The organism is Blastococcus sp. SYSU DS0753 (assembly GCF_054051175.1).
Map to the genome: position 1 here is coordinate 1 of NZ_JBJHAT010000019.1, position 56,383 is coordinate 56,383.

The window sequence follows — 56,383 nt, forward strand, 5'->3', positions numbered from 1 at the left end:
GCACCTCGATGTCGGCTCGTCGCATCCTGGGGCTGGAGTAGGTCCCAAGGGTTGGGCTGTTCGCCCATTAAAGCGGTACGCGAGCTGGGTTTAGAACGTCGTGAGACAGTTCGGTCCCTATCCGCCGTGCGCGTAAGAGACTTGAGAAGAGCTGTCCCTAGTACGAGAGGACCGGGACGGACGAACCTCTGGTGTGCCAGTTGTACCGCCAGGTGCACTGCTGGTTGGCTACGTTCGGCAGGGATAACCGCTGAAAGCATCTAAGCGGGAAGCTCGCTTCAAGATGAGGTCTCTCACCGGGTCAACCGGGTAAGGCCCCCGCCCAGACCAGCGGGTTGATAGGCCGGAAGTGGAAGCACCGCAAGGTGTGGAGCTGACCGGTACTAACAGGCCGAGGGCTTGACCACACACACCTCCACCACGAGGGGTCTGTGCCAGGGTCAACCAACGAAGACTTGTCTCGCGTCCACTGTGCGGTTCTGAACGCACGAACCAGCTTGGTTCGAAGTTCACAGAGTTACGGCGGCCATGGCGAGAGGGAAACGCCCGGCAACATTCCGAACCCGGAAGCTAAGCCTCTCAGCGCCGATGGTACTGCCCTGGAGACGGGGTGGGAGAGTAGGACGCCGCCGGACATACTTCACCGAACGGGGGTCAGAGCGAGCGCTCTGGCCCCCGTTCGCTTTTCCATGTCCGCCGCCGGCCGTGCTGGTCGTGTGCGGCGTCTAGCAAAGAGGTACTGAAAAGGCATGACTGCTCCGCGACGTGGTTCCGGCGGGTCCGGCGACGGGCGACAGGGTGGCCGCGGCCCCCGGTCACAGAACGATCGTCGGCCGGAGGGCGGTGCTGGCGCGCGCGGTGGTGCCCGAGGCGATCGACCGGCTCGGCCGCAGGGCGACAGGCCGGCTCGCTCTCAGGGGGATCGTCCCCGTGGTGATTGGCAGGACCGTCGTCCCCAGGGTGACCGCCCGGGTCGACCGCAGGGCGACCGCCCGCGTGGTGACTGGCAGGACCGCCGTTCCCAGGGCGACCGCTCGGGGCGACCGCAGGGTGACCGGCCCGGGCGGCCGCAGGGCGAGCGTCCCCGTGGTGACTGGCAGGACCGTCGTCCCCAGGGTGACCGCCCGGCTCGACCGCAGGGCGACCGCCCGCGTGGTGACTGGCAGGACCGTCGTCCCCAGGGCGACCGCCCGGCTCGACCGCAGGGCGACCGTCCCCGTGGTGACTGGCAGGACCGTCGTCCCCAGGGCGACCGCCCGGCTCGACCGCAGGGCGACCGCCCGCGTGGTGACTGGCAGGACCGTCGTCCCCAGGGCGATCGACCGGCTCGACCGCAGGGCGACCGCCCGCGTGGTGACTGGCAGGACCGTCGTCCCCAGGGCGATCGACCGGCTCGGCCGCAGGGGGACAGGCCCGGGCGGCCGCAGGGCAAGCGTCCCCGTGGTGATTGGCAGGACCGTCGTCCCCAGGGCGATCGACCGGCTCGGCCGCAGGGGGACAGGCCGGCTCGACCGCAGGGCGACCGTCCCCGTGGTGACTGGCAGGACCGCCGTCCCCAGGGCGATCGACCGGCTCGGCCGCAGGGGGACAGGCCGGCTCGACCGCAGGGCGACCGTCCCCGTGGTGACTGGCAGGACCGCCGTCCCCAGGGCGACCGCCCGGCTCGACCGCAGGGTGACCGGCCGCGTGGTGATTGGCAGGACCGCCGACCGTCGGGGGAAACGCCGCAGGGCAACTGGCGCGACCGACGCCCGGAGGGTGGTCCCTCCGGCGGCCGTCCGTCCCGGGACGCGCAGGACCGGCGCCCCCCGGTGCCGGTCGGTCCGGAGATCCCCGAATGGGCAGATGCCCGGGAGCTGGATCCTGCGATCCGCGCTGCCCTGAAGGGGCTCGACCCGCGCAACTCCGCCAAGGTCGGGGGGCACCTGGTCGCGGCCGGGTCCCTGGTCGACGAGGACCCGGAGACCGCGCTCGCCCATGCACGCGCTGCTCGTGATCGGGCTTCCCGGCTGGCCGTCGTCCGCGAGGCCGTGGGGGTTGCGGCCTACCACGCCGGCGACTACGCCGAGGCGGCTCGGGAGATCCGTGCCTACCGCCGCATGAGCGGGGATCAGGGCTACCGCGCAGTGCTGGCCGATTGTGAGCGTGCGCTCGGCCGTCCCGAGGTGGCCATCCGCCTGGTGAACGAGGCGCTCGCCGAAGGCGTCGACGCCGAGGAGACCGTGGAGCTGCGACTGGTCGAAGCAGGCGCACGACAGGATCTCGGCGAGGAGGCTGCGGCCCGCCTGGTCCTCGAGGCGGCTCTCGGTGGTCGCCCCGAGCCGTCGGCTGTGTTCGCCGGCGATCCGGGCCGGCTGCGGCTGGCCGCTGCCTACGCCGAGCTCCTGCGAGCCCAGGGCGAGGACGAGCGTGCCGATCAGTGGCTCGAGGCCGTCGCGGCGATCGATCCCGAGCTGGCGGGTGAGGATCTCGGCGTCGAGTTCAGCGAGGTCGACGAGGCAGACATGTCCGGAGAGGACGTCGTTCGGGCGGACGTGGTTCCGGGGGAGATCGCTCCGGAGGAGGTGGTTCCGGGAACAGAGGCTGCGGAGGACGTCGCTGCGGAGGACGTCGCTGCGGAGGACGTAGTCCCGGGAGCAGTGGCCCCGAAGGACATCGCGTTGCAGTTCATCGCTCCGGAGGACGCGAGCCCGACCGCCGGTACCCCGGACGACGGTGACCGCCCGCAGGCGATGAGCTTCGCCGAGGAGGTCGAGGCGGAGGTCGCCGAGCTGCTGGGTGAGACCGACGGCGACGCCCCCTCCGCTGACGAGCGAGCGGGATCCGGGAGCGACGACCAGGAGTCCTGACCCCGAGTCGGGGACGAACCGCCGTCCACACCCGCGCGTGACTCCACAGATCGGGTCGTACGGCGGACGAGGGCGGCACGACCGACCAGGCTGCGGGCATGAGCGTGGCTTTGATCGATCGCAACGACGTGGTCCTGCGGGGGCGGTTGTCCGCCCCCGCAGAACTGCGCACCCTGCCGAGCGGCGACGCGCTGCTCAGCTTCCGTCTGGTGGTGCGCAGACCGGTGCCCACGGTGCGAGGTCGGTCGGTGGACGTCCTCACCTGCATCACGTACGACCGGGCGCTGCAGCGGCGCATCGCCGCCTGGCAGCCCGGTGACGTCGTGGAGGTCGAGGGAGCGCTCCAGCGGCGCTTCTGGCGCACCGGGTCAGGTACCGCGTCGGTCTGCGAGGTCAACTGCCGGCGCGGACGGAAGGTCCCGCGGTCGGCCGGGCGAGCGGCGGGGGAGACCGCCTGACCAGCGTGGCCCGCCGGTCAGTCCGTGAGGGGCCGCAGCACCAGGCCCGTGCGCGGCTTCGGCACGAAGAGGGTGGACTTCCGCGGCATGCGGGCGCCCGCGCGCGCGACCGCGGCGACGTCGGTGGGAGACGGGGCGCGCAGCAGCACGGCGACCCCGTCCTGTTCGAGCGCGGCCGCGACCGCCTCCTCGAGGGTGTGGGCGATGACGACGGCGTCCACCGTGTCCGGCCGGGCCCACAGCAGCTGGACGAGCCCGTGGTGTGCCAGCACCACGTCGAGGTCGCGCCAGGCCGGTGGGGCCTCCGGCGGAACGGCGGCCCGGACCACCGGGTCGGCGCCGGTCAGCCGCACCAGCCGGGCGCCGTCGGTCAGCAGCAGCCCCCGCTCGGCGGGATCCCCCAGCCAGGTGCGCGCCGCCGCGACGACCGCGCCGGCGCCCGCCCCGATGACCGGCAGCTCCGCCGTGACGAACCCGCGAGCCGCCGCGTCCACAGCCGCATCGAACGGCAGGCCGGGCACCACGCGGTGGATCGGGTCGACCCGGAGACCGCCCGGTCCCATGGGCGTGACGAGGGCGAGAACCGCGCCCGACCCCGGTCCACCGCCCTGGGTGCGGGCGTGGGCGCGGGCCGCCGCGAACCGGTGGTGCCCGTCCGCGATCACCGCCCGGGTACGGGCCAGGGCACTCGTGGCAGCCTCCAGCGTCGCCGCGTCGGTCACGCGCCACAGCCGGTGCAGCACGCCGTCGCCGTCACGCAGCTCCAGGGTCGGCGGCGTCCGCCGCACCGTGTCGCTCACGCCGGACACCGCCGGATCGGGATCGTGCGCCAGCACGATCGGTTCGAGGTCCGTGCGGGTCGCGGCGAGCAGGGCGCGCCGTCCCTCCACCGCCGCGGGGTAGGTGTCCTCGTGGGGGAGCACCGCTGTCGACCCCTCCGGCGGCAGGACCACTGCGCCCAGCCACCCGACGGTGGCCGGGGCGCCGTCGGACGGTCGCAGCTCGTACAGCCACAGAGCGGCAGCCTGGTCGCGCACGAGCACGCCCTCGTCCAGCCACGCCTGCAGCGTGGCGGCGGCGAGACCGGCGCAGCTGTCCGGGACGCCCGGCCCACCGTCGAGCCCCGGCAGGATCAGCCGCACGATGTTGTGCGGGTCGGCGTGGACCAGCCGATCCCGGCCGGCCGGGGTCACCAGGTCGTAGGCTGGCGAGCTGACACGGGCGAGGTGCCCGGGATCGCGGTCCCGGTAGGTCAGCGCCCGGAACGGCCGGACCTCCAGGCCCGGGACCGACCCGGGTGTTCGGGGTCCCACCGACGACGAGAGCACGACACAGATCGTAGGAGCGGCAGCGACGGCCGCCGTCGGTCGCTCCCGACCGGCCGGGGAGAGCAGCGAGGACCGGGCAGCGGTCCAGGAAGGAGGCAGCGGTGGCGGAGCCCGGTGCACCGGAGGACCGGGGCGGGGCGCGCCAGGCACCCGCCGGCGGTGTCTACGACTGGTACCACCGCGGGCTGGAGCTGCTCGCCGACCGGCATCCCGACGCCGCCGCCACCCTCCTGGCCCGCGCGGCCGAGGCAGAGCCGGGCTCGCGCAGCGTGCGCGAGGCCCTGGCGCGGGCCCAGTACGACGCCCACCGGTACCCCGAGGCGATCGACACCTTCACCAGCCTCATCGCCTCCGACCCCGCCGACGACTACGCACGGTTCGGCCTCGGGCTGGCCGCCAGCCGCGCCGGCGACCTCGCCCTCGCCGCGGAGCAGCTCGCACTCGCCGTGGCCATGCGCCCCGACCTCGCCCACTACGCCCGGGCCCTGCGCGAGGTGCGGGCGCGCCGGATGAGGGGGACCGCATGAGCGACCAGGCCACCGGGTCGCCGATCCCGGCGCTCGCCGCGGGCTGCGCCGAGCCCCCGGCCCGGCTGTACGACGTGGCCCTGCTCGACCTGGACGGGGTGGTCTACGTCGGCCCCGACGCCGTGCCTGGCGTGCCCGCCGCCCTGGCCGGTGCCCGCGCCGCCGGCATGCGGCTGGGCTTCGTCACGAACAACGCAGCCCGCACGCCGGAGCAGGTGGCCGCCCACCTGACCGAGCTGGGGGTGCCGGCCGGCGCGTCCGACGTCATCACCAGTTCCCAGGCGGCGGCCACCGTCGTCGCCGGTCTCCTCGACCCCGCGGCGCGGGTCCTGCCGGTCGGCGGCCCCGGCGTCGCGGCTGCCCTGGAGGCCGCCGGGCTCACGGTGGTCGCCGGCGCGGACGACCATCCGGAGGCCGTCGTCCAGGGGTACGGGCGCGAGGTGGGCTGGGCGCAGCTGGCCGAGGCCGTGGTCGCCGTCCGCAACGGCGCCCGGCACATCGCGACCAATGCCGACGCGTCCATCCCCTCGCCGCGCGGCCCGTTACCGGGCAACGGGGCGATGGTGGCGGTCGTCCGGCAGGTGACCGGATGCGAGCCCCTGGTCACCGGGAAGCCCGACCCTGCCATGCACGCCGAGTGCGTCCGCCGCACCGCCGCCGAGCGCCCGCTGGTGGTGGGCGATCGGCTGGACACCGACATCGAGGGCGCCCGCCGCGCCGGCGCGGCCAGCCTGCTGGTCTTCTCGGGGGTCACCGATCCGGCCACGCTGCTCGCCGCCGGCCCGGACCACCGGCCCGATCTGCTCGCTGCCGACGCCGCCGGGATGCTGCACGCCCACCCCGCGGTGACGGTCGAGGGCCGTACGTGGCGGTGCGGCGGCTGGACGGTCCAGCGGGCCGAGGGCGGCGACGCGCTGGAGCTCCGCGGACCGGACGCCGGACCCCCGCAGCGGGGTGCGGCGGCCTCCGACGACCTCGACGGGTTGCGCGCGCTCTGCGTCGCGCACTGGGCCGCCCACCCCACCGCGGCCGCGCCGGTGCGCGTCCTGGCGCACGGCCCGGCAGCGACCGAGGTCGCGCGGACCTGGCACCTGCCGTCGGCCGGCTCCCGCTGAGCCGCCCGCTCTCAGACCAGCTTGCGCAACCGCAGGAGGTCGCGCAGGCCCGCCTCCAGCTTGACCCGGCCGCTGGCCCACGCCGGCCCGAACGACAGCCGTCCGTCGGTGAGGGCCACCAGGTCGTCGCTGGTCATGGTCAGCCGGATGTCGGCCTTCGGGACGCCGGGACCGTCGGGCACCGCGTGCAGGTCCCGCACCGAACCGGAGCTCAGCCGACCGAGGACCACCTGCTCGAGGTCGGGGAGCCGGCAGGACAGGCTCCGGTCGAGCCCGGCCGCCGCGGGGTTCGCGGCCAGGTCGCCGAGGATGCCCGTGAGGGCGGTCATGCACTGGTCCATCGTGGCCACGCGGCGGGATCTCCCCTGGGATCGGTGGTGGGTGCGGTCGCCCGACGCTATCGCGCTGCTCCGTCGGGCCGGTCCGCGTCGTTGCCGGCCGGTAACCTCCGCAGCAGGACGCCGGCTCGTGCGCGAGCGCGCGCCCTTCCCTCCTCGACCCGATTCCCCGAGAGGTGCTCCGTGACCGAGCCGACCGCACCGCGTCCGGTGCCCGGGCCCCCCCGCCCGGGGGCTGCGCCGGTCGCCGCTCCCGGTGGGCCCACGACCGGGCCGCGGCCGACGCCGGCGACCGAGTCCGTGGTCTCCCAGTCCCCGGCCACCGAGGTCCCGGCGACGGGCGGGGGAACGCCCCCGGCCGGGGCGAGCGCGGGCCACCGGCTGGGCGGTCTGGAGGAGCTGCCCGTGTCCGAGCACGTGGCCGTCTTCGAGGCCGAGCACGCGCGCCTGCAGCGCGAACTCGGCACGATCGATCCGCGCTGATGGCCCGTCGCGCCCGGCTGGACGCCGAGCTCGTGCGCCGCGGCCTCGCCCGGTCGCGCGAGCACGCCGTGAGCCTCATCGCCGAGGGGCGGGTCGCCGTCGCCGGCCAGGCGGCCACCAAGCCGGCGACCGGCGTCGAGGCGGGCACCCCCGTCGTCGTGCGGACCGACCCCGACGAGCCCACCTGGGTGTCCCGCGGCGCGCACAAGCTGCTCGGGGCGCTGGAGGCGTTCCCCGTTCCGGTCGAGGGGCGGCGCGCCCTGGACGCCGGCGCGTCCACCGGCGGCTTCACCGAGGTGCTCCTGGACCGGGGCGCGTCGGAGGTCGTCGCCGTCGACGTCGGGTACGGGGAGCTGGCCTGGTCGCTGCGCACGGACGACCGGGTGCGGGTGCACGAGCGCACCAACGTGCGCACGCTCACCCCCGAGGCGATCGGCGGACCGGTCGACCTCGTGGTCGCCGACCTGTCCTTCATCTCGCTGCGCCTGGTGCTGCCCGCGCTCACCGCGTGCACCCGGCCGGGCGCCGACCTCCTGCCCATGGTGAAGCCGCAGTTCGAGGTGGGCAGGGAGCGGCTCGGTGCCGGCGGGGTCGTGCGCGATCCCGAGCACCGGGTGCAGGCCGTCCTGGAGGTCGGCCGAGCGGCGCACGCACTGGGCTGGGGAACAGCCGGTGTGGTGGCCAGCCCCCTGCCGGGGCCCGCTGGGAACGTGGAGTTCTTCCTCTGGCTGCGGTCCGACGCCGGGCCGACCGAGGAGGACACCGTCCGTCGAGCAGTCCAGGAGGGACCGCAGTGAGCAAGCCGAGCACGGCACCGCGCGACGGGCAGGAGGCCCGGTGGGTCCTGCTCACCGTGCACACCGGGCGGCAGGACATCGTCGAGCTGGCCCGCACGTCCGCGGCGCGGCTGCTCCGCGGCGGCATCGGCGTCAAGGTGCTCGAGGAGGAGGCGCCCGACCTGGAGATCCCCGGCGCCGAGGTGGTTCCCTGCGACGAGGCCGCCGCGAAGGACGCCGAGATCGTCATGGTGTTCGGTGGCGACGGCACCTTTCTGCGCGCCGCCGAGCTGGCCCGGTACACCGACGCCGCGCTGATGGGGGTCAACCTCGGCCGGGTGGGCTTCCTCGCCGAGACCGAGCCCGAGGCGGTCGAGGAGACCCTGACCGCCATCGAGGACTGCGAGTACTCGGTCGAGGAGCGGCTCGCGATCCAGGTCGACGTCCGCGACCGCGACGGCATGGTCGTCGGCGGCACGTGGGCGCTGAACGAGATCTCCGTGGAGAAGGCTGAGCGCTCGCGGGTGCTCGACGTCGTCCTCGCCATCGACGGGCGGCCGCTGACCAGTTTCGGGTGCGACGGCGTCCTGTGCGCCACCCCGACCGGGTCCACCGCCTACGCATTCTCCGCCGGGGGGCCGGTGGTCTGGCCCGACGTCGAGGCGCTGCTGCTGGTGCCCTCCAACGCCCACGCGCTGTTCGCGCGGCCACTGGTCACCTCGCCGAACTCGGTGGTGACCGTCGCCGTCCCCGCAGACGGCAACCGCGCGCGCGTCTCGGCCGACGGGCGGCGCACCGTCGAGGTCCCCGACGGTGGCCACGTCGACGTCCGCCGGGCGAGCCGGCCGGTGCGTATCGCCCGCGTGCACGCCGCGACGTTCGGCGACCGGCTGGTGGCGAAGTTCGGACTGCCGGTCCGCGGCTTCCGTGACGCCCGGCACCCCGGTCCGGGTCACGAGCTGTTCACCAGCCGCAACGTCCTCGCCCGTGATGTCGTCGACGGCTCCGACCTCCCGGCGCGGGAGGTGAGCGGTGGCGGCACGCACGACGGCGTCTGAACGACCGGCCCCGGCGGGCACCGCGACCGGGCGGCTCTCGGAGCTGCGCATCCGGGGGCTCGGCGCGATCGACGACGTCACCCTGGAGCTGGGCCGTGGTCTCACCGTCGTGACGGGGGAGACCGGCGCCGGCAAGACCATGGTGGTGACCGGCCTGACCCTGCTGTTCGGCGGGCGGGCCGACCCCGGCCGGGTCCGGGCGAACGGTCGCGCCGGCGTGGAGGGCCGCCTGGAGCTGCCGCCGGAGTCACCCGCGTGGGCGCGGGCGGCCGACGCCGGTGCCGACCCCGACGACGACGGCAGCCTCATCCTCGCCCGCACCGTCAGCGCCGAGGGCCGGTCCCGCGCGTACCTGGGCGGCCGGAGCGTTCCGGTCGGGGTCGTGGCGGAGCTCGCCGAGAGCCTGCTCGCGGTGCACGGCCAGACCGACCAGCTGCGGCTGTCCCGCCCGGCCGAGCAGCGCCGCGCGCTCGACCGCTACGCCGGCGCCGACCACCTGGCGCTGCTGGAGCGCTACCGCGAGGCCTACCAGCGCTGGCGGGACCTGGCCGCGGACCTCGACCGCCGGCGGGGGCAGGCCCGTGAGCTGGCGCAGGCCGCCGACGTCCTCCGTCACGGCCTGGAGGAGATCGCCGCGGTCGCCCCCGAACCCGGCGAGGACGAGGCGCTCGACACCCAGGCCAAGCGGCTCAGCGACGCCGATGCGCTGCGAGCCGCCGCCGACGAGGCGCGCATGGCGCTCATCGGCGACGTCACCGGCGACCTCGTCGGCGGCGAGCTGCCGCAGGACGCCACCGCGTCGCTGGCCATCGCCGAGCGCGCGCTGGCCGGCTCCGACGACCCGACGCTGGTCATGCTCGCCCAGGACCTCGCCGACGCCGTGGCCGTCGTCTCCGACGTCGCCGGCCAGCTCGCCGGCTACGTGGCCGACCTGGACGCCGATCCCGCCCGGCTGGCCGAGGTGCTCGACCGCCGAGCCGCCCTGACGGCGCTGGTCCGCAAGTACGCCGAACCCGGGGCGGGCGTCTCCGGGGTGCTCACCTGGGCCGAGGACGCGCAGCACCGCCTGGCCGAGCTGGACGTCTCCGACGAGGCGCTCGAGGCGCTCGAGGCCGAACGGGACGCCGCCCGCGCGGAGGTCGACCGCCTGGGCGCCGCGATCTCCGCGGGGCGGCGGGCCGCCGCGGAGGGGTTCGCCGCCGAGGTCGGCCGCGAGCTGGCCGGGCTGGCGATGAAGAGCGCCCAGGTCTCCTTCAGCATCGACAGCCACCCCGACGACCCCGGGCCCGAGGGCGTCGACGAGGTGGCGCTGCTGCTGGCCGCGCACCCCGGCGCGCCGCCCCGGCCCGTGCACAAGGGCGCCTCCGGCGGGGAGCTCTCCCGCGTGATGCTGGCCATCGAGGTCGTCTTCGCCGGCGCCGACCCGGTGCCGGTCATGGTCTTCGACGAGGTCGACGCCGGGGTGGGCGGCCAGGCCGCCGGGGAGATCGGCCGGCGGCTTGCCCGCCTGGCCCGGGACCACCAGGTCGTGGTCGTCACGCACCTGGCACAGGTCGCTGCCTTCGCCGACACCCACCTGGTCGTCGACAAGGCACCCGACACCGGTGCCGGGGTCACCGCCACCGACATCCGCTCGGTCGACGGCGAGGACCGCGTGCGCGAGCTGGCTCGCATGCTCTCCGGCCTCGCCGACAGCGACACCGGCCAGGCGCACGCGCGGGAACTGCTCGCCGTGGCGGCGGCTGCCCGCTGACCGGCATTCCCCGGAGCGGGTGAGTGGCCCGCAATGCACCGGGGTAGGGGGCGTCGGTGACCTGCTTCTCCTCCACCGACGAGTCCGCGCACTACGGCTTCTCGGTGTGCATGCTGCTCGACCAGTACCGGGACCAGCTGGGCTGGGTCGAGGAGGGGGTCGACGAACTGGGCACCGGCGACGCCACCGCCATCTCCGACGTGGTGCGCTCCCTGCCCGAGCTGCGCGTGCGCAGCTACGACATCAGCGCCCCGTCGGTGGAGCAGGCCCGCGCCAACATCGCCGAGCGCGGCGTCGCCGACCGCTACACCGTCGAGCTCGGCGACTTCTTCGACCAGGCCGACTCCGCGGGCGGCCACCAGGCCCGGACGGTGATCTCCAACCCGCCCTACATCCCCGCGCCGGACCGGGACATCGTCATGCCCGAGCTCTGGGGCGGTGTCCGCGGGAACGACCTGGTGCTGCAGCTGCTCAAGGCCGGCTACACGAACGTGATCTCCGCGGTCGCCAGCTACTCGGATCCGGAGACGACCGTGCGCACCGCGGAGGAGCTCGGGTACCGGGTCGTCAACTTCCTGGCCACGGGCCTGGACTTCGGCCCGTACAGCAGCGAGCCCAAGGTGCGCGAGCACATCCGCCGGCTGTGCGACGCGGGCCACGCCTGGGCCGGCGAGGACGGCTACATGGTGGCGGTCGCGCTGTTCACCCGCGATCCGGGTCTCCCCGGCAACCGCGGCGACCAGCTGCTCCGTTCTCTGCAGATCAGTCTGTGATCCTCCGGATCACACCGCGGCCAGGAGCCGTTCCCCGCCTGCGCTGAGCCGTTGCCGGCCCTTCTCGGGGACCCTCCGGGCCCGCCTCGGCGGGCCGCCTCGCACGGGCGGCTCCGCGATCTCCTCGGGGACCCTCCGGGCCCCCTCGTCGGTCACCTGCGCTTGGCGTACCCGGCGAGCCCGAACTGCAGCAGGGCCAGGCCCCGGCGTCCCTGGCGGCGCAGCTCCGCGGCGAGCTCCGGCCCGCTCACCCCGGCCAGGACGCGGTCGCGGGCGAGCTCCAGCAGGGAGGCGTACAGCCCGAGGACGGCGTGCGCGGCGAGCCACGGTTCGAGCTGGCCCGGCCGGGCCGCCGTCTCCTCGGCGATCAGGTCGGCCAGCGAGGTGGTGAGCTCGCCGAGGATCTCCCGTTCCCGCACCTGGAGCGTCCGGCTGCCCCGGATGACCCGCGCCATCCGGGCCACGCCCTCGGCGGCCTCGGGCGTGCCGAGCAGGCTCACCGCGGCGACCACGAAGCTCCCCGCCGCCGCGGCCACCGACTCACCCGCCGGCCGCCGGCGCACCGCGGCGAGCAGCGCGGCGCGCATCGGCGGATCGGCGTCGAAGACCAGCCCCTCCTTGACGGGGAAGTGGTTGAAGACGGTCTTCTCCACCACGCCGGCGCGCTGGGCGATCTCCACGACGCTCACCGCGTCGAAGCCCCGCGCCTCGAACAGCTCCGTGGCGGCGTCGACGATCCGTTCGCGGGTCTGCTGCCGGCGGTGCTCCCGGATGCCCTGGCCCCGCAGCTTCCGGCGGCCGCGCGGCCGGTCCGCGCCGTCCTGGCCCGCGACGGCCTGGTCCACGCCGTCCTGGTCCGCGACGTCCTCGTCCACCACCGGCGCGGCCGGCGGCACGGGGGGCGCAGCCGGGGCCGCGACCGGCTCCGGAGCCGGAACGGCCCTGATCACCGCGGTGCCGGCAGGGGCCGGGGCGGCCTCCTCGACCTGCGGGAGGGACGCGTCGGTCGTCAGGGCTGCGGCAACACCAGTCACACGGGCAACGCTAGTCACGACTCGGTAACGGTTCCGCGGAAGTAGCCCGCGGGACGAACCCGGCGTGTCGGCCGAAGGTGGTGTCGGACACGCTGAGTGACCAGGGCGTTGCCGAGGCGCGTCGGTGGATCGGCCGGCGTGCCGGGCGTGGCAGCATGCGATGTCATGCGCATCGGCACCGTTCGCCGCGGCCGGGCACAGGAAACCGGGTCCGGCGTCGCCGGCACCGTCCGCCTGGACCGCCGCACGAAGAACCTGACGAAGCGGTTGCGCCCCGGCGACATCGCGGTCATCGACCACGTCGACATCGACCGGGTCAGCGCCGACGCGCTGGTGGGCTGCAAGGTCGCCGCGGTGGTCAACGCCGCGCCCAGCATCTCCGGTCGCTATCCGAACCTGGGGCCGGAGATCCTCATCAACGCCGGGATCCCGCTGCTCGACGACGTCGGCAAGGACGTCTTCGCGAAGGTCAAGGAGGGCACCGAGGTCCGCCTCGACGGCGGCCGGCTGCTCGACGCCGAGGGCACGGTGCTCGCCGAGGGGACCGAGCACGACGCCGAGTCGGTCGCCGCCGCGATGGCCGATGCGAAGGCCGGGCTGTCGGTGCAGCTCGAGGCGTTCGCCGCCAACACGATGGAGTACATGAAGCGGGAGCGCGCGCTCCTGCTCGACGGGGTCGGCGTCCCCGACGTCACCACCTCCATCGAGGGCCGGCACGTGCTCGTGGTCGTCCGCGGCTACGACTACAAGGAGGACCTGCACGCGCTCCGCGCCTACATCCGCGACTACCGCCCGGTCCTCATCGGGGTGGACGGCGGCGCGGACGCCCTCGTCGACGCCGGCTACTCGCCCGACATGATCATCGGTGACATGGACTCGGTCAGCGACGACGTCCTGCGCTCCGGTGCCGAGGTCGTCGTGCACGCCTACGCCGACGGGCGGGCTCCCGGCCTCGCCCGCGTCCAGGACCTCGGCGTGGAGGCGATCACCTTCCCGGCCGCCGCCACGAGCGAGGACATCGCGATGCTGCTGGCCGACGAGAAGGGCGCCACGCTGATCGTCGCGGTCGGCACCCACGCCACCCTCGTCGAGTTCCTCGACAAGGGCCGCGGGGGCATGGCGTCGACGTTCCTCACCCGCCTGCGGCTGGGCGGCAAGCTGGTCGACGCCAAGGGCGTCAGCCGGCTCTACCGCAGCCGCATCTCGACCACCGCGCTCGTCGTCCTGGTGCTCGCCGCCTTCATCGCCATCGGGTCGGCCCTCGCCGTCTCCGCCGCGGGGCGGCTGTACCTCGACCTGCTGCTCGACCAATGGAACAGCTTCATGTTCTGGCTGGAGAACCTCTTCTCGTGATCGACTTCCGCTACCACCTGGTGTCGCTGATCGCCGTGTTCCTCGCGGTCGCGCTCGGGATCGTCATCGGCACCACGGCGCTCAACGAGCCGATCCTGGCCGACATCGAGAACCAGGTCTCCCAGCTCGAGCAGGACAAGCGGGCGCTCGAGGACCAGACCCGCGACCTCCAGGCGCAGCTGAGCACCAGCCAGGAGTTCGAGGAGGCGGTGGGCCCGGTCCTGGTCGACGGCACGCTCACCGAGCGCAGCGTGCTGCTGGTGCTCACCGACGAGGACGTCGCCCCGGAGACGGTCGAGGAGGTCACCGCGCTGATCGGCGACGCCGGGGGCTCGGTCAGCGGCGTCGTGCGCCTGCAGCCGCAGTACAGCGACCCGGCCACCGCGACCGCGCTGCAGAGCTACGTGACCGGCGCGGGGCTCCCCGCCGGCCTCCAGCTGCCCGAGAGCGGCGATGCCGGGGTCCTGGTGGCCTCCCTGCTGTCCCAGGTGCTCATGATCCCCGAGGGCGGTCCGGTGCCGGACACCGCGGCGGTGTCCTCGGTGCTGGCCGGGCTCAGCTCGCTGGAGGTGCTCACCGCCGAGTCGGCCTCCGTCTCGCCGGCCGACCACGCCGTCGTCCTCACCGGTGGCCTGTTCGAGGGTGCGGACGCCGATCAGCGCACCACCATGCTCGTCGAGCTGGTCACCGCGCTCGACGAGCAGGGCCGTGGCGCAGTCGTCGCCGGCACGGCGGCGACGGCGCGCCCCGAGGGGCTCGTCGGCGTGCTGCGCGCGGACCCCGCGCTCGCCGCGGCCGTCTCCACGGTGGACAACGTGGGCACGGAGGTGGGCAGGATCAGCACCGTCCTCGCCCTCGGTCAGGAGTCGCAGGGCACGTCGGGTAAGTACGGGACGGCGGACGACGCCCAGCCGGTGCCGCCGGTGCCCGCGGCCGCGCAGTGAGCGGACGGCGAGCCGCGGCCCTCGCGCTCGCCGGTGCGGGAGCGGCGCGCGTCGCCCTGGCCGCATCGACGGCGCTGACGGCGTCGCCGGCCGGTGCGGCCTGGCGGCGGACGAACTACGCCGGCCGGCCGGTGTCCCTGCTCGGCGGGCCGGCGCTCGCCGTCTCGGCGACGGCGTCGGCGGCGCTCGGCGCCCCGCCCGGGACCCGGGCCGCAGCGGTGGTGGTCGGCGCCGTCTCCGGCCTCGTCGGCGGGTACGACGACCTCGCCGGCGCCCGGCCCGAGCAGGCCCGTGACAAGGGGCTGGCCGGGCACCTGCGGGCGCTCCGGGAGGGCCGCGTCTCGGCCGGGGCGGTCAAGGTGGCCGGTATCGGCGCCGCGGCCGCCGTGGCCGCGATCCTGACCCGCGGGCCCGGCCGGGGCGCCGGTGCCGTGGTCGACGGCGTGCTCACCACCGGCCTGGTCGCCGGCACCGCGAACCTGCTCAACCTGCTGGACCTGCGACCCGGGCGCGCGGCGAAGGTGGCGGCGATCGCCGCGGCCGCCGGTCTGGGTGGCCCGGCGGGGAACCTGGTGGCCGGTCCCTTCGGGGCGAGCCTCGCCGTGCTGCCGGACGACCTCGGCGAGCGGATCATGCTCGGCGACTGCGGCGCGAACTCCGTGGGCGCCCTCCTCGGCCTGCGGCTGGCCCGGATGCCCTCCCGCGGCGCCCGGACGGGCGCGCTGGCGGCCATCACCGCGCTCACCCTGGCCAGCGAGCGGATCAGTTTCACCCGCGTCATCGAGGCCACCCCCGGGCTCCGCGATCTGGACCGCCTCGGTCGCCGATCCTCGTGAGCACCCGGCAGGTGGCGCGCGGGGTGGCCGGCGCCGCCGCGCTGATCGCGGCGCTGACGCTCCTGGCCCGGCTGGCCGGGTTCGGCCGCACGCTCGTCTTCACCAACACGGTGGGGGCCGGCACCACCGGTGACGCCTACCTGGCGGCCAACAACGTCCCGAACATCGTGTTCGAGGTCGTCGCCGGCGGCGCGCTGGCCAGCCTCGTCGTGCCGATGCTCGCCGGTGGCATCGCCGCCGGCGACCGGGAGCAGGTGCGCCGCACCGCCTCGGCGCTGCTGGGCTGGACGCTGCTGCTGCTGGTCCCGCTGTCGCTCCTGGTCGCCGTGTTCGCCGAGCCGATCGCCGAGCTGCTGCTCGGCGGCGGCGACGCGGCGGAGGTACAGCTGGCCAGCCGGTTCCTGCTCGTCTTCGCGCCGCAGGTCGTCCTCTACGGGATCGGCATCGTCCTGACGGGCGTGCTCCAGGCACACCGGCGCTTCGCCTGGCCGGCGCTCGCCCCGCTGCTGTCCAGCGTGGTGGTGGCCACGACCTACCTGGTCTTCGCCGCGATCGGGGGCGGCCGGGACGTCTCCGGGCTCTCCACGCCGGCCGAGCTGGTGCTCGGCGTCGGCACGACGCTCGGCGTGGTCGCCCTCAGCCTCAGCCTCCTGGCGCCGGTGCGCGGACTGCGCCTGGGGCTGCGGCCGGCGTTGCGCTTCCCGGTCGGCGCCGCCCCGCGGGTCCGCCGGCTGGCCGCCGCCGGCGTGCTGACCCTCGCCGGGCAGCAGCTGCTGGCCGCCGTCGCGATCCGGCTGGCCAACGACGGCGCCCCCGCAGGCACGCTCGTCGTGTACGCCGCCGGCCTCACGGTCTTCCTGCTGCCCTGGGCGGCCCTCGCCGTCCCGCTGGCGACGTCGGCCTACCCCGGGCTGGCCGAGAGCGCCGAGAGCGGCGACGAGGCCGCGTACCGCCGTGCGCTGGCGCCGGTCACCGTGCTCGCGGTCGCCGCCTCCGCCGTCGCCGCCGCGGTGCTGGTCGCGACCGCCGGCCCCGTGGCGCGGGTCTTCCTCGCTGCCCAGGGCGACCGCGACGTCGCGGCGCTGCGCGACACCGTCATGGCCTTCGCCCCGGGGTTGCTCGGCTACGGCCTCGTGGCGGTGCTCACCCGGGCGCTGTACGCCCGCGGCCTGTGGAAGGCGCCGACGGCCTGCGTCCTGGGCGGGTGGCTGCTCGCCGTCGTCGCCGACGTCGTCCTGGCCCGGGTCCTGCCCGCCGGCGACCGGGCGCTGGCCCTCGGGCTCGGCCACACCGCGGGGGTCACCGTCGCCGGGGCCGGGCTGCTGCTCGTGGTCGCCCGGGTGGCGGGCCGGCCCGCGCTGGGAGGGTTGGGCCGCACCGGCCCCGTGGCCGTCCTGGCGGCCGTCGTGGGCGGCGCCGCGGGGCTGTGGGTCACCCGGGCGCTGGGCGCGGACCCGGTGCCGGGGGGCGGCCTGCTCGTGACGCTCGGGGTCGGCGTCCTCGCCGGGTGCGTGGTGCTCGCCGTCGCGCTGGCGGTCATGATGGGCACGGCCCGCGCGCAGCTGGTGGGGGCGTTCCGGGAGTTGCGGTCGACGGGCGGGCAGGAGGTGCGCGGTGCCTGAGGCGCCCCTGCGCGGCCGCCGCGTCACCGAGGTGCTCGCCACCAGCACCGGCGGGGTGGGCACCCACGTGCGCTCGCTGCTGCACCCGCTGCTCGCCGCGGGTGCAGACGTGGGTGTGTGCGGCCCGGCAGCCACCGACGCGCTGTTCGACTTCTCCGGCCGCGGCGCGGACTTCACGCCCGTCGAGATCTCCGCCGGGCTGGCCCCCGCCGCCGACGCCCGGGCGGTGCGGGCGCTCCGCACGGCGCTGACCGGCACCGATCTCGTGCACGCGCACGGGTTGCGCGCCGGCCTGGTCGCCGCGGCCGCGCGCCGGCTGGCCGACGGCTCGCCCCCGCTGGTCCTCACCCTGCACAACGCCCTCCCCGAGGGCGGTGGCCTGCGGCGCCGGGTGCTGGCACGCGCGGAGCGGGCCACCGTCCGGGCCGCCGACGTCGTCCTCGCCGCCTCGGCCGACCTGGCGGAGAACGCCCGTCGGCGGGGGGCGCGCGACGTGCGGCTGGCGCCGGTCTCCGCGCCACCGCTGCCCGCGGCCACGCGCACCCCGGCGGAGGTGCGGCAGGAGCTGGGGCTGGACGACGACCGCGCGCTCGTGGTCGCCGTGGGCCGGCTGCACCCGCAGAAGGGCTACGACGTCCTGCTCGACGCCGTGGCCCGCTGGTCGGCCGACCAGCGCGTGCGACCCGCGCCGTCGGTCGTCGTCGCCGGCGACGGGCCGCTGCACGACGAGCTCGCCGGTCGCATCCGGGCCGAGAGGTTGCCGGTCACGCTGCTGGGTCGCCGGGACGACGTCGCGGACCTGCTCGGTGCCGCCGACCTCTGCGTCCTGCCCTCGCGCTGGGAGGCGCGTTCGCTCACCGCCCAGGAGGCGCTGCGGGCGGGGGTGCCCCTGGTGGCCAGTCGCACCGGCGGGCTGCCGGAGCTGCTCGGGGACGCCGCCGAGCTCGTCCCGCCAGGAGACGCCGAGGCCCTGGCCGAGGCCGTGGTGCGGGTGCTCTGCGACAGCGCGCACGCCGCCGACCTCGCCGAGGCGGGGCTGCGGCAGGCGGCCACCTGGCCCGACGAGGAGGGGACGGCCGCGCAGCTGGTCGGCATCTACCGGGACCTGCTCGGGACGTCCCCGGCCCGGCCGGGCACATGACCGGGCCGGCTACGCGGGTGGCACGCAGGACGGCGGCGCTCGTGGCGCTGGTCCTGCTGCTGCTGGTCGGGCTGCCGACCGGGGCGGGTGCGGTGGCCGACCAGCAGGACTACGCCGCCGACCGCGTCGTGGTGGTGGGGGTGCCCGGGCTCACGTGGGCCGATGTCGACGCCACGGCGACGCCGCAGCTGTGGGCGCTGGCGGAGGGGTCGGCGATCGGAGCGACGTCGGTGCGGGCCGCCCGCTCCACCACCTGCCTGCTCGACGGCTGGGCCACGCTCGGCGCGGGGAACCGGGCGCGCTTCCCCGGCACCGACGAGGGGCTGCCACCGGTGCCGCTGCCCACGCTGCCCGATCCGGAGGCGCCCGACGGGGACCGGGAGGAAGCCGGCCCCGAGGAGGCGGCCCCCGAGGAGCCCCGGCTGGACACCTCGCTCACGCGGTGCGGCCTCCAGGAGCGGGTGGCCGCGGTGGCGCTGGGCGATCCGCAGGCCACCGTCGCCCGGATCGCCGAGGACGAGGGCACCGTCCGGTTCGGCGCGCAGCCCGGCGCGCTGGGGGAGGTCGTCGGGTGCGCCGCGGTGTCGGGCCGGGCCGCCGCGCTGGCCGTCGCCGCGGACGGGGTGCCCCTCACCACGGTGCCCACCCTGGTGGCGAACCCCGCCGAGCTGGCCGAGGTGCTGGACTCCTGCCCGCTGACCCTGGTCTCCCTGGACCAGCTCACCGACGCCGGCGCCCCCGGTGCCGAGCCCACCGACGACGGCACCCGGCCCGAGCCGCGGGCGGCCGCCCTGGGCCGGATCGACGACGCGCTGGGGCGGCTGCGCGGCGCGGTCGACGCGCTCCCGGGCGACACCCTGCTGCTGCTCGCCGGCATCTCCGAGGTCAACGACGGCCGGCCCCAGCTGCACGTCGGCATGGCCTCGGGACCCGGCTTCGACGCGGGCTGGCTGACCTCGGCGAGCACCGGCCGGACGCCGTTCGTCCAGCTGATCGACGTGGCACCCACCGCCCTCCGAGCGCTCGGGCTGGACCCGCCGTCGTCGATGAACGGGCAGCCGTGGCGGAGCACCGGGCAGCGACCGCCGCTGCCCGAGGCCGTGGCCGAGCTCGAGCGGGTCAACACCGCCGCGCTCACCCACCACCGCAACACCGGTGTCTTCTTCTGGACCTTCGTGCTCCTCGGCGCTGTCGTCGTCGGGCTGGGCGTGCTGGTCGTCGGCACCGGGCGGCGGGGTGCCCGCCCCGGGGCCTGGCCGCCGGTCCGCCGGGCGCTGCGCCTGCTCTGCCTGGCCGCCGCCGGGCTGCCGGTGGCCACCTACCTCGCGGGTCTGGTGCCGTGGGAACGGGCCGGGGAGCCGTTGCCGGCGCTGGTGACCGCGGTGGTCGTCGCCGACCTGGCAGTGCTGGCGCTCGCCGTCCTGGGCCCGTGGCGCCGCCGCCGGCTGGGGCCGGCGCTGGCGGTCCTCGCGCTGACCCTGGTCACCCTCGTCGGCGACGTGCTCACCGGCTCGACGATGGAGCTCAACGGCCCGCTGGGCTACGACGCGATCGTGGCCGGGCGGTTCACCGGCTACGGCAACCTCAGCTTCGGGCTGCTGTCGGTGAGCGCGCTGACGGTCACCGCGGCGCTGGCCGCGGCGGTCGCACGCCGGTCGAGCCCCCGGCGGCGGCGCAGACGCACGGCCGCCGTGGTGGTGGGGGCCGGGCTGCTCGTCGTCGCCGTGATCGGGGCACCCGGCCTCGGGCGGGACTTCGGAGGCGTCCTGGCGGCCCTGCCCGGCTTCCTGCTCCTGGCCATGCTGCTGACCGGCGTGCGGGTCACGATCGTCCGGCTGGGCGTGATCCTCGCCGCCGCCGTGGTGGCGGTGAGCACGGTGGCGGTGCTCGACTGGACGGGGCCGCCGACGGAGCGCAGCCACCTGGGCCGCTTCGTCGAGCAGGTGCTCAACGGTGAGGCGTGGACGGTGGTGAGCCGCAAGGCCCAGGCCAACATCGGCATCCTGCTGGGCAGCCCGCTGGCGTGGATGCTGCCGGTCGCGCTTGTCGCCGCCGTCTGGCTGCTCCGGCCCGGTGGCCCGCTGCGCAGCGCGCCGACCGTGCCCGGCCGCCCGCCGCGGGGCCCGGCCGGCCTGCCACCCGGGGACGCCGCCGTGCTGCGCGCCGCGCTCCTGTCCGTGGCGCTGAGCCTCACCATCGGAGCGGCGGTCAACGACTCCGGCGTCGCGCTGCCCGCCACCGCCGCGGCCCTGCTGGTACCGCTGCTGGTGTGGCTGGTCGCGGGCCCGCAGGACGGCCGGCGCGAGACGGGTGGGTCCGCGGGTGGCGCTGCGCACTCCGGCCCGGCCGAGGGCTCCGACCGTGTTACGGTCGTCTCCCGTGGATCGACCGTCGGGAACACGTGATCACTCGGGCAGCAACGTCCTGCTCCGCAACAACCAGCCGACGAAGTTCGTCTTCGTCACCGGCGGGGTCGTCTCCTCGCTCGGCAAGGGCCTGACCGCCAGCTCGCTCGGCACCCTGCTGGCCAGCCGCGGCCTCCGGGTCACGATGCAGAAGCTCGATCCGTACCTCAACGTGGACCCGGGCACGATGAACCCGTTCCAGCACGGCGAGGTGTTCGTCACCGAGGACGGTGCGGAGACCGACCTCGACGTCGGCCACTACGAGCGCTTCCTCGACATCGACCTCTCGGGCCGGGCGAACGTGACCACCGGGCAGGTGTACTCCGACGTCATCGCCAAGGAGCGGCGCGGCGAGTACCTCGGTGACACGGTGCAGGTCATCCCGCACATCACCAACGAGATCAAGGCGCGCATCCTCGCCGGTGCCGACGGCGCGGAGCGCGTCGACGTCGTGATCACCGAGATCGGCGGCACGGTCGGCGACATCGAGTCGCTCCCCTTCCTCGAGGCCGCCCGCCAGGTGCGGCACGAGATCGGCCGCGACAACTGCTTCTTCCTGCACATCTCGCTGGTGCCCTACATCGCGCCCTCGGGCGAGCTGAAGACCAAGCCGACGCAGCACTCGGTAGCCGCGCTGCGCAGCATCGGCATCCAGCCCGACGCCCTGGTCTGCCGCTCGGACCGCGAGATCAACGAGGGCCTCAAGCGCAAGATCAGCCTGATGTGCGACACCGACGCCGAGGGGGTCATCTCCTGCCCCGACGCGCCGTCGATCTACGACATCCCCAAGGTGCTGCACCGGGAGGGGCTCGACGCCTACGTCGTCCGCCGGCTGGGCCTGCCGTTCCGCGACGTGGACTGGACGGTGTGGGGCGACCTGCTCGACCGCGTCCACGCCCCGAAGCAGACCGTGACGATCGCGCTCGTCGGCAAGTACATCGACCTGCCCGACGCCTACCTCTCCGTCACCGAGGCGCTGCGCGCCGGTGGCTTCGCGCACCGCAGCCGGGTGCAGATCCGCTGGGTCGCCTCCGACGACTGCGAGACCGAGGAGGGCGCGGAGAAGGCGCTGGCCGGCGCCGACGGCGTGTGCATCCCCGGCGGGTTCGGGGTGCGCGGCATCGAGGGCAAGCTCGGCGCGATCCGGCACGCCCGGGTCAACGGCATCCCGACCCTGGGGCTGTGCCTGGGCCTGCAGTGCATGGTCATCGAGACCGCCCGGAACCTGGCCGGGATCACCGGCGCGAACTCCACCGAGTTCGACCCGAGCACCCCCGACCCGGTCATCTCCACGATGGCCACCCAGCTCGACGTCGTCGCCGGGCGCGGGGACATGGGCGGCACGATGCGGCTGGGCAGCTACCCGGCCGTGCTGCAGAAGGGCTCGGTCGTGGCCGGCGCCTACGGGTCGACGGAGATCACCGAGCGGCACCGCCACCGCTACGAGGTGGCCAACGCCTACCGGGACCGGCTCAGCGAGACCGGCCTGGTCTTCTCCGGCACCTCGCCGGACGGGACGCTGGTGGAGTTCGCCGAGCTCCCCGCCGACGTCCACCCCTTCTTCGTCGGCACCCAGGCCCACCCGGAGCTCAAGAGCCGCCCCACCCGGCCGCACCCGCTGTTCGCGGCGTTCGTGCAGGCAGCCGTCGACTACCAGGAGTCGGCGCGGCTGCCGGTGCCGGTGGACGAGGCGGAGAAGGTCGGCATCTGATGGGCAAGGGCGAGCCGGACGCCCACGAGTACCGCGTGCTGGCCACCGAGCCGGTGTACGAGGGGCGGGTCATCCGCCTGGTCAAGGACACCGTGGCGATGCCCGGCGGCGGGGACAGCGTCCGGGAGGTGGTCCGCCACCCGGGGGCGGTGGCGGTCGTGGCGCTCACCGAGACCGACGAGGTGGTCCTCCTGCGGCAGTACCGGCACCCGGTGGGCGGCTACCTGTGGGAGCTGCCGGCGGGGCTCCGCGACGCGGAGGGTGAGCCACCGCTGGAGACGGCGAAGCGGGAGCTGGCCGAGGAGGTCCGGCTCTCGGCCGCGCGGTGGTCGCTGCTGACCACCCACTACAGCTCGCCCGGCTTCTGCGACGAGCAGGTGCTGGTCTACCTGGCCGAGGGGCTCACCGAGGTCGACCGCCCCGAGGGCTTCACCGTGGAGCACGAGGAGCTGGACATGACCGTGGAGCGGGTACCGCTCGCCGACGCGGTCCAGCGGGTGTTCGACGGCGACATCCGCAACGTCGCCGCCGTCGTGGGGCTGCTGGCCGCTGCCCAGGTGCGGGCGGCGGGCCCTCGGCTCCGCCCGGTCGACGCCGGCTGAGGCGGCCGCCGATCACGGCGCGCCGGCGTAGCGGCCGGTGAGCTCGGCGCCGATCCGCGCCAGCTCGGCCCGGACCGGCGCCGGCTCGATCACCTCGACGTCGGCGCCCCAGCCGGCGAGCGTGCGGGCGATGTCCAACGGCGTCGGGGCGGCCAGGCGGACCCGCGCCCGGCCGTCCCCGGGCCGCGTTCGAGCGGTTGCTGTCGCTGGGCGCGACGGTGCACCAGGAGCCGGTCGAGCGGGGCCCCGGCTACGTCACCGCATCGGTGGTCGACCCCTTCGGCAACGTGCTCGGGGTCATGGCCAACCAGCACAACCTCGACGTGGTCGAGGGCCGCTCCCCGGCGTGACGGGTTCCGCGGCCGGTGCCGGGTCGCGCCGGTCAGCCCGGCAGCCGGAGGCCGAGCCGAGCGAGCTCCACGGCGGCCAGGGCGCGCACCGCGGCAGGGTCCCCGGCGTGCCAGGCCGCACCCGTGCCGGCAGGCAGCGCGGCGAGCCGGGGGAGCGGCGCGTTCGCCAGGGCCCGGGCGGCGAGGACGTGGAGATCCGGTGTGCCCGCCAGCAGGGTGCAGGTCGCACCCGCCTCGCGGGCGTACCGCAGCCGCCAGGGCAGCCAGCGCAGCAGCAGCCAGCCCACGGGGAGCAGCACGAGGACGACGGCGAGGATCGTCGCCAGCGTGCCGACGGCGTCCTGCGCCGACTGCCCGACCCCCAGCACCGAGCCCCCGGCGCCGGCGAGCGCGCCGAACGGCGCGGCCAGCTCGTCGCCCACCACGGGCACGTCCTCGGCCGCCGCCGCGGCCGAGCCCATGGAGCCGGCGACCGACCGGCCGAGGTCCTCGACCGCCCGTCCCGGCTCGGCCAGCACCAGGACGGCGCCGTGCGCGGCCCGTGCCACGAGCACCCAGACCACCGACCACGCCAGGAAGCCGAGGTCGGCGGCCAGCTGACGTGCCCGCAGGGCGGGGTGCTGGGCGTAGAAGCGCATGGGGCGGTCCTCCGGGAGGGCGGGTGGCCCCGTCATCGTCGGCCAGCCGGGTGTGCGCGGCAGCCCGGCCCCCCGGCCGCGCGCGGTCACGAATCGGCTTCCGCGCCGGTACCGAGCCGGTCGGCATGCCTACACTCCGCGGCGAGGCCCGCCCCGACCGGGCGGCCCACGATGCGGTGGGGTGCCCCGTCACCCTCGGGGAGCGCCCCGCCGGGACCAGGAGAGCCAGCGATGCGGGTCGGAGTTCCCCGAGAGGTCAAGAACCGGGAGTACCGGGTGGCGCTCACCCCGGCCGGTGTCACCGAGCTGACGCGGGCCGGGCACACGGTGCTGGTCGAGCGGGGAGCGGGGGAGGGGTCGTCCATCCCGGACGAGGACTTCACCGCCGCGGGCGCACGGCTGGTGGCCTCCGCCGACGACGTCTGGGCCGACGCCGACCTGCTGCTCAAGGTGAAGGAGCCGGTCGCCGAGGAGTACGGCCGGCTGCGGGCCGGGCAGACGCTCTTCACCTACCTCCACCTCGCCGCTTCCCGGGAGTGCACCGAGGCGCTCGTCGCCTCCGGGACCACGGCGATCGCCTACGAGACCGTGCAGAAGGCCGACGGCACCCTGCCCCTGCTGGCCCCCATGTCGGAGGTCGCCGGGCGGATGGCGCCGCAGGTGGGGGCCCACTGCCTCGAGCGGGCGCACGGCGGCCGCGGGGTGCTGCTCGGCGGGGTGTCCGGGGTCTACGCCGCCAAGGTCGTGGTGATCGGTGCCGGCGTCTCGGGGATGAACGCGGCGGCGATCGCCCTCGGCATGCAGGCCGAGGTCGTCGTCCTCGACCGCGACATCGACAAGTTGCGCGCCGCCGACCGGATCTACCAGGGGCACCTGCAGACCGTCGCCTCCAACGCCTACGAGCTGGAGCGCGCCGTGCTCGACGCCGACCTGGTGATCGGCGCGGTGCTCGTCCCCGGCGCGAAGGCCCCCACCCTGGTGAGCAACGACCTGGTGGCGCGGATGAGGTCCGGGTCGGTGCTGGTGGACATCGCCGTCGACCAGGGTGGCTGCTTCGAGGCCACCCGGCCGACCACGCACGACGACCCGACCTTCCGCGTGCACGAGTCGGTCTTCTACTGCGTGGCGAACATGCCGGGGGCGGTGCCGAATACCTCCACGCACGCGCTGACCAACGTGACGCTGCCCTACGTCATGGCGCTCGCGGCCGAGGGGACGTCCGCCGCGGTCCGGCGCGACCCGGCCCTGGCCCACGGGGTGAACGTGGTCGGTGGCAGCGTGGTGCTGCCCGAGGTGGCCGAGGCCCACGACATGGCCGCCGTCCCGCTCCAGGAGGTGCTCCCCTGACCAGCACGCTGTCCGCGGGACCGGACGTCGAACGCGTCGTCACCGGCTACCTGGACCACCTGACCGTGGAACGGGGGCTGGCGGCCAACACCATCGCCTCCTACCGCCGCGATCTGCGCCGCTACAGCGAGTACCTGGCGGCGGCGGGCGTGCGCGGCCTGCGGGAGGTCGCCGAGTCCGACGTCGCCGGCTTCCTGACCGCACTGCGCCGGGGCGACGACGACCACCCGCCCCTGTCGGCGACCTCCGCCGCCCGCGCGGTCGTGGCCGTGCGCGGACTGCACAGGTTCGCGCTCCTCGACGGGCTGGTGCCCGACGACGTCGCCCACGAGGTGCGCCCGCCCACGCCGGCCCGTCGGCTGCCCAAGGCGGTGCCCGTGGAGTCGGTGGTCGCGCTGATCGAGGCGGCCGGAGCCCTGGAGGGGCCGCGCGGGTTGCGCGACCGCGCGCTGCTGGAACTGCTCTACGGCACCGGCGCCCGCATCTCCGAGGCCGTCGGTCTGGCGGTGGACGACCTCGACCGTGGGCAGAGCGCCGTCCGGCTGGCCGGCAAGGGCGGCAAGGAGCGCGTGGTACCGGTCGGCAGCTACACCCTGCGGGCCGTGGAGGAGTACCTGGTGCGGGCCCGCCCGGCGCTCGCCGCGAACGGCCGGGCCGGAGTGCGCGGCGGCGCGCTGTTCCTCAACGTGCGCGGCGGCCCGCTGTCCCGGCAGAGCGCCTGGTCGATCCTGCGGACGGCCGCCGAGCGGGCGGGCCTGGAGGGCGAGATCTCACCGCACACGCTGCGGCACTGCTTCGCGACCCACCTGCTCGACGGCGGCGCCGACGTCCGCGTGGTCCAGGAGCTGCTGGGCCACGCCTCGGTGACGACCACGCAGGTCTACACGCTGGTGACCGTCGACCGGCTGCGCGAGGTCTACGCGACCAGCCACCCCCGTGCGCTCACCTGACAGCAGGGAACGCTCGGATTCAGCAGAATCGACAGTCTGCTCGGCTTGAGCAGTCACATGCGTTGGCATTCGTCGCCATGTCGACACGTCGACGGCGTGCCGCCTTGGGAACCTTTCTCCAGCTCCCTAGCGTCTTCCTCACCCGAGCGGACAGGACGGCTGACCGCACCCGGAACGTCCGGACGGGCTCGAGCTGGAGGCGACTACCCATGGCGATCCGAGCGGACGCGGCCTCTGCCGTCGCGCGCCCGCACGACACCGACCCCGAGATGGGGGCGGCCGCGCTGCGGCTGGACCCGGCCAGGGCGCGTCAGCGCCCCCTGCCGGACCCCAAGCCGCTGACCCAGCACGGCCCCGCCCGCGTCATCGCGATGTGCAACCAGAAGGGTGGCGTCGGCAAGACGACGTCCACCATCAACCTGGGTGCGGCGCTGGTGGAGTTCGGCCGCAAGGTGCTGCTCATCGACCTCGACCCGCAGGGGGCGCTGTCGGTGGGGCTGGGCGTGCCGGCGCAGAACCTGGACCGGACCATCTACAACGTGCTGATGGAGCGGCGCACGAGCCTCCGGGACGTGCGGGTGCCCACGGACATCCCGGGCCTGGACCTGGTGCCGAGCAACATCGACCTCTCCGCCGCGGAGGTGCAGCTGGTCAGCGAGGTGGCGCGGGAGCAGACCCTGCTGCGCGTGCTCGCCGACGTGGTCGACGAGTACGACTACATCCTCATCGACTGCCAGCCCTCGCTCGGCCTGCTGACGGTGAACGCGCTCACCGCCGCCCAGGGCGTGGTGATCCCGCTGGAGTGCGAGTTCTTCTCCCTGCGCGGGGTGGCGCTGCTGGTCGACACGATCGACAAGGTCAAGGAGCGGCTCAACCCGTCGCTGGAGATCAACGGCATCCTCGCCACCATGTACGACTCCCGGACCGTGCACTGCCGGGAGGTGTTCAGCCGGGTCGTCGAGGCGTTCGGCGACACCGTGTTCCAGACCGTCATCCAGCGCACGGTGCGGTTCCCGGAGACCACGGTCGCCGGCCAGCCGATCACCACGTGGGCACCCACGTCGACGGGCGCCGCGGCGTACCGCGACCTCGCCAAGGAGGTGCTGGCCCTGTGACTCGGCGGCCCGTTCTGCCCGGTGCGTCGGAACTGTTCCGCCGGACGGACGCCGCAGCGACGGCGTCCGAGGTCACCGAACTCCCCAGCCTGCCGACCCCGGCCAGCTCCCCGGCGCTGCGCAGCGCCGCCCGCCGGGTCGGGGAGTCGCCCGCCGAGGCGGCCGCGGCGCTGACCCTCGTCCCGGGCGGTGCGCAGCCCGGCGACGACCTGGCCGCCTTCCGCGCCGCGCCGGCCGAGCCTGCCCCGGCTCCGGTGCTGCAGCCGAAGATCGCCACCCGCGGGCGGCCCGCCCGCGGGCGGGCCGAGCGCACCAAGCACGACGAGAAGATCACCGTCTACATCTCCGCCGACGAGCTGCTGGCCCTGGAGTCCGCGCGGCTGACGCTGCGCGCCCACCACGGCCTCGCCGCGGACCGCGGCCGCATCGTCCGCGAGGCGGTGTCGGTGCTGCTGGCCGACCTGGCCGAGCGCGGGGACGACGCGATCCTCGTCCGTCGGCTGAAAGAGAAGTGAGAGGACCCTCCTGACCCCCGCCTCTCGCATGCTCGCGGCCGGTCCCTGCGGGAGGGCCGCCTACGGTGGGTGCTCGTGAGCGACAGCACCGGAGCGGTTCCGCCGGCCGATCAGGCCGACGGGGCCGCTCCGGCCCGCTTCACGGTCCGGCTGACCAACTTCGAGGGCCCGTTCGACCTGCTGCTGCAGCTGATCGGCAAGCACAAGCTCGACGTCACCGAGATCGCGCTGTCGCGGGTCACCGACGAGTTCATCGCCCACCTGCGCGCGCTCGGCGACGAGCTGGACCTGGACCAGGCCAGCGAGTTCCTCGTCGTCGCCTCCACGCTGCTCGACCTGAAGGCTGCCCGCCTGCTGCCTGCTGCCGACGTCGACGACGAGGAGGACCTCGAGCTGCTGGAGGCGCGGGACCTGCTGTTCGCCCGGCTGCTGCAGTACAAGGCCTACAAGCAGGCGGCCGCGTTCCTGCGCGAGCGCGAGGCCGACGCCGCCCGCCGCCACCCGCGCGAGGCGGCGCTGGAGCCGCGGTTCGCCGAGCTCGTCCCCGAGGTGCTGCTGGACATCACGCCGGCGCAGTTCGCCGCGCTGGCCGCCCGGGCTCTCGCCCCCAAGGTGCCCGAGACGGTCAGCGTCGCGCACCTGCACGCGCCCCCGGTCAGCGTCTCCGAGCAGCTGCTGCTGGTGCGCAACCAGCTAGTGCGCGCGGGGACGTCGAGCTTCCGGGCGCTCACCGCCGACTGCGGGCACACCCTGGAGGTGGTGGCCCGCTTCCTCGCGCTGCTCGAGCTGTACCGCCAGCAGCGGGTGGTGTTCGAGCAGCTCACGCCGCTGGGCGAGCTGCACGTGCGCTGGACCGGCGAGGGCGTGCCCGATCCGGCCGGCGCCCCGGCCCCCGACGCCGACGAGGAGTACCGGTGACCGACGACCGCACCGACCCAGACCCCGCCCCCATCTCCTGGGAGTCGCTCGCTGCCGAGCTGGCCGCCACCCGCGAGCAGGCGGCCGAGCGCGGGGATGCCGACCCGGCCGCCTGGGACGCCGTCGCGGCCGAGCTCGCCGCCCGCGTCGCCGAGCGCCCGGTGGAGGAGCTGCCGGTGCCGGCGGTGCCCGTCGAGGAGGCGGCGTCCCCGCCCGCGGCAACGCCCGCTCCCGCGCCCGAACCGGAGCCGGAGCCGGAGCCGGAAGCGGTGGTGCTGCTGGACCCGGTCGAGCTGCGCGGCGGGCTGGAGGCCCTGCTGTTCGTCGTCGACGACCCCGTCGACGACGAGACGCTGGCCGCGGCGCTGCGCTGCCCGCCCGAGCAGGTCCGCCAGGGGCTGACGGAGCTGGCGGCGGCCTATGACGACCGCTCGGCCGGCATCAGCCTGCGCCGGGTGGGGGAGGGGTGGCGGCTCTACACCCGCGAGGAGCACGCCGCCGTCGTCGAGCGGTACCTCGGCGAGGGGCAGCGCAGTCGGCTCACCCAGGCCGCGCTGGAGACCCTCGCCGTGATCGCCTACCGGCAGCCGGTGACCCGGGCCCGGGTGTCGGCGATCCGCGGCGTCGGTGTCGACGGCGTCATGCGCACCCTCATCGGGCGCGGGCTGGTGCACGAGGTGGGCACCGATCCCGACAGCGGTGGGGGGCTGTACGCGACGACTCCGCTGTTCCTGGAACGGCTCGGGCTGGCGAGCCTGGCCGAGCTGCCCGAGCTCGCGCCGCTGCTGCCGGAGACCGCCACGGTGCTCGACGAGCACCCCGACGCCTGAACCGGTCGACCGGTGCCGCGCCTGGACCCCGGTCAGGCCCGGGGAGGGCGCGGGGGCACGAAGCAGGCGACCGAGGCCAGGAAGGTGACGATCCCGGCGCCGAGCACGATGCGCAGGGCGTCCTCGGACGCCACGGACGGCACCGAGCCGCTGCCGAACCAGAACGCGGCGAGGAGCAGCAGGGAGACCACCGCCAGCGGCGCCCCGATCCGCGCATCGCGCCGGCTGCCCGATCCGTCGCCCGGCGCCCGCAGGGACACGAGGAGGACGACCAGCGCGATCCCCGACAGGGCGAGGGCCAGCAGGCCCGCGAGGCCGGCGCCGATGTTCGCCCCGTCGTCGGGGTCCCCGGTCGCGATGGCGACCGCGAACAGCGCCCACCCCGCCGTCGCCGTCGCGGCCACGACCAGGCCGACCTTGCGCGTGCTGCTCATGTGCGCATCCTGGGTCGGCCGGCCCGCGGCCACCAGTACCCCGATCGGGGTGTCACGGTGAGGTGGCGCACGGCCGGGCGGAGCGCGGCGAGGCGGCCCGGGGGCGGGTGGGAGACTGGACGGCGATGAGCGACGCGACCCCGAACGACGAGAGCACGACCGCGGCCGGCGAGGGCTGGTCGGAGGACATGGAGCTGGCCCCGGCGCACCCCGGTGACCGCCCCGAGCCGGAGGAGCCGGGGGAGCGGCAGGGGGAGCGGCTGCAGAAGGTGCTGGCCCGCGCCGGGGTCGCGTCGCGCCGGGTGGTCGAGGAGATGATCGACGCCGGCCGGATCAGCGTGAACGGCCGGCAGGTGCGCGTGCAGGGCATGCGGGTCGACCCGCTCGAGGACAAGATCGCCGTGGACGGCGCGCGCCTGGAGATCCGCGACGACCGCGTCACCTACGCGATCAACAAGCCCGCGGGAGTCATCACCGCGATGAGCGACGATCGCGCCCGCCCCACGATCGGCGACATGGTGGGCGACCTGGCTCCGGGCCTGGTGCACGTCGGCCGCCTCGACCAGGACACCGAGGGCCTGCTGCTGGTCACCAACGACGGGGAGCTGGCCCACCGGCTCGCCCACCCGTCGTACGGCGTGCGCAAGACCTACCTGGCACAGGTCTCGGGCTCGGTGCCGCGGGACCTGCACCGCCGGCTGCGCGCCGGGATCGACCTGGAGGACGGGCCGGTCACGGTCGACTCGTTCCGGGTCGTCGACACCCACGCGGGCCAGTCCGTGGTCGAGGTGGTGCTGCACGAGGGGCGCAAGCACATCGTCCGCCGGCTGCTCGCCGCCGTCGGCCTTCCGGTCTCGCGGCTGACCCGCACCGCCGTCGGGCCGGTCCAGCTCCAGCGGATGCGCAGCGGGTCGATCCGGAAGCTCACCCGCGCGGAGGTCGGTGCGCTCGAGGAGCTCGTCGGGCTCTGACCGCGCCGCGGCTCACAGCGCCGTGGCCAGCAGCCCGAGCCCGAGGGTCGCCATCACGACGGCGATGCCGGCGTCGAGCACCCGCCAGGCGGCCGGCCGCGCGAACAGCGGCCGCAGCAGCCGGGCGCCGTACCCGAGGGCGCTGAACCACAGCACGCTGCCGACGGCGGCGCCGGCGGCGAACCACCACCTCCGCCCACCGTGGCTGTCGGCCACCGACCCCAGCAGCAGCACCGTGTCCAGGTAGACGTGCGGGTTGAGCCAGGTCAGCGCCAGGCAGGTGGCCACGGTGGCCGCCAGGCCGGTCCGGAGGCCCCCGGTCTCGACGGCGATCGACGACGGGCGCACAGCACGCCGGGCGGCGAGCGCGGCATAGCCCAGCAGGAAGGCGGCGCCGGCGAGCCGGATGACGGTGATCGCGTCGGGGAGGCGGGCGCTGAGCCACGAGTTGCCGGCGACCCCGGCGAGGATGAGCACGGCGTCGGACACCGCGCAGAGCACGACGACCGCGCCGACGTGCTCGACGCGCAGCCCCTGCCGGAGGACGAAGGCGTTCTGCGCCCCGATCGCGACGATCAGCGAGAGGCCCAGCCCCAGCCCGGCCAGCGCGGCCAGCAGTCCCGTCGTCACGGACGCCACGCTAGGAGCGCCGATCGTCTGCAGTCCAGCTAAAGATCCTTCAGCCGCATTAGCATTGCTGTCCATGGAGATCGATCTGGCCCAGCTGCGCACCCTGGTGGCGGTGGTCGACGAGGGCACCCTGGAGGCGGCGGCACGGCGGCTGCACGTCACGCCGTCCGCGGTGTCCCAGCGCCTGCGGGCGCTGGAGGAGGCCACCGGCCGGGTGCTGGTGCGGCGCGGGCGGCCGGCGACCGTCACGACCGCCGGCGAGCCGGTGCTGCGCCTCGCCCGCCAGGTCGGCCTGCTCGTCGCCGACACCGGCCGGCAGCTCGACCCGTCCGGGTCCGGGCCGCCCGTGGTGCCGCTCGCGGTGAACGCCGACTCGCTGGCCACCTGGGCGCTGCCGGCGCTCGCCCCGCTCGCCGCTGACCTGCGCCTCGACCTGCACAGCGCCGACCAGACGCACACCAGCACGCTGCTGCGGGCCGGCACGGTGATGGCCGCGGTCACCTCCGACGCCGAGCCGGTGGCCGGCTGCCGGGTGACGCCGCTCGGAACCATGCGGTACCTGCCGTGCGCGGCGCCGGCCTTCCTCGACCGCTGGTTCCCCGACGGCCCCCGCCCCGCGGCCCTGGCGCGGGCGCCGGTGGTCGTGTTCGACCGCCGGGACGACCTCCAGCACGTCTACCTGCGCCGCCACCTGCCGTCGACGGCGGACGTGCCGGTCCACTACGTGCCCTCGTCGGCGGACTACCTCACCGCCGTGACCCTGGGCTTCGGCTGGGGCATGCTGCCGGAGCTCCAGCTGGCGGCCGCCCGGCCCGCAGGGGAGCGAGCGGTCGGGTCGTTCGACCCCGCGGGCGCCGTCGACGTGGCCCTGCACTGGCAGCAGTGGCGGCTGCACTCCGCACCGCTGGACCGGGCGGCCGACGCACTGATCGGGGCCGCCCGCGCACGGTTGCGGCAGCCGGCGTGACCGGCCCCCGGCTCCCGCACCGCGCGGGGCCGGGGACCGGCGTCGTCAGGGAGTGCCGACCTGCACCGGCGTGGTGAGGACCCGGTCGGGCCCGACCTCGCGCACCGGACCGGTGAGCCGCACCCGGGCGCACAGCGGCAGGTCCTCGCTGGAGGCGCCCACCGCGAGCACCAGCTCGCCCGGCTCCACGATGCGGCGCAGGTCGCGCCCGGTGAACGACGCCCGGTCGGTGTGCACCGTGAACACCACCCGCGCCGACGTGCCGGCCGCGAGCTCCACGCGGGCGAAGCCGACCAGGCGGCGCACCGGCTGCACCACGCTCGCCACCGGGTCCGAGAGGTAGAGCTGCACCACCTCGGCGCCGTCCCGGTCCCCGGTGTTGGTGACGGTGCACGACAGGCGCACCGAGCCGTCGGTGGCCACCTCCGCCGGGGAGTCGCCGACGGCGACGTCGTCCAGCCGCAGGTCGCCCAGGGCGAAGCTGGTGTACGACAGGCCGAAACCGAACGGGAAGAGCGGGGTGGGGTCGGCGGAGCTGATGCCGCTGCTGCGCGCCAGCGCCGGGCTCAGGTACGTGGCCGGCGAACCGCCCGGCGTCCGCGCCACCTGGACCGGCAGCTTGCCGGACGGGTTGACCCGGCCGCTCAGCACGCCGGTGACCGCACCCGCCCCCTCCTCGCCGGGGAAGAAGGCCTGCACGACCGCGGCGGCCCGGCCGGCCACCTCGCCCAGCGCGTAGGGCCGCCCGCTCAGCAGCACCACGACCACCGGGGTGCCGGTCGACAGCAGTGCGTCGAGCAGCTCCGCCTGGGCGCCGGGGAGCCGCAGGTCCTCGGCGTCGCAGCCCTCACCCGAGGTGCCCCGGCCGAACAGGCCGGAGACGTCGCCGACGACGGCGATGCAGACGTCGGCGGCGGTGGCGACGCCGACGGCCTCGGCGATGCCGCTGCGGTCGGGCTCCTGCACCGGGCAGCCCGCCGCCGTGGTGACCGTGGCCTCGGGGTACTCGGTTCGGACCGCGTCCAGCAGGGTGGGCAGCTCGATGCCCAGCGGCACCTCGGGGTGCTGCACCCCGACGTGGTTGGGGAAGGCGTAGCACCCCATCAGCGACAGCACCTCGTCGGCGCAGGGCCCGACGACGGCGACCGACGACGGAGCCCGGAGCGGCAGCACGCCGGCGGTGTTGTCCAGCAGCACCACCGAGCGCTCGGCCATGGTGCGCGCCAGCGCCCGCATCTCCGGCGGGTCGAGGTCCAGCGTGCCGAAGTCCCGGAGCACCGCCGGCTCGGGGTCCCAGCCGGCGTCGAGCAGCCCGAGCTCGCCCTTCTGCCGCAGCACCCGCTCGACCGCCCGGTCGACCAGCGACTCGGGCACCGCACCGGTGCGCACCAGCTCGAGCAGCGGCTCGCCGTAGCAGCGCACGGTCGGCAGCTCGACGTCCACGCCGGCGGCCAGGGCCAGCGCGGCCGCCTCGCCGGGGGAACCGGCGACGCCCTGGGTCGCCTCCAGGAAGGAGACGCCGAAGTAGTCGGCGACGACGACGCCGTCGAAGCCGAGCGTGTCGCGCAGCAGGCCGGTGAGCAGCGCTTCGTCGGCGGCCGGTGGAACGCCGTCGACGGCGGCGTAGGAGTGCATCACCGAGCGGGCGCCACCCTCGCGCAGGGCCGTCTCGAACGGCGGCAGCACGACGTCGGCGAACTCCCGGGGACCCAGGTGGACGGGGGCGTGGTTGCGACCGGCGCCCGAGGCCGAGTACCCGGCGAAGTGCTTGAGCGTCGCGACGATGCCGGTGCTCTCCAGGCCGCGTGTGTACGCGCTGCCCAGGACGGCGACCAGGTAGGGGTCCTCGCCGATGGTCTCCTCGGTGCGTCCCCAGCGGTGGTCGAAGCTGACGTCGAGGACGGGGGAGAGGCCCTGGTGGACGCCGACCGAGCGCATCTGCGCCCCGATGGCGGCGGCCATCCGGGCCACCGAGTCGGGGTCGAATGCGGCGCCCCAGGCCAGGGGCACCGGGAAGACCGTGGCCTGCCAGGCGGTGAACCCGGCAAGGCACTCCTCGTGGGCCACGGCCGGGATGCCGAGCCGGGAGTTCGCGATCAGGTCCCGCTGGGTCTGGGCCAGCACGCGCGCCGCGGTGAGCGGTTCGACCGGGCCGGTGCCGAACATCCGCGTGAGCTGGCCGAGGCCGGCCTTGGTCAGCTCCTCCCACGGCGGCAGCGGCTCGCTGAACTCGTGCTGGTTGGGGGCGACGTCCTCGCCGTCGCCGATCGCCGTCCAGACGCCGTAGAGCTGGGCGACCTTCTCCTCCAGCGTCATGACCGCCATGAGGGCGCGGACCCGCTCGGGCAGGGGGCGGCCGGGGTCGGTCCAGTCGGCGGGCGGGGGGCCGGGGAGCGGGGTGGGCTCCGGGACGTCGGCGGCCGGGGGCTGGGTCAAGGAGGTGGCTCCAGGGGTGCGGTGAGTGGTCAGCGCGGGCGCGCTGCGGTGGAGGCGCGGGGGACCAGGTGGGTGGCCAGCTCCATGCGCTGGGTGTCCAGCTGCCCCCCGGTGATGAGGTCGTGCAGCATGCGGCCGGCCATCCGGCCCATGTCGGCCAGCGGCTGGCGCACGGTCGTCAGCGGGGGCGAGGACCAGCGCGCCATGGGCAGGTCGTCGAAGCCGACGACCGAGAGGTCGGCCGGCACCGAGAGGCCCGCCTGGCGGGCGGCTTCCAGGACGCCGAAGGCCTGCTCGTCGCTGCCGGCGAAGATCGCCGTCGGCGGGTCGGGCAGCTCGAGCAGCAGACGGGCCTGCTCGTAGCCGCCCTCGTGGTGGAAGTTGCCGTGCCGCACCAGGTCGGGGTCGACGCCGATGCCGGCGCGCTCCAGCGCCGCCCGGTAGCCGTCGATGCGGGCGCGGCTGCACAGGAACGCCTCCGGCCCGCCGATCACCGCGATCCGCCGGTGGCCGAGCTCCACCAGGTGCTCGGTGGCGGCCAGCCCGCCGGCCCAGTTGGTCGCGCCGACGCTGGGCACGTCCTGGCCCGGCATGTCGACCGGGTCGATGACGACGACGGGCAGGTGCGAGCCGCCCAGCCGCCGCTGGTCGGCGGCGGTGAGCCGGGAGGTGACGACGAGCGCGCCCTGCCGCCCCCCGTTGATCAGGGCCTGCACCCAGTCGGCGCCGGGGTCGCGGGCGAGGGTGCCCACCACCACGTCCAGCCCGCTCTCGGTGATCCCGCGCAGGATCTCCACCGCCCAGGGGCTGTCCAGCGCGGTGAACACGACGTCCACCAGCGGGCGGGCCGGGCTCGCGGACCTGCGGGCCACGGGGACGTAGTTGTGCTCCTCGAGCAGGGCGAGGACGTGCGCCCGGGTGGCGGGGGAGACGTCCTGGCGGCCGTTCACCACCTTGGAGACCGTGGGCAGCGAGACGCCCGCCGCGGCCGCGATGCTGGCCAGCGTCGGCCGGCCGAGCTGAGGTGTCGCCACTGCCGTCCTCCTGAGGGTGAGCGCCGGGGGCCGAACCCGCCGGACCTGCGCCGGCGGTACCCGCCCAGTGGTTCGCATCACTGTGACAGGAGCGGCGATGGTATCGAAAGTTTCGGAGCGGCGGTAGCCCGCGCGGGTGGCTCGGACGCTAGCCCGTCGTCCTCCGCGGCGCCACCGGGGTTGCTGGCGAGGGTTCATAACGCCGCGGTGACGGCCCCGTTGACACCCTTCGTGACGCGGCTTACATTCTCGCAACTGATCGAAACTTTCGGTTTTCAACGACGAAACAGGAAGGTGGCGGTGGGATGTCCCTCCGGCGTCTGACCCGCGTGGCCACTCAGGCCGGCGCTCTGGTCCTGGCAGGCACGCTGGTCGCGGCCTGCGGCTCCTCCGGTCCCGGTGGAGGGGGTGGCGAGGGCGGCACCGGCCAGGTGTGGGCCCTCGAGGACGCGGCCCTCAATCCGATCGAGGAAGCGTCGATCGAACGCTTCAACGAGAACTCCGACGCCGGTGAGCTGGAGCTCGCCACGTTCGGCAACGACCCCTACAAGCAGCGGCTGCGGGTCGCCCTCGGCTCGCCCAACGCCCCGGACCTCTTCTTCAACTGGGGCGGCGGCAACCTGAAGGAGTACGTCGACGCCGGCCAGGTCGAGGACCTCACCGGGCTGCTGGACGACGACCCCGAGCTGCGGGACGCCTTCCTGCCCAGCGTGCTCGCCGGTGCCGAGCTCGACGGGAAGAACTACGGCCTGCCGATGCGCGGCATGCAGCCGGTGATGCTCTTCTACAACAACGCCGTGCTCGAGTCCGCCGGTGTCCAGGTGCCCCAGACCTGGGACGAGCTGCTCGCCGCCGTGGACACGCTCAAGGCCGCGGGCGTCACGCCCATCGCCCTGGCCGGAACCCAGGCGTGGACCGAGCTCATGTGGATCGAGTACATCCTCGACCGCGTCGGCGGCCCGGAGGTCTTCCAAGCCATCCGGGACGGCGAGGAGGGCGCCTGGGAGCACCCGGCCGTCCTCGAATCGCTCACGATGCTGCGCGAGCTCATCGACCGCGGCGCCTTCGGCGAGGACTTCGCCTCGGTCGGCTACGACGTGGGTGGCGCATCCACGATCCTGGCCCAGGGCGACGCCGGATTCCACCTCATGGGCTCGTGGGAGTACACCAACCAGCTCAACGACAGTCCCGAGTTCGTCGAGGCCGGTGACCTGGGGTGGGCCACCTTCCCGGCGATCGAGGGCGGTGCCGGTGACCCGTCGAACCTGGTGGGCAACGTGTCGAACTTCTACTCGCTGACCAGCTCCTCGGAGCACAAGGAGGCCGCCCGCGAGTACCTGCGGACGGAGCTCACCTCGGACGAGTACATCACCGACCTCATCGAGGCCGGTGACGTGCCGCCGGTGCAGGGCATCCGCGACCAGCTGGCGGAGACCGAGAACGGCGACTACGCGACGTTCATCTACGACGCGACGGCCGAGGCGGACAACTTCCAGCTGTCCTGGGACCAGGACCTGCCGGCCGACGAGGCCACCGAGATGCTGACCCAGCTGGAGCAGTTCTTCCTCGGCAACCAGACGCCGCAGGGCTTCGTCGACGCGATGTCGGGCGTCTGACCCGGCCTCGGCCCGGCACCGCACCATGCACGACACGGCACAGCGCACCAGGACAGGGGCACCACGGATGGCGATCACCCGGCAGGACCGGCCCTCGGGCTGGTACCTCGCACCGGCGGTCACGTTCTTCGGGGCGTTCGCCGTGCTGCCCATGGTCCTGGTCGTCTACCTCAGCTTCACCTCCTGGAACGGCTTCGGGTTCCCCGAGCTCTCCGGGACGCAGAACTGGACGCGCCTGGTCGAGGACGGCCGGGCGTGGGCCTCGCTGCGGCTGACGCTGCTGTTCATGGTGCTGACCTGGGTCGTCCAGACCCCGATCGCGATGCTGATCGGGGTCTGGGCGGCCGGGCGCCAGCGCAACCGGGCCGTCCTGAGCTCGATCTTCTTCCTGCCGCTGCTGCTGTCCACGGCGGCGATCGCCCTGCTGTGGGCCGCGGTCCTGGACCCGAACTTCGGCGTCACCCAGGGGCTGCCGCTGCTGGACCGGTTCAACTTCCTGGGCGACACCGACCTCGTCGTCTACACCGTGGTCTGGGTGATCAGCTGGCAGTACATCCCGTTCCACACGCTGCTGTACCAAGCCGCCGCCCGCCAGGTGCCGCAGAGCCTCTACGAGGCCGCCACCCTCGACGGCGCGGGTCGCTACCGGCAGTTCTTCACCATCACCCTGCCGCTGCTGAAGTACACCGTCGTCACCTCGACGGTCCTCATGCTCGTCGGCTCGGTGACCACGTTCGACACCATCCTGATCCTCACCGGCGGCGGGCCCGGGACGGCGACGCGCATCCTGCCGCTGCACATGTACATCACCGGGTTCAGCGGGTTCGAGTTCGGCTACGCCAGCGCCATCGCGGTGCTGCTGCTGGTCCTGGGCGCGGGCCTGTCGCTCGCCGTCACCACGGCGACCGGCTTCCGCAAGATGCAGAGCCAGCAGGAGGGCATGTGAGCGACCGGGCGCCGCTGGGCGGCGACGACATGACGGGCGGCCGCTCGGGTGCGGTGGGCGTGCGGACGGCGGAGGCGCCGCCCTCGCCGATCGCACCGGTGCCGGAGGTGCCCGAGCGCCAGCGGCGGCGGATCCGGAACCGGCGGCGGGCCCACGGCCGCCCCAACGTCATCGCCGGGCTGCTCGCGACCGTCTGGCTGGCGCTCGTCGCCGTCCCGCTCTACTTCCTGGTCGCCGCCAGCTTCCGGACCCGGTCGGACTACCTGTCGGACAACCCGCTGGCCCTGCCACCGGCCCCGACGCTGGAGAACTACCAGACCGTCCTCTCCGGAGACTTCCCGACGTACCTGCTGAACACGGTGATCGTCACGGTGGCCACCATCGCCATCGTCGTCGGGCTCACGCTCCCGGCCGGCTACGCCGTGGCCCGCAACGCCGGGCGCGTGGTGCAGCGGGGTTTCTCGCTCATGCTCGTCGGGCTGGCGATCCCCGCGCAGGCCGCGATCATCCCCGTGTACCTGATGATCACCCAGCTGCGTCTGTACGACACCCTGCTCGCGGTCATCCTGCCGACGGCGGCCTTCGCGATGCCGGTGGCCCTGCTGGTGATGACCAACAGCCTGCGCGACATCCCCAAGGAGCTGTACGAGGCGCAGACCCTCGACGGCGCCGGGCCGTTCCAGGCGCTGCGCCACCTCGTCCTCCCGCTGGCCAAGCCGGCGATCACCACGGTGGCCGTATTCACCTCGCTCACCGCGTGGAACGGCTTCCTCTTCCCTCTCGTCCTCACCCAGTCGGTGAGCACGCGGGTGCTGACCCTGGGCCTGTGGGACTACCAGGGCCAGTTCGGCACCAACGTCCCCGCTCTGCTGGCAGCGGTGACGCTGTCGGTCGTCCCCATCTTCGTCCTGTACCTGGTCGGCCGCCGCTACCTGCTGAGCGGCCTGACCGCCGGCGCGGGCAAGTAGCCCGGCCGCCGCGCGCGAGAGGAAACCCATGGCCTCGGTCACCTACGAGCACACCAGCTGCGTCTACGGCGGCGCCGAACGACCCGCGGTGGACGGCCTGGAGCTGCAGATCGAGGACGGCGAGTTCCTGGTCCTGGTCGGCCCGTCGGGCTGCGGCAAGTCGACGTCGCTGCGGATGCTCGCCGGTCTCGAGGACGTCACCGACGGCCGGATCCTCATCGGCGACCGCGACGTCACCGACGTGCCGCCCAAGGACCGCGACATCGCGATGGTGTTCCAGAACTACGCGCTGTACCCGCACATGACGGTCGCGGACAACATGGGCTTCGCGCTCAAGATGGCGGGCCAGGGGAAGGCCGAGATCGCCGAACGGGTGCGGGAGGCGGCGAAGCTGCTGGACCTGGAGCCGTACCTCGACCGCCGGCCCAAGGCGCTGTCGGGCGGGCAGCGGCAGCGGGTGGCGATGGGGCGGGCGATCGTCCGGCAGCCGCAGGTGTTCCTCATGGACGAGCCGCTGTCCAATCTCGACGCGAAGCTGCGCGTGCAGACCCGCACCCAGATCGCCGCTCTGCAGCGGCGGCTGGGCATCACCACCGTCTACGTCACCCACGACCAGACCGAGGCGATGACGATGGGCGACCGGGTGGCGGTGCTCAAGGACGGGCTGCTCATGCAGGTGGGCCGGCCGCGCGACCTCTACGACCGGCCGGCCAACGTCTTCGTGGCCGGGTTCATCGGCTCGCCCGCGATGAACCTGTTCACGCTGCCGGTGGTCGACGGTGGTGTGTCCTTCGGCGACGAGGTGCACCCGGTGGGCCGGGAGGTGCTCGGCGGGACATCGGACGCGGTGGTGACCCTGGGGGTCCGGCCGGAGGACCTGGAGGTGGCCCGGTCCGGGCTCGCGGTCGAGGTCGACGTCGTCGAGGAGCTCGGCGCCGACGCCTACGTCTACGGCCGGACGACCGCCGGGGACGAGGAGCAGCTGCTCTGCGCCCGCGTCGACGGGCGCACCCCGCCGCGGAAGGGCGAGCTGCTGCACGTGCGCCCCCGCCCCGGCCACGTGCACCTGTTCGACAGGAGCACCGGCGCCCGGCTGGGCGGCTGAGACCCCCGGCCCGGCGGCCCGGACGCGGGTCGTCGGGCCGGGCCCGCCGCGCGCGGGGGAGAAGGGGTGGCGGGCGCTCCCTAGACTCGTGGGGTCCCCGGGAGGCGGGGGAACGCGAGCGAGGAGAGTGCATGGCCGTCCGAGCCATCCGGGGCGCGACCCAGGTCGAGGCCGACGACCGGGAGCAGGTGCTCGAGGCGACCCGCGAGCTGGTGGCCGCCGTCCTCGACCGCAACGAGCTCGAGCACGACGACGTGATCAGCATCCTGTTCACCGCCACCCCCGACCTCGTCTCGGAGTTCCCGGCGCTGGCTGCCCGCGAGCTCGGCATGGGGGGCGTGCCGCTCATGTGCGCCACCGAGATCGCCGTGCCCCACGCCCTGCCACGCGTGCTCCGTCTCATGGCGCACGTCGAGACGCCGAAGCCGCGGGCGGAGATCCAGCACGTCTACCTGCGCGGCGCCGTGGCGCTGCGGCGGGACATCGCGCAGTGACCGGGCCCGGCGACCGCGACCCCATGCACGAGCAGGCCCCATGACCGAGCAGGAGCACATGACCACCCCCCAGACCCCCTTCCGCGGGTCGGTGACCCTCGACGGCCCGTCGGGGACCGGCAAGTCCAGCGTCGCCCGTGGCGTCGCCGCCCGGCTGGGCGCTGCCTACCTCGACACCGGCGCGATGTACCGCGCGGCCACCGTCGCCGTGCTCGACGCCGGGATCGATCCCGACGACGCCGAGGCCGTGGCCCGCACCGTCGCCGAGGCGCGGATCGTCGTCGGCACCGAGGCCGGGACGGAGCGGGTCGAGGTCGGCGGTGCCGACGTCGCCGCGCGCATCCGCGGCGCCGAGGTGACCCGGACGGTGTCGGCGGTCTCCGCCGTGCCCGCCGTCCGCCGCCAGCTGGTCGACCAGCAGCGGGCCCTGGTGGCCGGGGCCGACGCCGTGGTGGTCGAGGGCCGCGACATCGGCACCGTCGTCCTGCCCGACGCCACGCTGAAGATCTACCTGACGGCCGCACCCGAGGTGCGCGCGCAGCGGCGCGCGGGGCAGCTGGGCGTCACCGACCCGGCAGAGATCGCGGCGCTCGCCGCCGACCTGCGCCGCCGCGACGAGTACGACAGCAGCCGGGCCGACAGCCCGCTGCGCCCGGCGGCCGACGCCGTCGTCGTCGACAGCAGCGAGCTCTCCCAGGCCCAGGTCGTCGACCGCATCGTGGCGCTGGCCGAGTCCGCTGTCGCCGTGGGGCAGCGGTCGTGACCGAGCAGCAGGGCGCGCCACTCCCGGTGGTGGCCATCGTCGGCCGGCCCAACGTGGGCAAGTCGACGCTGGTCAACCGGGTTCTGGGCCGGCGCGCCGCCGTCGTGCAGGACACCCCGGGCGTGACCCGGGACCGCATCGCCTACGAGGCGCTGTGGAACGGCAAGCGGTTCACCGTGGTGGACACCGGTGGCTGGGACCCGAAGGCCGCCGGCCTGGGGGCCTCGATCACCCGGCAGGCCGAGTACGCCATGAAGACCGCCGACGTCATCGTCCTCGTGGTCGACAGCCAGGTGGGCGCCACCGAGACCGACCTGGCGGCCGCCCGCGTGCTCCGGCGCAGCGACCGCCCGGTGATCCTGGTGGCGAACAAGGTCGACGACGAGCGCAGCGAGGCCAACGCCGCCGAGCTGTGGAGCCTGGGCGTGGGGGAGCCGCAGGCGGTCAGCGCGCTGCACGGCCGGGCCAGCGGCGACCTGCTCGACCTGATCCTCGACGCACTGCCCGAGGCGCCGCGCGAGCAGGACGAGGAGGGCGGGCCGCGCCGCGTGGCGCTGGTCGGCCGGCCCAACGTCGGCAAGTCCAGCCTGATCAACCGACTGGCCAAGGAGGAGCGCTCGGTCGTCGACTCCGTCGCCGGGACCACGGTCGACCCGGTCGACTCGATCGTCACGCTCGGTGGCGAGGAGTGGCGGTTCGTCGACACCGCGGGGCTGCGCCGGAAGGTCAACACCGCCAGCGGCATGGAGTACTACGCCAGCCTCCGCACCGAGGCGGCGATCCAGGCGGCCGAGGTCGCCGTCGTGCTGCTCGCCGCCGACGAGGTGATCAGCGAGCAGGACCAGCGGGTGATCAGCCAGGTCGTCGAGGCCGGCCGGGCGCTGGTCATCGCGATCAACAAGTGGGACACCCTCGACGAGGACCGGCACTACCAGCTGGAGCGCGAGATCGAGCGCGAGCTCGCCCGGGTCAAGTGGGCCACGCGGGTCAACATCTCCGCCGCCACCGGCCGCGGCGTCAGCAAGCTCGCCGACCACCTGCGGGCCGCCCTGGCCTCCTGGGAGACCCGGGTGCCCACGGCCGAGCTCAACACCTTCGTGCGGGCGCTGGTGCAGGAGACCCCGCCGCCGGCGCGCGGAGGCCGGGCGCCCAAGATCAAGTACGTCACGCAGGCCGACATCCGGCCCCCGCGGTTCGTCGTCTTCTCCACCGGCTTCCTGGAGGCCGGCTACCGCCGGTTCCTGGAGCGGAAGCTGCGTGAGCAGTTCGGCTTCCACGGCACGCCCATCGAGATCTCGGTGAAGGTCCGCGAGGGGCGGGACAAGGACGGCAAGCGCGGCTGACCACCGTCACGGGCCTCGGTGGCCGTGCGGTAACCTTCTCGGGCGGTTGTTCGCGGCCCGGGAAGTCCCGGGAGGCGGGCGGCACGCGGGCTGTAGCGCAGCTTGGTAGCGCACTTGACTGGGGGTCAAGGGGTCGCAGGTTCAAATCCTGTCAGCCCGACAGTGTGACGTCGCAGGTCAGGGGCGGGCCGACCACGAGGTCGGCCCGCCCCTGCCGTGCTCCGGGTCGACCAGTACAGCAACGAGCTGCGTACTGCCTCCGGCGAAGCTCTCACCGTTCGACGATCGATCAGCGGGGCAGAGCGCGCTGGTCGGGCCCGTCTCGTGCGAGCAGATGGTCGGCGACGTGGCGGGCATCGGCACCGACACCCCCGAGTAGGTGGGAGGTGATCGAGCGCTGGTAGGGCAGCCCGACCGCGTACAGGCCGGGGCAGTCGTCGACGACCCCGCCGCGGTGACGCAGCCGGCCGTCCGAGTGGAGGACGTCGAGGTGCAGCCATCTGTAGTCGGGGCGCAAGCCGGTGGCCCAGACGACAGCGGTGACGGCGAGGGTGCGACCGTTGGCGAGCAGTGGCATCCCGTCACAGGTGCCGGTGACCCGAGGGTGTCGCTGCACGCCCGCGGTCGCCAGCTGCTCGGGGCGGACGCGGCCGAGGGGATCGCCGTGCCCACCCAGTCCGCGTCGGGCGAGGACGGCGCCGAGGCGGCCGAGGCGCTGCAGCACCTGGAAGGTCCACGGCCCCAGGTGCGGGATGTGCCCGACGTCGCGTCCGGCCAGATGTACGGTGCGCTGCTCCGTGGGGTCGGTCGCCACATCAAGGGCGATCTCAGCCCCGGAATTGCCCGCTCCCACCACCAGGACCGCACCGGCCGGCAGCTGAGCGGGACGGCGGTAGTGCGCCGCGTGGACCTGGACCAACCCCGGGTCCAGGTGAGCGGCGAAGGTCGGGACGAACGGTCTGTGGTGTGCGCCGGTAGCGATGACGACGTCGCCGGCCCGCCAGCGCCCACGGTCGGTGGAGACCACGAACTCCGCACCTGCGCGATGCACGGCCTGCACTCGGGTGCCCAGCCGCACCGGTAGCTCGAAGTGCTCGGCGTAGCGGGCCAGGTAGTCAGCCACGGCATCCTTGGTCGGATGGTCCGAGCGCCGGCCGGGAAAGGGCAGGCCCGGCAGCGAGTCGAAGCCGACCGGGGTGAACAGGCGCAGCGAGTCCCACCGCTCCCGCCAACTGTCGCCCACGGCGTCGGCGGCGTCGAGGAGGACGACGTCGTGGCCACGGCGGGTCAGGTGGAAACCGACGGCCAGGCCGGCCTGGCCCGCGCCGACGACCACGGTCTGGACGACACGGTCGTCCGCCGTCGCAGCCATGTCCGCTCCCCCCGGTCAACCAGTTGTCGACGCCAGGGTATACATGCCTACGTCTACAGTGGTGGGGTGAACGCCGTGGCCAGCACGCCTCCGGGGCGCAGACTTCCGCGCGCCGAGCGGCGAGAGCAGATCCTCGCGGCGGCCACGAGCGCGTTCGGTGCCGCCGGTTTCGAGGACACCACCCTGGACGGCGTGGCCGCCGCGGCAGGAATCAGCCGGGCCATCCTCTACCGGCACTTCGAGTCCAAGGCCCACCTCTACCGGGCGGTGCTGGAACGCGCGCGGGCACGGCTGCATGCGGCCGTGGGCGACCCGCCCTACACCGAGCGGATCATCGACGACCTGCTCACCGCCGCGGCCGGCGATCCCGACGGGTTCCGGCTGCTGTTCCACCACGCGGCGCGGGAGCCGGCCTTCCGCGCCGAGGTCGACGTGTTCACCGCCGAGATGACCGCCACGGCACACGACCACCTCGCCCCCTCCATCCCCGATCCGGGGTGGGCCCGGTGGGCTGCACGGCTGGCCCCGACGGTCACGATCGCCGCCGTGTTGACCTGGCTGGACGCCGGCCAACCGGAGCCGGCCGGGGCCGCCGCTCGACTGCGCCAGGCGGTCCAGGGGATCAGCTCCGCCGCGGGTGCCCCCGGCCGATCGGGCGATGAGCTCCGCGGGCGGGTGGGGTCTGCACCACCATGACCACGATGATCGCCACCCGCAGGCTCGACACGCCTGAGGCATCGCTCGCCTACGACAGTCGCTCGGTCAGGTGGACCTCGACGTCGTCTCCGTCGTCCTTGCCGATGGCCGTGCGGATCGGCGCAGCCACGGGGAGCTTGTGGGTGCCGTCTCCCAGGGCCATGAAGGCTCCGGTGAACGGGTGCCCGTCGACGGTGCCGGCAACCTTCACCAGGCCACGGGTCCCGAAGATCCGTGCTGACTCCGGCAGCTGGACACAGGTCCAGGTGTCTGACGGTCGGACCTTGCCCAGCCGGGCCGTGAACGTGATGTCCAGGGGGCGGGGATCTGCCATGTGAGTACTCCTTCGCGCTGCTGTGCGGGGGCTGTCGGGCCTATCGGAGCTGGCTCTGGTTGGAGTCCTCCAGGTAGACCAGCCCGTTGCCGTCGGGGTCGGTGAAGGAGAACATCGCCGGGACCCCTTCCATCCGCACCAGCTCCTCGTTGTGCAGGGTCGCGCCGGCCTCGCGGACCCTGTCGTGGGCCCGTTGAGCATCGGAGGTGCCCAATCGGATCGCGATCGGGATCGTGCTGTCGGGGGGGAGGAGCACCAGGGCGACACTCGAGCCCGGCGGGGCGACCTCGATCATCCGCGCGCCCGGCCACACCTCCACGTCGGTGCGGAGTTCGCAGCCCAGCACTTCGGTGTAGAACCTCAGCGCGGCGTCCTGGTCAGCCACCGGAACGGAGACACTCAACACTCTCGTCGTCATCGTCATACCGCCTCAGACGGCGCCTCGACCGGAAACTCATCGCCCGGGCGGTCGTCCCGCAGGAAAGACCTCTGACGGGAACGGTGCGGGGCAGGCAGTGCGCCGTGCGGCGGCCGTCCGGTATCTGCCGTCCGGTGGCCGTTCTCGTCGGGGGGGCGGACCGGGACGCCTCCCGCCGGATGGCCGTGCTCGTGGCGGTGACCGCAGCGGCGTCCGGCACGGCCCGGTGCGCGGTGGTCATGGGGAGCACCCAGGGCCTCGGAGATTCGGTCGATGCGCGCCGGTCGCCGGGCCGGAGGTGAGGTGCTGACCGCATCCCCGGCACCCTCCGCCCGCACCCTGGTCAGGGCGGCCGCCCCGGGCGTCGTCGGATCAGAGCGCAGCCGCGCCGGGGCGTGTCAGCCCCAGGGCGCGCTCGAGCACCCGGAACCGGTAGGCCGCGCTCAGCACGAGGAACCACAGCACCAGGGCCGGCAGCACGGTGAAGAACACCGGGTCGGCGGCGCCCGTGAGGCCGAAGTAGTCGCTGACCGCGGGGACGAACAGACCGCCGGTGAACACCGCGGCGAGCCCGGCGACGAGGATCGCCGGGCGCTTGTCGCCGTCCGGCCGCGTCCAGGCGGCGAACCACCGGTTCGGTGGCTTGAGGAAGAGGATGAGCAGGAACGCGGCGAACGAGACGAAGGTGGAGAGCGCGGTCTGGGCCCCGATCGTGGCCGCCGCCTCGGCGAACCCCACGTCGTCGGAGGAGAGCCCGGTGTAGCGCTCGAACGCGGCGAGCACCTCCGCGGGTGTGCCGGTGCGGCCGAGCCCCTCGAACAGGAAGGTGTAGTGGTAGGCGTAGAGCGCGACGCCGCCGGCGGCCGTCACCACCGCTGCCGGGACGACGAACCGCCCGAGGTTCGGGAGCAGGTCCGGGTCCGGCGCCGTCGGTCGCGCCCATGCGGTGAGGAAGAGCGTCGGGACGCCGACGGTGAGCAGCGTCAGCCCGACGTTCGCCGGTGAGTAGGGGAACCCCAGGCCGAGCATCGTCACAGCGAGGATCACCAGGCCCTGCGTGGCGACCCGGGACAGGAAGACCTGCATCGAGGTCCCGATGCCGTCGATGATCCGCCGCCCCTCGTGCTGGGCGGGCAGCAGCGCCCCCAGGGAGTCCTCGGTCAGCACGATGTCGGCGACGTCCCGGGCGACGGCGCTGCCGCTCCCCATCGCCACGCCCACGTGCGCCCGCTTGAGAGCCCGGGCGTCGTTCACCCCGTCGCCGATCATGGCGACGTAGCGTCCCTGCCGGCGCAGTGCGTCGACCAGCCGCTCCTTCTGCTCGGGCGCGATGCGGCCGAACACCGTCGCCCGGACGGCCAGCCGGTCCAGCTCCGCGTCCGTCATCCCGTCGAGCTCGGCACCGGTCACCGGCACCCCGGCGTCCAGCCCGGCCTGCCGCGCCAGGGCCGCGACCGTCCGCGCGTCGTCGCCCGACACCACCTTGAGGTCGATCCCGCCGCCGGCGAACCGGGCGATCGTCTCCGGGACGTCCGGGCGCAACTCGTCGGCGAGGGACACGAGGGCGACCGGCTCGAGGGCGGGCAGGCGGGGGCGCCCCGCGTCGTCCCGGAGCGGCGCGTGCGCGGCGGCGCGGGCGACGACCAGGACCCGGAGCCCCTGGTCGGTCCGCGCGCCGACCGCCTCGGTGAGCGGCGGCCCGGAGAGGTGGGGGGCCAGGCGGTCCGGCGCGCCGAGGACGTGCACGCCGTCGTCGGCGCGCACGGCGCTCCACCGCAGCGACGACGAGAAGGGGATCTCCTCGTGCACCGTCCACGCCCGGCCGGGCAGGGAGTCGGCGAGCGCGGTGGTGGTCAGGTTGGGCGCCGCCGTGCTGCGTGCCAGGGAGCCGACCAGCTCCCCGGCCGCCGCGGTGTCGAGGATGCCGACCGGGTGCACCTCCGCGAGGGCCAGCCGGCCGGTCGTCAGGGTGCCGGTCTTGTCGGTGCAGACGACGTCGACGTGGCTGACCGACTCGACGGCGTTGGTCTGCTGCACGAGAGCGCCCCGCCCGCTGCTCCGGGCCGCGCCGACGGTGTAGGCGACGGCCACAAGGAAGAACAGCCCGTAGGGGACCAGGCCGGAGAGCACCGCGGTGGTCTGCACCACCCGGACCAGGGAGAGGCCTTCCAGCGCGGCCTGGAACAGGATGGTGGCGCTCATCAGGGCGACCAGCAGCATCACCAGCCGGACCACGAACTCGATGCGCAGCTGCAGGGGTGTCCGGTCGGTGGTGGACCGGCGGGCGTCGGCGGTCAGCCGGCCGGCGTAGCTGGCGGCGCCCACGTCACGCGCGAGCTGGTACCCCTCGCCGCCGACGCAGAAGCTGCCCGACAGCAGGTCGTCCCCGGGCCCCTTCTGCAGTGGCTCGGACTCCCCGGTTAGCAGGGACTCGTCGACGTCCACCCGGCCACCGTCGAGGACCGGCCCGTCGACGACGAGCTGGTCGCCGGGGCGGACGTGGACGACGTCGCCGCGGACGACCTCCTCCGGCGGCGCCTCGACGTGCGTGCCGTCGCGCACGACCGTCACCAGACTGCGGTGCAGCAGCTGGAGCCGGTCGAGCTTCCGCCTGGCCCGGATCTCCTGCACGGCGCTGATCGTCGCGTTGACCAGGCCGAGACCGACGCTGGTGAAGGCGTCGCTGTACCGGCCGAGGGCGAGCAGTGCCGCGCCGATGACGAACAGGATCACGTTGAAGAACGAGAAGACGTTCGTGCGGAGGATCTGCGCGTAGCCGCGGGACGACGCGCGGACGCTGACGTTGCCCTCGCCGCGCCGTCGCCGGGCCTCGGCCTCCCGCTGGCTCAGTCCCACCGCCGCGTTCCCGCCCACCGCGGAACCCGACTCCTGCACGTCCATCCGGTTTCCTCCGACCCGGGCCCGACCGGGTGAGCGGGGCCACCCCGGAGTCTGCCGGGCGCGGCCGGCGGCCGCCCGCGCACACGCGGACCACCCAGCAGACGCACAGGCGGCGCCGCCCCGGCCGGCCGCGGGGTCCGGCGCCGCCGACGCGGCAGGCGTGCCGCACCGCAGGGCGACCGTTATGCCCAACAGAACCACGATCCGGACAGACGCCGACGAACCGCGCGGCAACGCCGGGGAGGAGCGGCGTCAGGTCCCCGTGATGCGGCGGCACTCGGGGCAGGGGTCGGCCGAGCCCAGGCCCCGGGGTCCGTCCCACTTCCCCTGGATGACGCCGACCGATGCGCCGCAGACCGCGGCCCAGGGCGCCGGCAGGTCGGCGGTGCTGCGGAGGACGGCGTGCGCCCGCCCGGTGTGCTGGTCGCGGCCGGCGGCGTGGTCGCTGCTCATGCCGACCAGCATGCGTCCCGCGCGTGCGCCCGTGGCCACGGGGTAGCGCAGCGGCCATGGCCACCGCACGCGACACCACCGGCCGGCGCTCCCGGCGGATGCCCGACCGGGCGACCGGGCTGCTGTATGGGCTGGGCTTCGGCGGCTTCGTCGACGGGATCGTGCTGCACCAGATCCTGCAGTGGCACCACATGGTGAGCGCCGTGGAGGAGCCGACGACGCTCGCCGCCCTGGAGGTGAACACGCTGGCCGACGGCCTCTTCCACGCCGCGACCTGGGTGCTCGCCTTCGCCGGCACGATCACCGCCCTCGTCGCCTGGCGGCGCGACCGGCTGGCGCCGAGCTGGAGCTTCCACTTCGGCCTCGTGCTCGTCGGGTGGGGGATCTTCAACCTCGTCGAGGGGCTGATCAACCACCAGCTCCTCGGCATCCACCACGTCCGCGACGACCTCGGTGGCCCGTTGGGCTGGGACCTGGCGTTCCTGGCGTCGGGAGTGCTGCTGATCGGGGGCGGGTGGCTGCTGCACCGTCGCGGTGTGCGCCGCCTCGCCGCGCGCGCCGGCGTCCGGGAGACCTGAGGGGGCCGGCCCCCGGCCGGGGGTCTTGTCCGCCACCCACCTCCCAGGGCAGGCTGTGACGCACGACACATCAGCACCAGGAGGCACCGTGGCAGCCCGCGCAGCACATCCCGTTCCCGCACGCGGCTCCGACGGCTGAGGTCGGTCCATGGGCAAGGACATCCCCCCGGCTCCCGCTCCCCGCCCGCCCGCGCTGGTGCGCAACGTGGCCCTCGTCGGCCGGGCCGGCGCCGGCAAGACGACGCTGGCGGAGGCGCTGCTCGCGGCCACCGGGGCCGTCCCGCGCGCCGGGCGGGTGGAGGAGGGGACCACCTGCCTGGACACCGAGGAGGTGGAGATCCGCCAGCAGCGGTCGGTCTCCCTGGGCGTGGCCGCCGTCGAGCACGACGGCCACCGGATCACCCTCCTCGACACCCCGGGTTCCCCCGACTTCGTCGGCGAGCTGCGAGCGGGGCTGCGGGCGGCCGACTCGGCGCTCTTCGTGGTCTCGGCCGTGAGCGGGGTGGACGCCGGCACCGTCCAGCTGTGGGAGGAGTGCGCCGCGGTGGGCCTGCCACGCGCCGTGGTGCTCACCCAGATCGACCGGCCGCGTGCCGACGTCGCCGAGGCCGTGCGTCTCTGCCAGCTCATGCTGGGGGAGGGGGTGTACCCGGTGCACCTGGTCGACCGCGGGCCGGACGGCGCCGCGCGCGGCCTGGTCTCGCTCCTGGAGCCGCATCTCGACGCCGCCCGCACCGGCGACCAGGACGCCGACCGCCTCCGCGCCGAGCTGATCGAGGGGATCATCGGCGAGAGCGAGGACGAGACCCTCATGGAGCGCTACCTCGCCGGCGACGAGCTCGCCGTCCCCGACCTGTTGGCCGACCTGGAGACGGCCGTCGCCCGCGGGCACTTCCACCCCGTCCTCTGCGCCGCCCCGCTCACCGGGGTCGGCATCGACGAACTGCTCGAGCTCGTCGTGGCCGCCCTCCCCTCGCCGACCGAGCACGGGTGCCCGCCGGTCACCCGGCCCGACGGGTCACCCGCGCCGCCGCTGCAGTGCGACCCCGACGGCCCGCTCGTCGCCGAGGTGGTCCGCACGACCACCGACCCCTACGTCGGCCGGATCTCGCTGGTCCGCGTCTTCTCCGGCACCCTGCGACCGGACGTCGCCGTGCACGTCTCCGGCCACGGGCTCGCGGAGCGGGGGCATCCCGACCACGACGCCGACGAGCGGATCGGCGTCCTCTCCGCACCGCTGGGCTCCGCGTTGCGGCCGGTCGCGGCGTGCCCCGCCGGCGACGTCTGCGCGGTCGGCCGGCTGGCGACGGCCGAGACCGGCGACACGTTGAGCTCGCCGGAGGAACCCCGGCTGGTCCCCCCGTGGGAACTGCCGGTGCCGCAGCTGCCGGTGGCGGTGGAGGCTGCTTCCCGCGGTGACGAGGACCGGCTGGCCACGGCCCTGGCCCGGCTCGTCGCGGAGGACCCCACCGTCCGGCTGGAGCGGCGTCCCGACACCGGGCAGCTCCTGCTCTGGTGCGTGGGGGACGCGCACGCCGAGGTGCTGCTGGAGCGGCTGCGCAGCCGCCACGGCGTCGCCGTCACCCCGGTCCCGGTGCGGGTCCCCCTGGTGGAGACGCTCCGCGGCCAGGCGCGGGTGACCGGCCGGCACGTCAAGCAGTCCGGCGGGCACGGCCAGTACGCCGTCGTCGTCGTCGAGGGGGAGCCGGGGGAGCCGGGCTCCGGGATCGTCTTCGAGCAGCGCATCGTCGGTGGCACCGTGCCCGTCCAGTTCCACGCCAGCGTCGAGAAGGGCATCCGCGCGCAGGCCGCGCGCGGGGTGACCGGTGACCGGCCGCTCGTCGACGTCCGGCTGACCCTCGTCGACGGCAAGGCCCACTCGGTGGACTCCTCCGACGCCGCCTTCCAGGCCGCCGGCGCCCTGGCCCTGCGGGAGCTGGCGAACGCGGCCGGCACCCGGATCCTGGAGCCCTGGTGCGAGATCCGCGTCCGGGTTCCGGCCGAGTTCGTGGGCGCGGTGATGAGCGACCTGTCGTCCCGCCGGGCGCGGGTGACGGGTACCGAGGCCGACCCGGGCCGGGACCGGGCCACCGTGCACGCCGAGGTGCCGGAGGCCGAGCTGCTGGGCTACCCCGGCGTGCTGCGATCGGTCACGCACGGCACCGGCGCCTTCGACCGCCGCCCACTCGGGTACGAGCCGGCTCCCGCGGCGGTCGCCGTGCCGGCCTGAGCGACGCCGTCCCGGCGAGTGGGCGGGCCCGCCGTGGCCCGTCCGGAGGCCCGCCGCGAGCCTGCGAGCGACGAGGGGGCCGGTGGCTCCCGGCAGGGACCCGCCGCGAGCAGGCGAGTGGTGGGGGGCAAGGGGTCCTTCTACTAGCCTCGGGCACGGTCGTGCTGGCACTGGAGGGAACGTGACGTCGTCGAACGGGCCGTCGGCTGCCGTACCCGTACCCCCGTCCCGGACGACGCCGGCCGCGCTGCCCGACCGCCAGGCCCTTCCGGACCGCGTCTGGACGCTCCCGAACGCGCTGTCGGTGCTGCGGCTGCTCGGCGTGCCGTTGTTCCTGTGGCTCCTGCTGGGCCCGGAGGAGGACGGCTGGGCCCTCGTGGTCCTCATGGTCTCCGGTTTCACCGACTGGCTCGACGGCAAGCTCGCCCGCTGGCTGGACCAGGGCAGCCGCCTGGGTGCCCTGCTGGACCCGGCCGCGGACCGGCTCTACATCGTCTCCACCCTGGTCGCGCTGGCGCTGCGCGAGGTCGTGCCCGTGTGGCTGGTGGCGCTGCTGCTGGGCCGGGAGCTCGTCCTCGGCCTCATGCTGCTGCTCCTGCGGGCGCACGGTTACCCGCCGCTGCAGGTGCACTACCTGGGCAAGGCGGCCACGCTCCTGCTGCTCTACGCCTTCCCGGTGCTGCTGCTCGCCGACGGGAACGGTCCGCTGGCCACCGTCGCCGCGCCGTTCGCCTGGGCGCTCACCATCTGGGGCACGGCGCTCTACCTGCTGGCCGGCATCTTCTACGTCGTCCAGGTCGTGGGGTTGCTCGCCGCGGACCGGTCGGCGGCCTCCCGGAACTCGCCGTGACCGGCACGCGCCCGGCCGGTGGCGTCCGCTCGCTGGGGGCCTCCCTGCTCGACGACGTCCTCGCCGAGACCCTCGACCCTGCCTACGCCGACGCGGCCGCGCGCAAGGCCGGGGGAGAGGCACCCCGGCGAGGCCGGGGGCGGGTCCTGGTCGCGCTCACGATGGCCGCCGCGGGCCTGCTGGCCGCGGTCACCTACGACCAGGCCGCCGCCAAGGCGCAGGGACGGCAGGAGATCCGCGAGGCGCTGGTCAGCGACATCCAGGACGAGTCGGCCCTCAGCGACGACCTGACCGCGCGGCTCGAGGAGCTGCGCGCCGAGGTCAGCCGGACCAGCGACGAGCTGCTCGCCGCCACGGCGGTGGGGCAGCGCGCGCTGGACGCCCTCGCGCGGGCCGAGCAGGGCACCGCCGCCGTCGCCGTCGCCGGGCCGGGGCTGCTCGTCACGCTGGCCAACGCCGAGGCCGAGGCCGACGACGACCCGCTCGCCGGGAGCGCCGCGGATGCCCGGAACGTGCAGGTGGCCGACGGCGACCTGCAGCTCGTGGTGAACGCGCTCTGGGCCGCCGGCGCCGAGGCGATCAGCATCAACGGCCAGCGCCTCGGCCCCACCAGCGCCATCCGGTTCGCCGGCGAGGCGGTGCTCGTCGACTTCCGCCCGGTCACCAACCCCTACCGGGTCAGCGCCATCGGCGACCCCGACGCGCTGGCCAACGCCTTCCTCGCCAACCCCGAGGTGCGTGCGCTGGCCTCGTTCTCCGCGTCCGCGGGGTTGCGGTTCGAGTTCGCCAAGGAGGACGAGCTGTCCCTGCCGGCCGCCAACCCGCCGGAGCTGCGCTTCGCCGAGCCCGTCACCCCCCGCCGGGTCCCCGGCACCGAGCCCAGCCCCGGAGGCTGACGACGTGATCCCGATCCTCGGTCTCGCCGCAGGCGTCCTCCTCGGCCTCCTCTTCGACCCGACCGTCCCGCTGTGGCTGCAGCCCTACCTGCCGATCGCCGTCGTGGCCGCCCTCGACGCCGTGTTCGGCGGCTTCCGGGCCCGGCTCGACGGCATCTTCGACGCCAAGGTGTTCGTGATCTCGTTCGTCTCCAACGTGGTGGTGGCCGCGCTCATCGTCTTCCTGGGCGACCAGCTGGGGGTGGGCGCGCAGCTGTCCACGGCGGTCGTCGTGGTGCTCGGCATCCGCATCTTCGGCAACGCGGCCGCCATCCGGCGGCACGTCTTCCGCGCGTGACGGCGGACCGGCCACCCGCCCCACCGGGAGCTGTCGCGGGACCGGACGGGCCCGACGCCGCCGGCGCGCCTCCCGACCCGGCCGCGCGGCGGCGCCCCGATCGCCTGGCGGCGGCGCTCATCGGCGTGCTGACCCTCCTGCTCGGGTTCGCGCTCGCGGTCCAGGTGCGCAACGCCGACGAGGCGCAGATGCTGGCCGGCGCGCGCGAGGAGGACCTCGTGCGCATCCTCGACGAGCTCAACAGCCGGGAGGAGCGGTTGCGGGCCCAGCTGACGGAGCAGCGGGCGGCGCTCCGCGAGCTCAACGGCTCGGGCAGCCAGACCGGGGCCGCATTGCAGGAGGCCCGCCGCCGCGCCGAGGCCCTCGGCATCCTGGGCGGCACGCTGCCGGCGCAGGGGCCTGGCATCGCCCTCTCCGTCAGCGACCCCGCTGGGGCCGTCCGGGTGTCCGACCTCCTCGACGTGATCCAGGAACTGCGCGGGGCCGGCGCGGAGACGATGCAGGTCGACGACGTCCGCATCGGGCTGTCCAGCGCCGTCACCGGGACGACCGGCGACCTCCGTGTCGACGGGACGTCGTTGCGCTCGCCGTACGAGTTCGTGGTCCTGGGGGATCCCCAGAGCATGGCGACGGCCATGAACATCCCCGGCGGAGTGGTGCAGCGGATCGAGCGGCGTGGCGGCTGGGTGGAGATCGCCCAGTCGCCCGAGCTCGTCGTGGACGCGTTGCGGCCGTTGGACCGCCCTCAATACGCTTCGCCCGAGACCGACTAAGGACCTCGGTGCCCCCACCTCTCGCTCCGCTCGAGGTGGGCCCCTGCACCGAGGCCGTTCCATCACCTCACCGGGAGACGATCGCCCGCATGGCCACGCCCGACGACCGCCGCTACACCGACCAGCACGAGTGGGCGCTGGTGCAGGGGACCGACGGCACGTCCACCGTCGTCCGGGTCGGCATCACCGACCACGCCCAGGACGCCCTGGGGGACATCGTCTTCGTACAGCTGCCCGAGGTGGGGGCCGAGGTGGCCCCCGGCGCCCCGATCGGCGAGGTGGAGTCCACCAAGTCGGTCTCCGACGTCTACGCGCCGGTGGCGGGCGTCGTGGCGGCGGTCAACGACCGCCTCACCGATGCCCCGGAGACCATCAACGCGGACCCGTACGGCGCGGGCTGGCTGGTCGACATCGCCGTGCCGGGGGAGGGCGGCGACCCGATCGGGCAGCTGCTCGACGCCGACGCCTACCAGGCCGTGGTCGACGGCTCGTGACCGGCCCGCCGGGAGGCTGACTCCCGGCATCGATCACTATGATCGCGTGGGGCTGGGAACAGCGGGGCACCTGCGGTGAACCCGCCCCCCGGCCCTGCACCTCCGGTTGACCCTCGGGCCGACCGGCTGGTTCCATGACCCACGGTCCGCCGCCCCCGCGGCGGCCGACCCACGGCGGGCCGCCCGGCCCACCGTCCGCCGGCCGCCCGCGGCCAGTTCCAGGTCCGCGGCGGGCCCCTCGCACCGGAGGAGACGCAACGTGCACTGCACTCGATGTGGCCACGAGAACCCCGAGGGCAGTCGCTTCTGCGCGCAGTGCGGTGCGGCGCTGGCCCCCGAGCGCGTCGGCGAGGCCACCAGCGTGATCCCGAAGGTCGGCGGTGAGGAGTCCGGCGAGCAGCCCGAGGTCACCGAGGCTGCGGACGCGCACGCGGGCGCCGTGGAGTCGCTGCCGGCCGGTTCGGCCCTGCTGGTGGTCAAGCGCGGCCCCAACGCCGGGAGCCGGTTCCTGCTCGACCAGGACGTCACCACGGCCGGTCGGCACCCCGACAGCGACATCTTCCTCGACGACGTCA

The 56,383-nt window shown here is 74.8% G+C and carries 57 protein-coding genes, 1 tRNA gene and 2 rRNA genes (1 of these 60 cut by a window edge); 46 read left to right on the top strand and 14 right to left on the bottom strand.

What is annotated here, in order from left to right; all coding sequences use genetic code 11:
• The 5 genes from ACI799_RS14285 to ACI799_RS14305 all read left to right on the top strand — a co-directional run.
• A 23S ribosomal RNA gene (locus tag ACI799_RS14285) occupies positions 1-407 on the top strand; the annotation flags it as partial.
• A 111-nt stretch (positions 408-518) separates the two neighbouring features.
• A 5S ribosomal RNA gene (gene rrf / locus ACI799_RS14290) occupies positions 519-635 on the top strand.
• A gap of 208 nt (positions 636-843) precedes the next feature.
• Positions 844-1,884, top strand: a complete 1,041-nt coding sequence (locus ACI799_RS14295; protein ID WP_456613339.1) for a hypothetical protein — start codon at positions 844-846, stop codon at positions 1,882-1,884.
• Complete coding sequence (locus ACI799_RS14300) at positions 1,812-2,849, top strand: tetratricopeptide repeat protein (protein ID WP_456613340.1); 1,038 nt, start codon at positions 1,812-1,814, stop codon at positions 2,847-2,849. The genes ACI799_RS14295 and ACI799_RS14300 overlap by 73 nt, the downstream gene beginning before the upstream one ends.
• Before the next feature lie 98 nt (positions 2,850-2,947).
• Positions 2,948-3,307, top strand: a complete 360-nt coding sequence (locus tag ACI799_RS14305; protein WP_456613341.1) for a single-stranded DNA-binding protein — start codon at positions 2,948-2,950, stop codon at positions 3,305-3,307.
• A 17-nt stretch (positions 3,308-3,324) separates the two neighbouring features.
• On the opposite strand, the gene ACI799_RS14310 is transcribed toward ACI799_RS14305, so the two are convergent.
• Positions 3,325-4,635, bottom strand: a complete 1,311-nt coding sequence (locus tag ACI799_RS14310) for a DUF1015 domain-containing protein (protein ID WP_456590741.1) — start codon at positions 4,633-4,635, stop codon at positions 3,325-3,327.
• A 101-nt stretch (positions 4,636-4,736) separates the two neighbouring features.
• Here ACI799_RS14310 and ACI799_RS14315 point away from each other — a divergent pair, with 101 nt between their 5' ends.
• Together ACI799_RS14315 and ACI799_RS14320 are read left to right on the top strand one after the other, a co-directional pair.
• Positions 4,737-5,162 (top strand): tetratricopeptide repeat protein, encoded by a 426-nt coding sequence (locus ACI799_RS14315; RefSeq protein ID WP_456590742.1) that lies wholly within the window; start codon positions 4,737-4,739, stop codon positions 5,160-5,162.
• A complete protein-coding gene (locus tag ACI799_RS14320; RefSeq protein ID WP_456613342.1) occupies positions 5,159-6,277 on the top strand; it encodes an HAD-IIA family hydrolase in 1,119 nt (372 codons plus the stop codon). Before ACI799_RS14315 ends, ACI799_RS14320 begins: the two co-directional genes overlap by 4 nt.
• Positions 6,278-6,288: 11 nt before the next feature.
• Here the strand turns inward: ACI799_RS14320 and ACI799_RS14325 are convergent, their stop codons facing one another.
• The gene (locus tag ACI799_RS14325; protein WP_456590744.1) at positions 6,289-6,606 is read right to left on the bottom strand and encodes a sterol-binding protein; all 318 of its coding nucleotides are present in this window, start codon (positions 6,604-6,606) and stop codon (positions 6,289-6,291) included.
• Between the two features lie 192 nt (positions 6,607-6,798).
• Here ACI799_RS14325 and ACI799_RS14330 point away from each other — a divergent pair, with 192 nt between their 5' ends.
• Genes ACI799_RS14330 through ACI799_RS14350 form a run of 5 tightly spaced genes read left to right on the top strand, consistent with a single transcriptional unit; the run spans position 6,799 to position 11,458 of the window.
• Positions 6,799-7,098 (top strand): hypothetical protein, encoded by a 300-nt coding sequence (locus tag ACI799_RS14330; RefSeq protein WP_456613343.1) that lies wholly within the window; start codon positions 6,799-6,801, stop codon positions 7,096-7,098.
• Positions 7,098-7,895, top strand: a complete 798-nt coding sequence (locus ACI799_RS14335; protein WP_456590746.1) for a TlyA family RNA methyltransferase — start codon at positions 7,098-7,100, stop codon at positions 7,893-7,895. Before ACI799_RS14330 ends, ACI799_RS14335 begins: the two co-directional genes overlap by 1 nt.
• Positions 7,892-8,932 carry an NAD kinase gene (locus ACI799_RS14340; RefSeq protein ID WP_456590747.1) on the top strand — a complete coding sequence of 347 codons (1,041 nt, stop codon included), beginning with the start codon at positions 7,892-7,894 and terminating at the stop codon, positions 8,930-8,932. Before ACI799_RS14335 ends, ACI799_RS14340 begins: the two co-directional genes overlap by 4 nt.
• A complete protein-coding gene (gene recN / locus ACI799_RS14345; RefSeq protein ID WP_456590748.1) occupies positions 8,907-10,685 on the top strand; it encodes a DNA repair protein RecN in 1,779 nt (592 codons plus the stop codon). Before ACI799_RS14340 ends, recN begins: the two co-directional genes overlap by 26 nt.
• Positions 10,686-10,741: 56 nt before the next feature.
• A complete protein-coding gene (locus ACI799_RS14350; protein ID WP_456590749.1) occupies positions 10,742-11,458 on the top strand; it encodes a methylase in 717 nt (238 codons plus the stop codon).
• 152 nt (positions 11,459-11,610) lie between these two features.
• Here ACI799_RS14350 and ACI799_RS14355 read toward each other — a convergent pair whose 3' ends face one another.
• Complete coding sequence (locus ACI799_RS14355) at positions 11,611-12,492, bottom strand: TetR/AcrR family transcriptional regulator (RefSeq protein WP_456590750.1); 882 nt, start codon at positions 12,490-12,492, stop codon at positions 11,611-11,613.
• A 165-nt stretch (positions 12,493-12,657) separates the two neighbouring features.
• Between ACI799_RS14355 and steA the strand changes: the two genes are divergently transcribed.
• The 8 genes from steA to ACI799_RS14395 are packed head-to-tail and all read left to right on the top strand — an operon-like array spanning position 12,658 to position 23,106.
• The gene (gene steA / locus ACI799_RS14360) at positions 12,658-13,845 is read left to right on the top strand and encodes a putative cytokinetic ring protein SteA (protein WP_456590751.1); all 1,188 of its coding nucleotides are present in this window, start codon (positions 12,658-12,660) and stop codon (positions 13,843-13,845) included.
• The gene (locus ACI799_RS14365) at positions 13,842-14,789 is read left to right on the top strand and encodes a copper transporter (RefSeq protein WP_456590752.1); all 948 of its coding nucleotides are present in this window, start codon (positions 13,842-13,844) and stop codon (positions 14,787-14,789) included. The genes steA and ACI799_RS14365 overlap by 4 nt, the downstream gene beginning before the upstream one ends.
• Positions 14,786-15,625 carry a hypothetical protein gene (locus ACI799_RS14370; protein WP_456590753.1) on the top strand — a complete coding sequence of 280 codons (840 nt, stop codon included), beginning with the start codon at positions 14,786-14,788 and terminating at the stop codon, positions 15,623-15,625. Before ACI799_RS14365 ends, ACI799_RS14370 begins: the two co-directional genes overlap by 4 nt.
• Entirely contained in the window at positions 15,622-17,247 is a 1,626-nt protein-coding gene (gene murJ, locus ACI799_RS14375; RefSeq protein WP_456600061.1) for a murein biosynthesis integral membrane protein MurJ, read from the top strand. The genes ACI799_RS14370 and murJ overlap by 4 nt, the downstream gene beginning before the upstream one ends.
• Positions 17,240-18,388, top strand: a complete 1,149-nt coding sequence (locus ACI799_RS14380) for a glycosyltransferase family 4 protein (RefSeq protein ID WP_456590755.1) — start codon at positions 17,240-17,242, stop codon at positions 18,386-18,388. The genes murJ and ACI799_RS14380 overlap by 8 nt, the downstream gene beginning before the upstream one ends.
• 17 nt (positions 18,389-18,405) lie before the next feature.
• A complete protein-coding gene (locus tag ACI799_RS14385) occupies positions 18,406-20,793 on the top strand; it encodes a hypothetical protein (protein WP_456613344.1) in 2,388 nt (795 codons plus the stop codon).
• Entirely contained in the window at positions 20,768-22,504 is a 1,737-nt protein-coding gene (locus tag ACI799_RS14390) for a CTP synthase (protein WP_456595705.1), read from the top strand. Before ACI799_RS14385 ends, ACI799_RS14390 begins: the two co-directional genes overlap by 26 nt.
• Positions 22,504-23,106 (top strand): NUDIX domain-containing protein, encoded by a 603-nt coding sequence (locus tag ACI799_RS14395; RefSeq protein ID WP_456590758.1) that lies wholly within the window; start codon positions 22,504-22,506, stop codon positions 23,104-23,106. The genes ACI799_RS14390 and ACI799_RS14395 overlap by 1 nt, the downstream gene beginning before the upstream one ends.
• A gap of 12 nt (positions 23,107-23,118) precedes the next feature.
• On the opposite strand, the gene ACI799_RS14400 is transcribed toward ACI799_RS14395, so the two are convergent.
• Complete coding sequence (locus tag ACI799_RS14400; RefSeq protein WP_456600064.1) at positions 23,119-23,244, bottom strand: WCX domain-containing protein; 126 nt, start codon at positions 23,242-23,244, stop codon at positions 23,119-23,121.
• A 59-nt stretch (positions 23,245-23,303) separates the two neighbouring features.
• Between ACI799_RS14400 and ACI799_RS14405 the strand changes: the two genes are divergently transcribed.
• A complete protein-coding gene (locus ACI799_RS14405) occupies positions 23,304-23,456 on the top strand; it encodes a VOC family protein (RefSeq protein WP_456613345.1) in 153 nt (50 codons plus the stop codon).
• A 32-nt stretch (positions 23,457-23,488) separates the two neighbouring features.
• Here ACI799_RS14405 and ACI799_RS14410 read toward each other — a convergent pair whose 3' ends face one another.
• Positions 23,489-24,094: a hypothetical protein gene (locus ACI799_RS14410; protein WP_456613346.1), complete on the bottom strand. Its 606-nt coding sequence runs from the start codon at positions 24,092-24,094 to the stop codon at positions 23,489-23,491.
• Positions 24,095-24,325: 231 nt separating this feature from the next.
• On the opposite strand from ACI799_RS14410, the gene ald reads away from it, so the two are divergent.
• From ald to scpB, 6 genes are all read left to right on the top strand, one after another.
• Positions 24,326-25,441, top strand: coding sequence for an alanine dehydrogenase (ald, locus tag ACI799_RS14415; protein ID WP_456613347.1), 1,116 nt, complete (start codon positions 24,326-24,328; stop codon positions 25,439-25,441).
• A gap of 8 nt (positions 25,442-25,449) precedes the next feature.
• Complete coding sequence (locus tag ACI799_RS14420; protein ID WP_456613372.1) at positions 25,450-26,391, top strand: site-specific tyrosine recombinase XerD; 942 nt, start codon at positions 25,450-25,452, stop codon at positions 26,389-26,391.
• A 209-nt stretch (positions 26,392-26,600) separates the two neighbouring features.
• A complete protein-coding gene (locus ACI799_RS14425) occupies positions 26,601-27,506 on the top strand; it encodes a ParA family protein (RefSeq protein ID WP_456590763.1) in 906 nt (301 codons plus the stop codon).
• The gene (locus ACI799_RS14430; protein ID WP_456590764.1) at positions 27,503-28,021 is read left to right on the top strand and encodes a hypothetical protein; all 519 of its coding nucleotides are present in this window, start codon (positions 27,503-27,505) and stop codon (positions 28,019-28,021) included. The genes ACI799_RS14425 and ACI799_RS14430 overlap by 4 nt, the downstream gene beginning before the upstream one ends.
• 75 nt (positions 28,022-28,096) lie before the next feature.
• On the top strand, positions 28,097-28,939 hold the full coding sequence (locus ACI799_RS14435) for a segregation and condensation protein A (RefSeq protein ID WP_456590765.1): 843 nt from the start codon (positions 28,097-28,099) through the stop codon (positions 28,937-28,939).
• Positions 28,936-29,769, top strand: a complete 834-nt coding sequence (scpB, locus tag ACI799_RS14440; RefSeq protein ID WP_456613348.1) for an SMC-Scp complex subunit ScpB — start codon at positions 28,936-28,938, stop codon at positions 29,767-29,769. Before ACI799_RS14435 ends, scpB begins: the two co-directional genes overlap by 4 nt.
• Before the next feature lie 32 nt (positions 29,770-29,801).
• On the opposite strand, the gene ACI799_RS14445 is transcribed toward scpB, so the two are convergent.
• Complete coding sequence (locus tag ACI799_RS14445; RefSeq protein WP_456613349.1) at positions 29,802-30,203, bottom strand: hypothetical protein; 402 nt, start codon at positions 30,201-30,203, stop codon at positions 29,802-29,804.
• A gap of 125 nt (positions 30,204-30,328) precedes the next feature.
• Here ACI799_RS14445 and ACI799_RS14450 point away from each other — a divergent pair, with 125 nt between their 5' ends.
• Complete coding sequence (locus ACI799_RS14450; protein ID WP_456595696.1) at positions 30,329-31,174, top strand: pseudouridine synthase; 846 nt, start codon at positions 30,329-30,331, stop codon at positions 31,172-31,174.
• Between the two features lie 12 nt (positions 31,175-31,186).
• Here ACI799_RS14450 and ACI799_RS14455 read toward each other — a convergent pair whose 3' ends face one another.
• Positions 31,187-31,804 (bottom strand): LysE/ArgO family amino acid transporter, encoded by a 618-nt coding sequence (locus ACI799_RS14455; RefSeq protein WP_456590769.1) that lies wholly within the window; start codon positions 31,802-31,804, stop codon positions 31,187-31,189.
• Positions 31,805-31,877: 73 nt separating this feature from the next.
• On the opposite strand from ACI799_RS14455, the gene ACI799_RS14460 reads away from it, so the two are divergent.
• A complete protein-coding gene (locus ACI799_RS14460) occupies positions 31,878-32,771 on the top strand; it encodes a LysR family transcriptional regulator ArgP (protein WP_456613350.1) in 894 nt (297 codons plus the stop codon).
• A gap of 45 nt (positions 32,772-32,816) precedes the next feature.
• Here ACI799_RS14460 and ACI799_RS14465 read toward each other — a convergent pair whose 3' ends face one another.
• The gene (locus ACI799_RS14465) at positions 32,817-35,207 is read right to left on the bottom strand and encodes a beta-xylosidase/alpha-l-arabinosidase (protein ID WP_456613351.1); all 2,391 of its coding nucleotides are present in this window, start codon (positions 35,205-35,207) and stop codon (positions 32,817-32,819) included.
• A 29-nt stretch (positions 35,208-35,236) separates the two neighbouring features.
• Positions 35,237-36,241: a LacI family DNA-binding transcriptional regulator gene (locus ACI799_RS14470; RefSeq protein ID WP_456590772.1), complete on the bottom strand. Its 1,005-nt coding sequence runs from the start codon at positions 36,239-36,241 to the stop codon at positions 35,237-35,239.
• 305 nt (positions 36,242-36,546) lie between these two features.
• On the opposite strand from ACI799_RS14470, the gene ACI799_RS14475 reads away from it, so the two are divergent.
• The 8 genes from ACI799_RS14475 to ACI799_RS14510 all read left to right on the top strand — a co-directional run bounded on the left by ACI799_RS14475 (position 36,547) and on the right by ACI799_RS14510 (position 43,636).
• Complete coding sequence (locus tag ACI799_RS14475; RefSeq protein WP_456590773.1) at positions 36,547-37,857, top strand: ABC transporter substrate-binding protein; 1,311 nt, start codon at positions 36,547-36,549, stop codon at positions 37,855-37,857.
• Between the two features lie 67 nt (positions 37,858-37,924).
• On the top strand, positions 37,925-38,803 hold the full coding sequence (locus tag ACI799_RS14480) for a carbohydrate ABC transporter permease (RefSeq protein WP_456590774.1): 879 nt from the start codon (positions 37,925-37,927) through the stop codon (positions 38,801-38,803).
• The gene (locus ACI799_RS14485) at positions 38,800-39,771 is read left to right on the top strand and encodes a carbohydrate ABC transporter permease (protein WP_456613352.1); all 972 of its coding nucleotides are present in this window, start codon (positions 38,800-38,802) and stop codon (positions 39,769-39,771) included. Before ACI799_RS14480 ends, ACI799_RS14485 begins: the two co-directional genes overlap by 4 nt.
• A 28-nt stretch (positions 39,772-39,799) precedes the next feature.
• The gene (locus ACI799_RS14490; RefSeq protein WP_456590776.1) at positions 39,800-40,876 is read left to right on the top strand and encodes an ABC transporter ATP-binding protein; all 1,077 of its coding nucleotides are present in this window, start codon (positions 39,800-39,802) and stop codon (positions 40,874-40,876) included.
• Positions 40,877-41,007: 131 nt separating this feature from the next.
• Positions 41,008-41,370 (top strand): chorismate mutase, encoded by a 363-nt coding sequence (gene aroH / locus ACI799_RS14495; protein ID WP_456595690.1) that lies wholly within the window; start codon positions 41,008-41,010, stop codon positions 41,368-41,370.
• Between the two features lie 40 nt (positions 41,371-41,410).
• Positions 41,411-42,133: a (d)CMP kinase gene (gene cmk / locus ACI799_RS14500; protein ID WP_456590778.1), complete on the top strand. Its 723-nt coding sequence runs from the start codon at positions 41,411-41,413 to the stop codon at positions 42,131-42,133.
• Positions 42,130-43,476, top strand: coding sequence for a ribosome biogenesis GTPase Der (der, locus tag ACI799_RS14505; protein WP_456600071.1), 1,347 nt, complete (start codon positions 42,130-42,132; stop codon positions 43,474-43,476). Before cmk ends, der begins: the two co-directional genes overlap by 4 nt.
• 86 nt (positions 43,477-43,562) lie before the next feature.
• Positions 43,563-43,636, top strand: a tRNA-Pro gene (locus ACI799_RS14510).
• Between the two features lie 129 nt (positions 43,637-43,765).
• Here the strand turns inward: ACI799_RS14510 and ACI799_RS14515 are convergent.
• On the bottom strand, positions 43,766-44,848 hold the full coding sequence (locus ACI799_RS14515; protein ID WP_456613353.1) for a flavin-containing monooxygenase: 1,083 nt from the start codon (positions 44,846-44,848) through the stop codon (positions 43,766-43,768).
• A 66-nt stretch (positions 44,849-44,914) separates the two neighbouring features.
• Between ACI799_RS14515 and ACI799_RS14520 the strand changes: the two genes are divergently transcribed.
• Positions 44,915-45,544 (top strand): TetR/AcrR family transcriptional regulator, encoded by a 630-nt coding sequence (locus ACI799_RS14520; RefSeq protein WP_456595687.1) that lies wholly within the window; start codon positions 44,915-44,917, stop codon positions 45,542-45,544.
• Positions 45,545-45,593: 49 nt separating this feature from the next.
• Here the strand turns inward: ACI799_RS14520 and ACI799_RS14525 are convergent, their stop codons facing one another.
• The 4 genes from ACI799_RS14525 to ACI799_RS14540 all read right to left on the bottom strand — a co-directional run bounded on the left by ACI799_RS14525 (position 45,594) and on the right by ACI799_RS14540 (position 49,650).
• On the bottom strand, positions 45,594-45,878 hold the full coding sequence (locus ACI799_RS14525; protein WP_456613354.1) for a DUF1905 domain-containing protein: 285 nt from the start codon (positions 45,876-45,878) through the stop codon (positions 45,594-45,596).
• Between the two features lie 40 nt (positions 45,879-45,918).
• Positions 45,919-46,302: a VOC family protein gene (locus tag ACI799_RS14530; protein ID WP_456613355.1), complete on the bottom strand. Its 384-nt coding sequence runs from the start codon at positions 46,300-46,302 to the stop codon at positions 45,919-45,921.
• A gap of 366 nt (positions 46,303-46,668) precedes the next feature.
• A complete protein-coding gene (locus ACI799_RS14535; RefSeq protein ID WP_456613356.1) occupies positions 46,669-49,197 on the bottom strand; it encodes an HAD-IC family P-type ATPase in 2,529 nt (842 codons plus the stop codon).
• 252 nt (positions 49,198-49,449) lie between these two features.
• The gene (locus ACI799_RS14540) at positions 49,450-49,650 is read right to left on the bottom strand and encodes a hypothetical protein (RefSeq protein WP_456590823.1); all 201 of its coding nucleotides are present in this window, start codon (positions 49,648-49,650) and stop codon (positions 49,450-49,452) included.
• A 56-nt stretch (positions 49,651-49,706) separates the two neighbouring features.
• Here ACI799_RS14540 and ACI799_RS14545 point away from each other — a divergent pair, with 56 nt between their 5' ends.
• From ACI799_RS14545 to odhI, 8 genes are all read left to right on the top strand, one after another.
• Complete coding sequence (locus ACI799_RS14545) at positions 49,707-50,228, top strand: DUF2243 domain-containing protein (protein WP_456600076.1); 522 nt, start codon at positions 49,707-49,709, stop codon at positions 50,226-50,228.
• Between the two features lie 148 nt (positions 50,229-50,376).
• On the top strand, positions 50,377-52,458 hold the full coding sequence (locus tag ACI799_RS14550; protein ID WP_456613357.1) for an elongation factor G-like protein EF-G2: 2,082 nt from the start codon (positions 50,377-50,379) through the stop codon (positions 52,456-52,458).
• A gap of 181 nt (positions 52,459-52,639) precedes the next feature.
• Complete coding sequence (locus tag ACI799_RS14555) at positions 52,640-53,308, top strand: CDP-alcohol phosphatidyltransferase family protein (protein WP_456613358.1); 669 nt, start codon at positions 52,640-52,642, stop codon at positions 53,306-53,308.
• Positions 53,305-54,204, top strand: coding sequence for a DUF881 domain-containing protein (locus ACI799_RS14560; protein ID WP_456590827.1), 900 nt, complete (start codon positions 53,305-53,307; stop codon positions 54,202-54,204). Before ACI799_RS14555 ends, ACI799_RS14560 begins: the two co-directional genes overlap by 4 nt.
• A gap of 4 nt (positions 54,205-54,208) precedes the next feature.
• Positions 54,209-54,541: a small basic family protein gene (locus ACI799_RS14565; protein ID WP_041775731.1), complete on the top strand. Its 333-nt coding sequence runs from the start codon at positions 54,209-54,211 to the stop codon at positions 54,539-54,541.
• Positions 54,538-55,314, top strand: a complete 777-nt coding sequence (locus ACI799_RS14570) for a DUF881 domain-containing protein (protein WP_456613359.1) — start codon at positions 54,538-54,540, stop codon at positions 55,312-55,314. Before ACI799_RS14565 ends, ACI799_RS14570 begins: the two co-directional genes overlap by 4 nt.
• A gap of 89 nt (positions 55,315-55,403) precedes the next feature.
• Positions 55,404-55,808 (top strand): glycine cleavage system protein GcvH, encoded by a 405-nt coding sequence (gene gcvH / locus ACI799_RS14575; protein ID WP_456590829.1) that lies wholly within the window; start codon positions 55,404-55,406, stop codon positions 55,806-55,808.
• Between the two features lie 259 nt (positions 55,809-56,067).
• Positions 56,068-56,383 carry the 5' portion of an oxoglutarate dehydrogenase inhibitor Odhl gene (gene odhI, locus ACI799_RS14580; RefSeq protein WP_456590830.1) on the top strand. Its footprint extends 200 nt past the window's final position, so only the first 316 of its 516 coding nucleotides appear in the window; it begins with the start codon at positions 56,068-56,070; the stop codon falls past the right edge of the window.

Coding starts and splice junctions, on each gene's coding strand:
- ACI799_RS14305 (WP_456613341.1), top strand. CDS start 2,948: ATGAGCGTGGCTTTGATCGATCGCAACGACGTGGTCCTGCGGGGGCGG.
- ACI799_RS14320 (WP_456613342.1), top strand. CDS start 5,159: ATGAGCGACCAGGCCACCGGGTCGCCGATCCCGGCGCTCGCCGCGGGC.
- ACI799_RS14325 (WP_456590744.1), bottom strand. CDS start 6,606: ATGACCGCCCTCACGGGCATCCTCGGCGACCTGGCCGCGAACCCCGCG.
- ACI799_RS14335 (WP_456590746.1), top strand. CDS start 7,098: ATGGCCCGTCGCGCCCGGCTGGACGCCGAGCTCGTGCGCCGCGGCCTC.
- steA (WP_456590751.1), top strand. CDS start 12,658: ATGCGCATCGGCACCGTTCGCCGCGGCCGGGCACAGGAAACCGGGTCC.
- ACI799_RS14395 (WP_456590758.1), top strand. CDS start 22,504: ATGGGCAAGGGCGAGCCGGACGCCCACGAGTACCGCGTGCTGGCCACC.
- ACI799_RS14410 (WP_456613346.1), bottom strand. CDS start 24,094: ATGCGCTTCTACGCCCAGCACCCCGCCCTGCGGGCACGTCAGCTGGCC.
- ald (WP_456613347.1), top strand. CDS start 24,326: ATGCGGGTCGGAGTTCCCCGAGAGGTCAAGAACCGGGAGTACCGGGTG.
- ACI799_RS14425 (WP_456590763.1), top strand. CDS start 26,601: ATGGCGATCCGAGCGGACGCGGCCTCTGCCGTCGCGCGCCCGCACGAC.
- ACI799_RS14445 (WP_456613349.1), bottom strand. CDS start 30,203: ATGAGCAGCACGCGCAAGGTCGGCCTGGTCGTGGCCGCGACGGCGACG.
- ACI799_RS14450 (WP_456595696.1), top strand. CDS start 30,329: ATGAGCGACGCGACCCCGAACGACGAGAGCACGACCGCGGCCGGCGAG.
- ACI799_RS14460 (WP_456613350.1), top strand. CDS start 31,878: ATGGAGATCGATCTGGCCCAGCTGCGCACCCTGGTGGCGGTGGTCGAC.
- ACI799_RS14475 (WP_456590773.1), top strand. CDS start 36,547: ATGTCCCTCCGGCGTCTGACCCGCGTGGCCACTCAGGCCGGCGCTCTG.
- ACI799_RS14480 (WP_456590774.1), top strand. CDS start 37,925: ATGGCGATCACCCGGCAGGACCGGCCCTCGGGCTGGTACCTCGCACCG.
- ACI799_RS14490 (WP_456590776.1), top strand. CDS start 39,800: ATGGCCTCGGTCACCTACGAGCACACCAGCTGCGTCTACGGCGGCGCC.
- aroH (WP_456595690.1), top strand. CDS start 41,008: ATGGCCGTCCGAGCCATCCGGGGCGCGACCCAGGTCGAGGCCGACGAC.
- cmk (WP_456590778.1), top strand. CDS start 41,411: ATGACCGAGCAGGAGCACATGACCACCCCCCAGACCCCCTTCCGCGGG.
- ACI799_RS14515 (WP_456613353.1), bottom strand. CDS start 44,848: ATGGCTGCGACGGCGGACGACCGTGTCGTCCAGACCGTGGTCGTCGGC.
- ACI799_RS14525 (WP_456613354.1), bottom strand. CDS start 45,878: ATGGCAGATCCCCGCCCCCTGGACATCACGTTCACGGCCCGGCTGGGC.
- ACI799_RS14530 (WP_456613355.1), bottom strand. CDS start 46,302: ATGACGATGACGACGAGAGTGTTGAGTGTCTCCGTTCCGGTGGCTGAC.
- ACI799_RS14535 (WP_456613356.1), bottom strand. CDS start 49,197: ATGGACGTGCAGGAGTCGGGTTCCGCGGTGGGCGGGAACGCGGCGGTG.
- ACI799_RS14540 (WP_456590823.1), bottom strand. CDS start 49,650: ATGAGCAGCGACCACGCCGCCGGCCGCGACCAGCACACCGGGCGGGCG.
- ACI799_RS14545 (WP_456600076.1), top strand. CDS start 49,707: ATGGCCACCGCACGCGACACCACCGGCCGGCGCTCCCGGCGGATGCCC.
- ACI799_RS14550 (WP_456613357.1), top strand. CDS start 50,377: ATGGGCAAGGACATCCCCCCGGCTCCCGCTCCCCGCCCGCCCGCGCTG.
- gcvH (WP_456590829.1), top strand. CDS start 55,404: ATGGCCACGCCCGACGACCGCCGCTACACCGACCAGCACGAGTGGGCG.